Genomic DNA, 46,906 nt, shown 5'->3' with positions numbered 1-46,906 from the left:
ACACGGGCTTCCGCCCGGCACACCGAGAGCACGCACCGAACGCCGCGAGGGCGCCCTCCGGGCGCCCGGCGCCACTTTGCGGACACCCCCTAGGCGGTCTTCTCGGTCTCCGCCCGCGGCACCGCGTCGAGCAGTTCCCGCAGGTCAAGTGGCATCACGGCGATCTCCATGCCGGTGCCGGCGCCGCTCTCCCCCGCGAAGGCGAGGGTCACGATCCGGGAGCCCGGGTTGATGGAGATGCCCTCCTTCACGGAGGGCACCCGTACGCCGGTGGCCCGGCCGCCGGTCAGGACCAGGGGCTCGCCCCGGCCGGGCACCCAGCGGGCCGCGCCCTGGCCGGCGTACACCCGGCCGCTGCGCCAGCGGCCGCTGCCCGCGGGCCTGCGCGCCATGCACGGGATCCCGGGCACGGGCGCGCCGGCCTGCCGCAGGCGGTGCTTGCGGTGCATCAGCCAGCCGGTTCCGGCGGCGGCTCCGGCGAGGAACACGTACTCGATCACCCGTCCATTCAAACAGGTCACCAGACGGAACGGGCCGGACCGGAATGCTCCGGTCCGGCCCGTTCCCCCTGTTCACGGGTGAGCGGCGGTGCTCAGCCGGTCAGCTGCCCCGCGCTCGGGATCTTGTCGGTCACCGGGGCGCCGGCGCTCTTGCCGGCCTCCTTGACGCTGTTGATGACGTTCTCGAAGGCACCGATGTCGGCGTCGCCGGCCTGGCCCTTGCGCAGCTTGGAACCGAGCCCCTTGAGGGAGTCGATGCCCGCCGTCAGCGGGCCCACGGCCTTAGACAGCAGCGGGTCGCCCTTGGCGTTCTCGCTGGCGGCCTTCAGCCGGTTGTAGGCGAAGGCGCCCGCGAGGCCCGCCTTGACCAGGGCGAAGGTGCGGCCCTTGGCGCCCTTCTTGAACTTGCCGGCCTGGTACGGCTTGACGATCCACTGGTACGTGGCTCCGGCCGCGAGCCCCGCGTTGGCGACGAAGCGGGTCTTGGCGAACTTCTGCTTCTCTTCCGGGCTGCTGGGCGAGGGAGAGGCGGCGGCTGCTTCCGCGTCCTCGGCGGAAGCGGCCGCATCGGCCTCCGCGAACGCGGCCATGGCCACCGAAACCTCGTCGGCCTGACCGACGGCGGCCTTGTCGCCACCGCCCGAACCGCAGGCGGTGGCACCGCCGAGCAGGGCGCAGGACAGGAGCACCGCCGTGAGGGTACGGCGGAAGCGGACGGCTGTGGTGGGTAGGGACACGGGTCTCCTCCGGGGACTGAGGCGTCCCCCGCAGCCTCACCCCGGGCACCCGACTCCGCCACCCGGAGGACCCGTTCGGGTCTACCCGGTGGGTTTATCCGACCGGGGAGCGGCCACAAGCGCGGCATGCGCACACACACGCGAGCACACACCAGAGGAAGCAGCCAGGCGGGCCGCGCCGTCGCGGTCGTGGCGGACGTCATGGCCTTCATCATCGGCCTGTGGATCCTGCTGTTCCTGCTGGACGCCAACCAGGGGAACGGCCTGGTCGACTTCATCCACGACGCGGCGAGCTGGCTGGCCGGCTGGTCGTACGACCTCTTCACCTTCAACCGCGACTGGGTCCAGGTGGTGATCGGCTACGGCATCGCCGCCGTCGCCTACCTGGTCATCGGCCACGCCATCGCGGGCCGGCTCTACCGCCGCTGAACCCACCCGCCACCGCGGCCCACCGGGCCCGGTGGCCCGCAGGCACCGCGCGCCGCACACCGCTCGACTTCCCCCCTCCCCCTCACCCCGCGCTCTCCCCCTCACCCCTCGCTCCCCCACACCCCGCGCTTTCCCGCTCGTCCTCCGTCGGTCGGAGGGCGAGCGGCGGCATGTCGGGGGCGGCCGCGGGCCTCTTGGGGAAGTTCCGGCGTGCGAGGGCAACCATCCGTGCCCGTCGCGGGTCGTACGGGCGAGAGTTGATCAGTTGGACTTCGCCCGGGGGGCTCTTTTGAAGCAGAAGCAGAACACGGCACCGGAGGCGATCACGCCCGCCCAGTCCGCGCCCCGCCCGCCGACGGCTCCCCCGGGGGAGCCCCGCGGCGTCCTCCTGTTCACCGTCCCCACCGCGGGACGTGCGCACCACCGCGAGGACTACGCCCCCATCCGCTGAACCGTGGCGCGCACCCCGCGGACGCGGAGCGGACGCGCGCTGCGTCCGCCCCCTCCAGCAGTCAGCCGTCAACCGTCAGCCGCAGCAGTCCGGTTCCAGCCCACCCGGCAGCGTCAGTCCGCCGAAGACCGTGCCGGTGGCCTCGTCGCCGCCCAGGGCGGCCACCGCGAGGAGCAGCGAGCCCGCCGTCCAGGTGGTCTGCTCCACGGGCCAGACCGCCCTGTCGTCGAAGACGTACCCGGTCCAGTACATGCCGTTGTCGGCCCTCAGGTGGCCGATCGAGCGCAGGATGTCCAGGGCCCGGTCGGACTCCCCCGTCGCCCACAGGGCGAGCGCCAGTTCGCAGGACTCCCCGCCGGTCACCCACGGGTTCGGCAGCACGCACCGGACGCCGAGGTCCGGTACGACGAACTCCTCCCAGCGCTCCTCGATCCGGGCCTTCGCCTCGGCGCCGGTCAGTGCCCCGCCGAGGACCGGGTAGTACCAGTCCATGGAATAGCGGGACTTGTCGAGGAACCGCTCCGGGTGCCGGCGTATCGCGTGCCCGAGGGCGCCCGCGGCCAGTTCCCAGTCCGGCTGCGGATCGCCCCGGTACTCGGCGATGGCCAGCGCGCAGCGCAGCGCCTGGTGGATGGAGGAGGAGCCGGTGAGCAGGGCGTCCGTGACGGCCTCGCCGGACGGTTCGCGCTTCCAGCCGATCTCGCCGCCGGGCTGCTGGAGCCGCAGGACGAACTCGACGGCCGCGTACACGGCGGGCCACATGCGGTCGAGGAACGCCTCGTCGCCGGTGGACAGGTGGTGGTGCCAGACGCCGACGGCGAGGTACGCGGTGAAGTTGGTCTCGCGGCTCGCGTCCTGCGGCTCGCGGGTGTCGACCCCGTCCTCGCGGTCGGCGTAGGCCGCGTACCAGGAGCCGTCGTCGTTCTGGTGGCGGACCAGCCAGTCGTAGGCCCGCTCGGCGGCCTCGTGCTCGCCGGCCGCGTCGAGGGCCATCGCGGCCTCGGTGTGGTCCCACGGGTCGAGGTGGTGCCCGCGGAACCACGGTATGGCCCCGTCGGCGCGTTGCGCGGCGAGGATCCCGGCGACGGTGGCGGCGGCCTGATCGGCCGTCAGCACGCCGTCCAGGACGAGGTGTTCGGGTACGGTGCGCCCGGGAGAGCTCACTGTGCGGCGCCCACGGCCGCGGATTCCGCGGCGGGCTCCGCGACGGCGACGGCGCCGGCCGCGGCCACGGGGAGGTGCGGCTTGGTGGCGTAGGCGACGAAGCTCTTGCCGATGACCGGGTTCAGGGCCTGCTCCGCGAGCCGGGTGAGCGCGGGCTTCTTCATGATGTCCCAGACCAGGAGCTTGTGGTACGCCTTGACGGGCAGCGCCTTGTCGTTGTCGACGCCGAAGGCGCACTTGAGCCACCAGTACGGCGAGTGCAGGCCGTGCGCGTGGTGGGTGCCGTACGGCTTGAGGCCCGCGGACTCCATCTTGCCGAGCAGCTCCTCCGCCTTGTAGATGCGGATGTGGCCGCCCTCGACCTCGTGGTAGGCGTCGGACAGCGCCCAGCAGATCTTCTCGGGGCCGTAGCGCGGCACGGTGATGGCGATGCGTCCGCCGGGCTTCAGGACGCGGACCATCTCGGCGAGGACGCCCTTGTCGTCGGGGATGTGCTCCATCACCTCGGAGATGATGACGACGTCGAAGGACTCGTCGGGGAAGGGCAGCGCGAGGGCGTCGCCCTCCATGGCGGTGGCGGTGGCGCCGGCCGGGGCCTCGCCGGCCTCCTTCATCGCGGCGAACCACTTGGCGACCTCGCGGATCTCCTCGCCGTTGCGGTCGAGGGCGACCACCTGGGCGCCGCGCCGGTAGCACTCGAAGGCGTGCCGGCCTGCGCCGCAGCCCAGATCGAGTACGCGGTCGCCTGCGGCGAGCGGGAACCGGGAGAAATCGACGGTCAGCACGTGGTCCTGCCTTCGCGGTCGCGGGGGTGGGAAGGGAACTGCATCGGACGGAAGGGGGAGGTCACCGGGCGGCGGTACGGGACTTCGCCGCCCGGGACTTCGCTGCCCGGGACTCGGGAGCCGCCGCGGCCGCCCGCTCGATGGCGGCCCGGTAGTGGACGACGGTGCCCTCGGCGGCCTTGGCCCAGGTGAAGCGGGACAGCACCCGCTCGCGGCCGGCGGCGCCGAGCCGGGTGCGCAGCTCGGGGTCGCCCAGCAGTCGTCCCAGCGCGGCGGCCAGCGCGCCCGCGTCGCCGGGCGGCACGGCGAGACAGCTCTCGCCGTCGGGTCCGGTGACCTCGGGGATCGCGCCGCCGGTGGTGGCGACCAGCGGGGTGCCGGTGGCCATGGCCTCGGCCGCCGGGAGCGAGAAGCCCTCGTACAGGGAGGGCACGCAGGCGATCTGGGCGCTGCGGACGAGGTCGACGAGCTCGGTGTCGGTGATGCCCTTGACGAAGCGGACGGCGTCCTGGAGTCCGTACGTCTCGATCGCCCGGGCCACCGGGCCCTGTTCGGCGCGCTTGCCGACGACGACGAGGTGGGCGTCGGGCTGTTCGGTACGGAGCTTCGCGAGCGCCTCGACCAGGTGCACGAGCCCCTTGAGCGGGACGTCGGCGCTGGAGGTCGTCACGATCCGCCCGGGCACCTCGGCCACGGAGGGGTCGGGCGACCAGAGGTCGGTGTCGGCGCCGATGTGGACGACGTGGATGCGCTCGTCCTGGACCCCGAGGTGCTCGGCGATCTCCTTCTTGGAGGAGCCGGAGACGGTGAGCACGGAGGCCAGCCGCCGGGCGACGCGGCCCTGCATGCGGGTGAACCCGTACCAGCGGCGCACGGAGGCGCGCTTCCTGCGGTCCTTGGCGGCGGCCAGGTCCAGCTTGCGGTCGACGGTGATGGGGTGGTGGATGGTGGTGACCAGCGGGGCACCGAGGTCCGCCAACAGCCCGTATCCCAGGGTCTGGTTGTCGTGGATGACGTCGAACTCGCCCGCGCGCGCGGCCAGATGCCTGCGCGCGCGCAGCGAGAAGGTCAGCGGTTCGGGAAAGCCGCCGGTCCACATGGTGGCGACCTCGACGGCGTCGATCCAGTCGCGGTACTCGTCGCGCCCCGGGGTGCGGAACGGGTCGGGGCTGCGGTAGAGGTCCAGGCTGGGCAGCTCGGTGAGGGTGGCTCCGGCGCCGGTGAGGGCGTCGGTGTCCAGCACCGGGTAGGGCTGCGCGCCGATGACCTCGACGGTGTGGCCCAGCTTGACGAGCTCGCGCGCGAGGTGGCGGACGTAGACGCCCTGGCCACCGCAGAACGGGTTCCCCTTATAGGTGAGGAGTGCGATCCGCAGCGGGCGGCTGCCGTCGGCGTCGGCGGCGCCCGTCGGAAGGATCGACGGGCTCGTAGGGCTCGTCACCATGGCCTCTGCGGTCACTCTCGGCCCCCTTCTCCCTGCACTTTCGCCGGAGCGTAACCGCTCGGATAATGTAGAACAAGTTTCAGACTTGATCCGTTGAAGAGCATTGAATCTACCGGCCGGAAACCACACCGTAAGAGGGGTGGCGGGTGATTCGCGCCACGGATCGGGCGCCTGCCATGCTGGGCGCGCGACGGCCCGGGGCAGCTCCCGCGGCCGCCACGGCACAGCCATGAACGCCGTGGAACTGGAACGGGAACTGGAACGCCTTGGAACCGGAACGGGACAGATGACAGCGGAAGCGAAGGCCGTGACCCCAGCCGTCACCACACCGGCGTCTCCGCCCCTGACGGAGCGCCAGGAAGCACGCCGCAGGCGGATCCTGCACGCCAGCGCCCAGCTGGCCAGCCGGGGCGGCTTCGACGCGGTGCAGATGCGGGAGGTGGCGGAGTCCTCCAGCGTGGCCCTGGGCACCCTCTACCGGTACTTCCCCTCCAAGGTGCACCTGCTGGTCGCCACCATGCAGGACCAGCTCCAGCACATGCACGGAACCCTGCGCAAGCGCCCGCCGGCCGGGGAGGAACCCGCGGCCCGGGTCGCGGAGACCCTGATGCGCGCCTTCCGCGCGCTCCAGCGGGAGCCGCACCTGGCGGACGCGATGGTCCGGGCCCTCACCTTCGCGGACCGCAGCGTGAGCCCCGAGGTGGACACGGTCTCCCGCCTGACGACGGCGATCATCCTGGACGCGATGGGCCTGGACGCCCCGCCGACGGCGGAACAGCTGTCGGCGGTCCGGGTCATCGAACACACCTGGCACTCGGCCCTGATCACCTGGCTCTCGGGCCGCGCGTCGATCGCCCAGGTCAAGATCGACATCGAAACGGTCTGCCGCCTGATCGACCTCACGGCCCCGGAACCCCCGCAGGCGGCGCCGCCGGCGCCCCCGAAAAAGTCCTGATCCCGCCGTAGCCGGGCCGGGGCCGGCCCCGGTCCCGGCCCCACGGCGGCCCCCTCAGTCCTCCGGAGGGAACACCGTCTCGCCGCTGCCCAGCAGGGTGATCGCGATCGCTTCGACCGGGCAGCCCTCCGCCGCCGCGAGGACCGGCTCGTTCGCGTCCGTCTCCGCCGCCCGCGGGTGCGACTGACGTGCCGAGTCGAGGGCGAAGCCCTCAGGGGCGTGGTTCACGCACATGCCCGAGCCGATGCAGACCCCGCGGTCCACCTCGACGTGCCACCGGTCGCCCATCACGCACCGGCCGCGGGGGGTTCGTACCCTGCCGGGAGGTGGATCATCTTGTGCTCCAGGTACTCGCTCAGCCCCTCCGGGCCGAACTCCCGCCCGACGCCGCTGTTCTTGTAGCCGCCGAACGGCCCGAGCATGTCCAGGCTGAAGGTGTTCACGTTGAAGGTGCCGGTCCGCACCTGCCGCGCGAAGTCGATGCCGTGCTCCACGTCGCCGGTCCAGACGCTGCCGCTGAGCCCGAACTCCGAGTCGTTGGCGACCCGTACCGCCTCCGCCTCGTCCCCGTAGGGGATCAGGCAGACGACCGGGCCGAAGATCTCCTCGCGGGCGATCCGCATCGAGTTGTCTACGTCTCCGAAGAGGGTCGGCTCCACGTACCAGCCCTGGTCCAGGCCCGAATCGGCCGGGCGTCCGCCGCCGGACAGGACCTTGGCACCCTCCTCCTGGCCGATCCGGATGAAGTCGAGCGAGCGCTGCTGCTGGCGCCGGGCCACCAGCGGGCCGAGCTGCGTCGCGGGGTCCATCGGGTCGCCGACGACCAGCGCGGAGGCGGCTGCGGCGAGGGCCTCGGCGATCTCCTCGTAGCGGCTGCGCGGGGCGAGGACGCGGGTCTGGGCCACGCAGGCCTGGCCGTTGTTCATCCAGGCCGCGGGGACGATGCCGGCGATGGCGGTGTCGAGGTCGGCGTCCGGGAGGATGACGGCCGCGGACTTGCCGCCGAGTTCGAGGGTCACGCGGGTGAGGTTCTTCGAGGCGACCTCCATGACCCGCCGGCCGGCGGGGACGGAGCCGGTGAAGGCGACCTTGTCCACGTCCGGGTGGCCGACGAGGTACTCGCTGACCTCGCGGTCGGCGGGCAGGATCGACAGCACGCCCTCGGGCAGCCCGGCCTCGCGGGCGATGTCGGCGAGGATGTAGGAGTCGAGGACCGCCTCGGGGGACGGCTTGAGGATCACCGTGCAGCCGGTGAGCAGCGCGGGCGCCAGCTTGGCGGCGGCCACGAACTGCGGGACGTTCCACGGGATGACGGCGGCGACCACGCCGACGGCCTCGCGCCGGACGAGGATCGGTCCGAGGGCGCCCTGGCGGAACTCCTCGTAGGGGTAGGTGCGGGCCACGGTGATCGCGGCGTCGTAGACCATCATCGGCCCGAGGGCCTGGGCCATGATGCTCCAGGAGTACGGGGATCCGTTCTGGGAGCTGATCGAGGCGGCGATCTCCTCGTAGCGGGCGCCTATCGCGTCCTTGATCCTGGTGACCACCGCGATCCGCTCTTCGAGCGTGGTGCGCGGCCAGGGGCCTTCGTCGAAGGCCTTGCGGGCCACGGCGACGGCCCGGTCGACGTCCGCCTTCGAGGCGTGCGGGACGCTGCCGATGACCTGCCCGGTGTGGGGCGAGACGACCTTGATCGTGTCGGAGCCCAGCGGATCCGTCCACTCACCGCCGATGAACAGTTTTCCGTGTTCCACGAGCTCGGTCATGGCTGATGCCTCCTGCGGCTTGGCGTTGCAGAACTGATACCAGTTCTAGTTCCAGGAGTCCACGGAGCTGACCGAACCGCCCGCGCATCGGTCCGCCGGGCGGCCCGAAGATCCAACGACTAGTCAGGAGCCCGCAAAAATGGTCGACTTGGGCGACTATTGCAACATGTTCCTGTTGGAGCCGTAAGAGCGGAGCCCCTCATGGCAGAGGACACCCCGGACGTGGCACCTCACGTCACCGACCACGGCGGCGGCGTGTGGGGCATCAAGGTCCCCATCCCCGACAACCCGCTCGGCCACACCCTCGTCCACGTCCTCGACACCGACCGCGGCCCGGTCCTCATCGACACCGGCTGGGACGACCCCGAGTCCTGGGACACCCTCGTCGCCGGCCTCGGCGCCCTCTCCCTCTCCATCACCGACGTGCACGGCGTGGTCATCACCCACCACCACCCCGACCACCACGGCCTGTCAGGCCAGGTCCGCGAGGCCTCCGGCGCCTGGATCGCCATGCACGCCGCCGACACCGAGGTCGTCGTGCGGACCCGCTCCTCCGAACCGGGCGTCTGGTTCGACTACATGGCCGGGAAGCTGGCCACCGCCGGAGCCCCCGAGGAGCACATCGCCCCGCTGCGCGCCGCCCGCGCGAGCGGCCGCCTGCGCACCCTGCCCGGGCTGCACGCCGCCGTCCCCGACCGGGAGATCGTGCCCGCCGAGCTGCTGCCGCTGGCCGGCCGCCGGCTGCGGGCGATCTGGACCCCCGGGCACACCCCCGGCCACGTCTGCCTGCACCTGGAGGAGAAGCATCCGGCGAACCTGCCCGGCAACGGCCGCCTCTTCTCCGGGGACCACCTGCTGCCCGGGATCTCCCCGCACATCGGCCTGTACGAGGACCCCTCCTCGGAGCAGGTCACCGATCCCCTCGGCGACTACCTCGACTCCCTCGAACGCATCGGCCGCCTCCAGCCGGCCGAGGTGCTCCCGGCCCACCAGCACGCCTTCACCGATGCGCCGGGCCGCGTACGGGAGCTCCTGGACCACCACGAGGAACGGCTCGCGGGGCTGCGCGAACTGCTCGCCGCCGAGCCGCTGACCCCGTGGGCGCTGGCGGAGCGGATGGAGTGGAACCGGCCCTGGGAGCAGATCCCGTACGGCTCCCGCAACATCGCCGTCTCCGAAGCGGAAGCCCACCTGCGGCGCCTGGTGAAGCAGGGCCGCGCGGAGGCGGTACCGGGCAGCGACCCCGTGACGTACCGCCCCGTGTAAGGGGCGCGGGGGGACGGCGCCACCCGGCCCCGGGGCTACGGGCCGGTAGAGTATGGGCGTCGTCCACACTTCCGTACGGGGAGAAGCCGGTGCGAATCCGGCGCTGACCCGCAACCGTGACCCACCCCGGCAGCATCGGGGGCGGGGAGCCGGATCGCCCCGTACCGGAGGTGCGCGGCTCGTGCCGCCGGGTCCTCCGGCGGCCGGCACCGTCGAGGTAAACGGAGCCGGAGCCCGGTACCAGCCTCCACCGCTGTGCTGCCTGCCTCCGCTTCCCCAGCACGAGAGGCACCCGCCCCGCCATGAACGTCCGCCGCAGCGCCGCCACGCTCGCCGCCTCCGCCGTGCTCTGCGTGGGCGCGGCCCCCGCGGCCCTCGCCGATGTCGCCACGCCCTCCCCGGCGCCCGTCGTGCCCTCCGGGCTCTTCGGGAAGAACGACCCGACGTACGACGGGGTGTGGCGGCAGTCGTTCGCGCTGCTCGCCCAGCACGCGGTCGGCGAGAAGCCCGCGCAGGCGGCCGTGGACTGGCTCGTCGGCCAGCAGTGCGCCGACGGCGGCTTCGCCTCCTTCCGTGCGGACACGGCGGCCGCGTGCGACGCGAAGACGATGCTCGACACGAACGCCACCGCGGTGGCCGTGCAGGCGCTGAAGGCGCTCGGCGGCCAGGACGCGGCGGTGAAGAAGGGCGCGGACTGGCTGAAGTCCGTCCAGAACGCGGACGGCGGCTGGGCCTACGTCCCCGGCTCCCCGAGCGAGGCCAGCTCCACCTCCGTGGTGATCAGCGCACTGGCCGCGGCGGGCGAGAAGTCGGCCGAGGTCAGGTCGAAGGCCGGCAAGTCCGCCTACGAGGGGCTGCTCGCCTTCCAGCTCGGCTGCTCGGCCGAGCCGGCCGGCGACCGCGGTGCCTTCGCCTACCAGCCGACGGCCGACGGCAAGCTCCCCGCCAACGCCGACGCGACGGCCGCCGCCGTCCTGGCCGGCCTCGGCCGGGGCGCGCTCGTCTCCCCCTCTTCCACGGACACCCCCGCGGCCCCGCTCGCCTGCCCGGCGACCGCCGGTGACCCGGCGGCGGCAGCCCAGGGTGCGGCCGGATACCTGGCCGAGGCCCTGAAGAAGGACGGCCACCTCACCGCCCTCACCCCGGGCGCCGACCAGCCGACCCCGGACACCGGCAACACCGCCGACGCGGTCATCGCCCTGGCCGCGGCCGGGCACAAGCAGTCCGCCGCGGGCGCCTTGGAGTGGCTGAAGACCAACTCCGCCGAGTGGTCCAAGGGCAACCCGGCCGGCCTCGGCACCCTGATCCTGGCCGCGCGGGCGACCGGCACCGACCCGAAGGCCTTCGGCGGCACCGACCTGGTGGCGGCGCTGAACGCGACCGGCCCGGCGCCGCAGAGCGCTTCCGCGAAGGCGTCGGAGCAGCCGGCGGACAAGAAGGCCGAGCAGGCCGGCAAGAAGGACTCCGGGGGCGGCAACGTCTGGTGGATGATCCTCGCGGGCGCGGCGGCCGGCATGGGCATCGGCATCGTGCTGAGCGGCCGCCGGAAGAAGAACCAGCTCTGATGCGGCGCCCCCGTCCGGTCCGTCCGGTCCGTCCGGCCCTCGTCGCCGGCGTCCTCGGCATCCTCCTCACCCTGCTGGCCGCGTCCCCCGCCCTGGCCTCGACCTACCGCTACTGGTCGTTCTGGGACGGGGCGGGCGGCACGTGGGCGTACGCCACCCAGGGCCCCTCCTCGATGCGTCCGGCGGACGGCTCCGTGCAGGGCTTCCACTTCGTGGTGAGCAAGGACGCGGCCGACCAGGCCGCCCCGCCGCGCACGGCTCCGGACTTCGCCGCCATCTGCTCGGCCACCGCCCCGGTGACGGGCAAGAAGCGGATCGCGCTGGTCATCGACTTCGGCACGCCCGCCGAGGCCCAGGCCGGCGAGACCCCGCCGCAGGACGCCCCGCGCACGGCGTGCGCGCAGGTCGGCCCGGACGCCACGACCGCCGAGGCGCTGGCGGAGGTCGCCAAACCGCTGCGCTACAACAGCGCCGCGCTGCTGTGCGCGGTCTCGGGCTACCCGAAGCAGGGCTGCGGCGAACCCCTCGCGGACACCTCCGCCGCCCCGTCCGGCGCCACGCCCGACGCCACGCCCCCGGCCGCGTCCGGCGACTCCGGCGGCGGCCCGTCGGCGGGCCTCCTCGCGGGCATCGCCGCGGTGGCCGCCCTGGCCGCGGCCGCCGTCTGGCAGTCCCGCCGCCGACGCACCCGATGACGGACGGCCCCACCGGGGACGCCGTCGCGGCCGACCCCGCCGACGGCGGGGCGGTCTCCGACGGCGGGGTGGTCGCGGAGGGCAGGACGGTCTCCGACGGCAGGACGGTCTCCGACGGCAGGGTGGTCGCCGACGGCGGGCGGCCGCCCGCCAGGGCCACCCGCACCCGCCACGGCGCGGCAGCCGGCGTCCCCACCCCGCCCGGCCCGAACGCCCCCGCCCGGGCAACCGGGAGCCCGCGCGGGGCGACGTACGGAAAATGGCGTGCTCCCGAGGCCACGCGTGGCAACGCCCTGCACGCGGGTGCCTGGTGGCTGTGGGCCCTCGGGCTCGCCACGGCCGCCTCCCGCACGACCAACCCCCTGCTCCTCGGCCTGATCGTCGGCGTCGCCGGTTACGTGGTCGCGGCGCGCCGGACGGACGCCCCCTGGGCGCGTTCCTACGGGGCGTTCGTCAAGCTCGGCCTCTTCGTCATCGGGCTGCGCCTCCTCTTCTCCATGCTCCTCGGCTCCCCCATCCCCGGCGTGCACACCCTCTTCACCCTCCCGGAGGTCCCGCTCCCGGCCTGGGCGCAGGGCATCCGGTTCGGCGGCCGGGTCACCGCCGAGCAGCTCGTCTTCGCCTTCTACGACGGCGCGAAGCTGGCCACGCTCCTCATCTGCGTCGGCGCCGCCAACGCCCTCGCGAACCCGGCGCGGCTGCTGAAGTCGCTGCCCGCGGCCCTGTACGAGGTCGGCGTCGCGGTGGTCGTCGCGATGACCTTCGCGCCGAACATGGTCGCGGACGTGGTCCGCCTCCGCACCGCCCGCCGGCTGCGCGGCCGCCCCACGGGCGGGGTCCGGGCCGTCCTGCAGATCGGCCTGCCCGTCCTGGAGGGCGCACTGGAACGCTCGGTGGCCCTCGCCGCCTCCATGGACGCCCGCGGCTACGGCCGCACGGCGCGCGTTCCGGCCGCCGTCCGGCACACCACCAACGTGCTCACCCTCGGCGGGCTGCTCGGCATCTGCGCGGGAACGTACGGGCTGCTGGCGGCGGAGGGCGCCGGCTACGGCCTCACCCTCCTCCTCATCTCCGTCCTCCTCGCCCTGGCCGGGCTGCGGCTCGGCGGCCGCCGCTCGATCCGGTCCCGGTACCGGCCGGACCGGTGGGGCGTACGGGCCTGGCTGGTCGCCGGGTCGGGCGCGGCGGTGGCGGCGCTGCTGATCCGCTTTGTGTCCCTGGACCCGGAGGCCCTGCGCCCCGGGGTCGTCCCCCTCGTCGTGCCGACCCTCCCGCTCTGGCCGGCGGCGGCCATCCTGATCGGCCTCCTCCCGGCCCTGGTGGCCCCCCTCCCTCCCCTCTCTTCCGCTCCCCCCGCTCCCCCGAAGGAGGCGTAGACCCCCCGTGATCCACTTCGAAGACGTATCGGTGACGTACGAGGGCGCGGCCGCCCCCTCCCTCGCCCACGCCGATTTCACCCTCCCGGAAGGCGAACTGACCCTGCTGGTCGGCCCGTCCGGCGTCGGCAAGTCCACCCTCCTCGGGGCGGTCTCGGGGCTGGTCCCGCACTTCACCGGGGGCACCCTCAAGGGCCGGGTCACGGTCGCGGGCCGCGACACCCGCACGCACAAACCGCGGGAGCTCGCGGACGTGGTCGGCACGGTCGGCCAGGACCCGCTGGCCCACTTCGTGACGGACGTCGTCGAGGACGAGCTCGCCTACGGCATGGAATCCCTGGGCCTGGCGCCCTCCGTCATGCGCCGCCGCGTCGAGGAAACCCTCGACCTCCTCGGCCTGAACGAACTCCGCGACCGCCCCATCGCCACCCTGTCCGGGGGCCAGCAGCAGCGGGTGGCGATCGGTTCGGTCCTGACCCCGCACCCGAAGGTCCTGGTCCTGGACGAGCCGACCTCGGCCCTCGACCCCGCGGCCGCGGAGGAGGTCCTGGCCGTCCTGCAACGCCTGGTCCACGACCTCGGCACGACCGTCCTGATGGCGGAACACCGCCTGGAACGCGTGGTCCAGTACGCCGACCGCGTCCTGCTCCTCCCCACCCCCGGCGCACCCCCCGTCCTGGGCACCCCGTCCGCCATCATGGCCGTCTCCCCGGTCCACCCCCCGGTAGTGGCCCTGGGCCGCCTGGCGAACTGGTCCCCCCTCCCCCTCTCCATCCGCGACGCCCGCCGCCAAGCCACCCCCTTGCTGACCCGCCTGTCATCCCTTCCCACCCCGACGGCCGGGGCGGACCGGACGCCCGAGGACGAGAGCGGCGCGGGCGGGGCGGAGCCCCAGGCCGGGGCGCAGCCCCAGGCGGGTGCCGGGGCGCAGCCCCAGGCGGGTGCCGGGGCGCAGCCCCAGGCGGGTGCCGGGGCGCAGCCCCAGGCGGGTGCCGGGGCGCAGCCCCAGGCCGAGGCCGAGGCAACGGCCGGGGCGCAGCCCCTGGCCGGGTCCGGGACACAGCCCCAGTCGGGCGCCGGTTCGCAGCCCCAGGCCGGTACCGGGGCGCAGCCCCAGCCCGAGGACGGGGCGCAGTTCCACGCCGGTACGGGGGCGCAGCCCACGGCTGGCGACACCCGCGCGCAGCCCCCGGCGGGTGCCGAGGCGCGGCCCAAGGCCGAGGCCGAGGCAACGGCCGGGGCGCAGCCCCTGGCCGGGTCCGGGGCACCGCCCCAGTCGGGCGCCGGTGCGCAGCCCGAGGCCGGCCACGCCGGGGCGCAGCCCCGCGAAGGGTCCGGGGCGCAGCCCCGTGAGGGGTCCGGGGCGGAGTCCCGGGGAACGGGCGAAGGGTGGGTAGGGGACGGCCGCCCGCAGGGCTCCCGCCCCGGGCTGCTCGCCCGGCTGCGCCGCCACCGCCACCGCGGCCACACCACCCGCGAGCCGGCGCCGGCCACCACCGCTCCCCCGGCCACGGTCCGCGCCGTCTCCCTCCGCCGTGGCCGCGCCGAAGTCCTCCGCGACATCACCCTCACCGTCGCGCAGGGCGAGACCATCGCCCTGATGGGCCGCAACGGCGCCGGGAAGTCGACCCTCCTCGCCACCCTCATCGGCACCCTGGAGCCCACCACCGGCCAGGTCACGGTCAGCGGCCGCACCCCCCACCGCACGCCGCCGCCCGAGATGGTGACCCGCGTCGGCCTGGTCCCCCAGGAGCCCCGCGACCTCCTCTACGCCGACACCGTCGCAGCCGAGTGCACCGCTGCCGACCACGACGCCGGCCAGGCGCCCGGCACCTGCCGTGCCCTGGTCGCCGCGCTGCTCCCCGACGTCCCCGACGACACCCACCCCCGCGACCTCTCCGAGGGGCAGCGCCTGGCCCTCGCCCTGGCGCTGGTCCTGACCGGCCGCCCGGCCCTGCTGCTCCTCGACGAGCCGACCCGCGGGCTGGACTACGCCGCCAAGGCCCGCCTGGTGGCGATCCTGCGCGGGCTCGCCGCCGAGGGCCACGCCATCGTGCTGGCCACGCACGACGTGGAGCTCGCCGCCGAGCTGGCGCACCGCGTGGTGATCCTGGCCGGCGGGGAGATCGTCGCGGACGGCCCGACCGCCGAGGTCGTCGTCTCCTCCCCCGCCTTCGCCCCGCAGGTGGCGAAGATCCTGGCCCCGGGCCACTGGCTCACGGTCTCCCAGGTCGCAGCGGCCCTCCACGCCGGCCCGGCCCCCTCCGCAGAGGCGGCCCTCTCCACCGGGGCGGACGGCCCTTCCAACCAGCCGGCCCCCTCCGACGGCCCCGCCCCCTCCCCCTCCACCCGGGCGGCCGGCTCATGACCACCCCCCGTTCCCGCCCGCTGCGCATCGGCCCCCGCGCCGCCGCCGCCCTCGTCCTCGTCTCCCTCATCGGCATCGGCGCCTTCGGCTGGCCGCTCCTCGCCGACCGCCAGTCCGGCTTCGCCCACTCCCACGACGCCCCCTGGCTCTTCGCGGCCCTGCTCCCGCTCCTCGTCGGTGTGGTCGTCGCGACCATCGCCGACGACGGCATGGACGCCAAGGCCGTCGCCATGCTCGGCGTACTGGCCGCGGTCGGGGCCGCCCTGCGCCCGCTCGGCGCGGGTACGGCCGGCCTGGAGCCGATGTTCTTCCTGCTGGTGCTGAGCGGCCGCGTCCTCGGCCCGGGCTTCGGTTTCGTCCTGGGCGCGGTCACGATGTTCGCGTCGGCCCTGCTCACGGGCGGTGTCGGGCCGTGGATGCCGTTCCAGATGCTGGCCATGGGCTGGTTCTCGCTGGGGGCGGGACTGCTGCCGGGTCCGGACCGGATCCGGGGGCGGGCCGAGCTGGCGATGCTCGCGCTGTACGGGTTCCTCGGCTCGTTCGCGTACGGCACGATCATGAACCTGCAGGGCTGGATCATCATCCAGGGCATGAGGCAGGGCATCTCCTTCTACCCCGGGGACCCGCTCCCGGCGAACCTCGCGCGCTTCCTCGCGTACTGCCTGGCGACCTCGGTGGGCTGGGATCTGGGCCGGGCCGCGCTGACCGTCGTACTTACCCTCACGCTCGGCGCGACCCTGCTGAAGGCGTTGCGGCGGGCCACCCGGAAAGCGGCGTTCGATGCGCCGGTGGCCTTCGATCCAGCTGGCGCGAACACCCTCAGCCCTTCCCCCGAAAGGGACACGACCGGCCACGGAGGGTGAGATCCGGGGCTCCCGGCGGTGACCCGCCCCACAGGACCTTGGTCATCTACCAACCGGGATAGTAGTCCTTAAAAGTCCCTTACCCACCTCCTCGCACCGGCTCCCACCTGCGCCGATACCCGCCCGGCCGGAGGGGGGCCGTTCCGCCCCGCCTGCGAGGACCACTAGTAAGAGGGGTCGTTGCCAGACGCCCGGGACCCCCGTAGAACTGGATGAGTCGCAGGGCGGACGGAGATCCCCCGGATCCCCGCTCCCGCCGACGAACCCCTCTCCTTCACGTGAGTGGCTCCGGCGTGCCTGCGACTGCCCCTGTCCCCGCTGAAAGGTCCCTCCGTGTCCAACACCGTCATCCGCCGCATCGCCGCCTCGAAGAAGACCCTCGCGGGTACCGTCCTCGCCCTCGGCGTAGCCGGTTCCATGCTGGCCGCGGTTCCCGCGCAGGCCGCCCCGATGAGCGCCAAGGCGATCGCCCAGCAGATGATCAAGGACCCGGCGCAGTTCGCGGCCTTCAACAACATCGTGTCCCGCGAGAGCGGCTGGAACCACACCGCCACCAACTCGGCCTCGGGCGCCTACGGCCTGGTCCAGGCCCTGCCGGCCTCGAAGATGGCCTCGGCGGGCTCGGACTGGAAGACCAACCCGGCCACCCAGATCAAGTGGGGCCTGGACTACATGAACTCCCGCTACGGCAGCCCCGAAGGCGCCTGGACCTTCTGGCAGAACCACCACTGGTACTGAGCCCACCAGCGGAAGCAAACGAAGCGGACGAAGCACGCGAAGAACACGAAGCAGCACATGCGAAGGCCCCGGCGTCCGACCTCCCCAGGTCCGGCCACCGGGGCCTTCGCGATCCCATCCCACAGGGTCCAAAGGCGGCGCAGCAGGTGCTACAGCCGCTGGATGATGGTGCCCGTCGCCAGCGCGCCGCCCGCGCACATGGTGATCAGCGCGAACTCCTTGTCCCGGCGCTCCAGCTCGTGCAGCGCGGTGGTGATCAGGCGGGCGCCGGTCGCGCCGACGGGGTGGCCGAGCGCGATGCCGCCGCCGTTGACGTTGACCTTCTCCAGGTCCTGGTCGAAGACCTGGGCCCAGCTGAGGACGACGGAGGCGAAGGCCTCGTTGATCTCGACGAGGTCGATGTCCTTGAGGGACATGCCGGCCTTGCCCAGGACGGCCCGGGTGGCATCGATCGGCCCGTCCAGGTGGAAGTGCGGGTCGGAGCCGACCAGCGTCTGGGCGACGATCCGGGCGCGCGGCCGCAGCTTGAGCGCGCGGGCCATCTTGCGCGAGGCCCACATCACGGCGGCGGCGCCGTCGGATATCTGCGAGGAGTTCCCGGCCGTGTGCACGGCGGTCGGCATGACCGGCTTGAGCCGGGCGAGGCCCTCCATGGAGGTGTCACGCAGGCCCTCGTCGCGGTCGACCAGCCGCCACATGCCCTGGCCGGCGGCCTGCTCCGCTTCGGTGGTGGGCACCTGCACGGCGAAGGTCTCCCGCTTGAACCGCTCCTCGGCCCACGCGGCGGCGGCCCGCTCCTGGGACAGGACGCCGAGGCGGTCCACGTCCTCGCGGGTCAGGCCCCGGCGCCGGGCGATGCGTTCGGCGGCCTCGAACTGGTTCGGGAGGTCGACGTTCCACTCGTCCGGGAAGGGCTTGCCCGGGCCGTGCTTGGAGCCGGAGCCGAGCGGGACGCGGGTCATGGCCTCGACCCCGCAGGCGATGCCGATGTCCATGACACCGCCGGAGATCATGTTGGCGACCATGTGGTTGGCCTGCTGGGAGCTGCCGCACTGACAGTCCACGGTGGTCGCGGCGGTCTCGTACGGGAGGCCCATGGCCAGCCAGGCGTTGCGGGCCGGGTTCATCGACTGCTCACCGGCGTGGGTGACGGTGCCGCCGACGATCTGCTCCACGCAGTCGGGCTGGATCCCGGTGCGGGCGAGGAGTTCGCGGTAGGTCTCGCCGAGGAGGTAGGCGGGGTGAAGATTGGCGAGCGCGCCCCCGCGCTTGCCGATCGGGGTGCGTACGGCTTCGACGATGACGGGTTCCGCGGCCATGAGCTCGTCCTCTCCTGCTCCTGCGTAGCGCACAGCGCGCATCGGCTAGCGCGCCTCAGCTGACGGGCGGGCCGTCCCGGCGCCCCACCCACCCGAACTAGAACGCGTACTAGTTCTCCCCGCAGTCTTATGACCAGAACACCCGGTACGCAAGGGTCTTGCACGCGGCTTCCACGGATTCCACACGCAACAGTTGGCGCGGGGCCCCTTGTCACTTCTAGAACTCGTTACTACCTTCAAGCCAACTTCTGATGGGCCGTCAGACTTTGGAGTCGCCCGATGACCTGCCCCGCGCTGCCCGAAGGCTTCGACGCCACCGACCCGGACGTCCTCCAAGACCGGGTCCCCTACCCCGAGTTCGCGCAGTTGCGGCAGACCGCACCCGTGTGGTGGTGCCCCCAGCCGCGGGGCATCACGGGCTTCGACGACGAGGGGTACTGGGCCGTCACCCGGCACGCGGACGTCAAGTACATCTCCACGCACCCGGAGTTGTTCTCCTCCACCACGAACACGGCGATCATCCGCTTCAACGAGCACATCCAGCGCGATGCGATAGATGCCCAGCGACTGATCATGTTGAACATGGATCCGCCGGAACACACCCGCGTACGCCAGATCGTGCAGCGCGGCTTCACCCCGCGGGCCATCCGCGGGCTGGAGGACGCCCTGCGCGACCGGGCCCGCAAGATCGTCGCGGAGGCCCTGGCGGCATCGGCCGACGGCAGCTTCGACTTCGTCACCCAGGTCGCGTGCGAGCTGCCGCTGCAGGCCATCGCCGAGCTGATCGGCGTACCGCAGGAGGACCGGTCCCGGATCTTCGACTGGTCGAACAAGATGATCGCCTACGACGACCCGGAGTACGCGATCACCGCCGAGGTCGGCGGCAACGCCGCGGCGGAACTCATCGGCTACGCGATGAACCTGTCCGCCGCCCGCAAGGAATGTCCCGCCAAGGACATCGTCACGCAGCTCGTCGCGGCCGAGGGCCAGGGCAACCTGGGCTCCGACGAGTTCGGCTTCTTCGTCCTCCTCCTCGCGGTCGCGGGCAACGAGACCACGCGCAACGCCATCAGCCACGGCATGCACGCCTTCCTGACCCACCCCGAGCAGTGGGAGCTCTACAAGCGCACCCGGCCCTCCACCGCCGCCGAGGAGATCGTCCGCTGGGCCACCCCCGTGGTGTCCTTCCAGCGCACCGCCACCCAGGACACCGAACTGGGCGGGCAGAAGATCAAGGCCGGCGACCGCGTCGGCATGTTCTACTCCTCCGCCAACCACGACCCCGAGGTCTTCACCGACCCCGAGCGCTTCGACATCACCCGCGACCCGAACCCCCACCTGGGCTTCGGCGGCGGCGGCCCGCACTTCTGCCTCGGCAAATCGCTGGCCATCATGGAGATCGACCTGATGTTCAACGCCCTGGCCGACGCCCTGCCCGACCTGCGCCTCGTCGGCGAGGGCCCGCGCCGGCTGCGCGCGGCCTGGCTGAACGGCATCAAGGAACTCCGGGTCAGCAACGGCTGAGCGCCCGACCTCACGGCTGACCCGTGATCCAGGACGGCAGGGGCTCCACCTCCCACGCCCCGCCCCTGCCGTCCCTCGGTTGTTACCGGCCGGTCGCCGGTCGTTACCGTCTCGCCACCTGCGCGATCATTGCCCTGGCGCCGAACCGGACCCCAGACTGCCCGGATGAACCTCGATGACCCCAGCGCGAGACGGTGGCAGCGGCTGCCCACGACGTGGCAGCGGATGGTCGATCTCGGTGGCGGATCCGAGCCCATGAGCCAGGGCGTCCTGGCCCTCATCGAGGCCGCCCGCGAGGAGCCGGAACTGCGCCGGCTGTACCCGTACACCAGCCACTTCACCCTGTGGTTCAGCGCCTCCGCCGGCCACCCCTTCGCCGTGACCGCCCCGGCCGTGGAACCCCTCCCCAACGGCCGCTTCCGCGTCCGAAGCCCCCGCCAAACCACCGTCCTCGGCGAAGCCGACACGGCCCGAGCGGCAATAGCCCTGGTGGTGGCCAACCTCCCCAAACCCAGCCCGTCCGGCGTTTGAGGAGCGGGGGTCCGGGGCGGGCCCAATCCAGCCCCTCCGGCGTTTGAGGCGCGAGGGTCCGGGGCGGGCCCAATCCAGCCCCTCCGGCGTTTGAGGCGCGGGGGCCCGGGGGCTGGCCCCCGGCAACGGCGCCGCACGTGGCCGGGGGCCGGGGCGCAGCCCCGAGGGGGTCCGGGGCGCAGCCCCGAGGGGGTCCGGGGCGCAGCCCCGGGGAACGGGCGAAGGGCGGGTAGGGGACGGCCCCGCAGGGCCCACCACCCCCGCCGCCCCACCGGCCCCCGCCCCGAGTGGCGCAAGCCACCCCACGGGCGGATCCTGGCAGAACGCGGCGATCCATCGCGAAGGGGTGCCGGGGCGGGCTGCTACACCGCCCCGGCACCCCTTCGTCGTCACCGCCCAGCCGGCCTAGGCCCGAGTCCGCTCCGCGGACCCCGCGGACCCCGCCCCGACCCGCTCGGGCTGCCGCGGCCGAGGCACGGCGACCCCGGCCGGCACGGCATCGCCCCGGGGCCCGGAGAGCACGTAGACGAGCCCGAACCCGGCCACGACGACGACCGCGCCGCCGACCGCGTCGAGCACCCAGTGGTTGGCGGTCGCCACGATCGCGCACACCGTGATCGTCGGATGCAGCGCACCGAGCAGCTTCTGCCACCGCTTCGGCGCGATCGTCACGATCACGATCCCGCACCACAGCGACCAGCCGAAGTGCAGCGAGGGCATCGCCGCGTACTGGTTGGAGATCGCCGTCATGGCCCCGTAGCTCGGGTTCGCCAGGTCCTGCACCCCGTGCACGGTGTCCACGAAACCGAGCCCGGGCATCAGCCGCGGCGGCGCGAGCGGGTACAGCCAGAAACCTATGAGCGCGAGCACGGTGGCCAGGCCGAGCGAGGCCCGCGCCCAGCGGTAGTCCTTGGGGCGGCGCCAGTAGAGGACGGCCAGGATCGTCAGCGGGACCACGAAGTGGAAGGAGGTGTAGTAGAAGTTGAAGAACGCCTCCAGCCAGGGCGCCCCGACGACGGCGTGGTTCACGGCGTGCTCGATGTCGATGCCGAGCGCCTTCTCGATGCCGTGGATCTGGCTGCCGTTGCCCTCCGCGAGGGTGCGGCTGGTGGGGGCGGCGGCCCGGATGTGCGAGTAGAGCGAGTACCCGACCCGTATCAGGAGCAGTTCCAGCAACAGGTTCGGACGCGACAGCACGCGCCGCCAGAACGGCAGCAGCGGCACCCGCGCCCACCGTGCGGGCGCGGGCCGCCCGTAGGCGGTGGGGACCGGCTCGCGCCAGTGCGGCGAGGAGCGCGGCAGGAACGGCACGGCGCAGGCCGCCGCGAGGGCGGCGAGCAGCAGCACGTTGTCGCGTACGGGGGCCAGCGCGACCAGGTTGGGCAGCAGCACGTCGCTCGGCAGGGTCATGGCGAGGATCACGGCGACCGGCCACACCGGCCGGTCCGCGGCCCGCTTGCCGACCTTGCCCGCGACCGCGAGCAGCACCCACAGCAGCTGGTGGCGCCAGCCGGTCGGGGACACGGCGACGGCCACGCAGCCGGTGATGGCGACGGCGAGCAGCAGCTGGCCGTCGCGGGCGTAGCGGGCGGCGCGGCGCAGGCCGATCCAGATGACCGTGGCCGCGAGGGCGGCGTAGAGCAGGATCTCGCCGGGGCCGGTCAGGCCCAGGCGCAGCAGGGCGCCGTGCACGGACTGGTTGGCGAGCCCGTCGGGTGCGCCGCCGAGGCCGGTGCCGGCCAGGTGCTGGACCCAGTACGTCCACGAGTCGCTGGGCAGGGCCGCCCAGGACAGGGCGGTGGCGCCGGCGAAGGTCACGGCGGCGGAGCGCGCGGTGGTCCGGCGTCCGGACAGCCACAGCAGCGGGGCGAAGAGCAGCAGCGCGGGCTGGAGGGCCGCGGCCAGGCCGATCAGGAACCCGGAGGGCCGCTCGGCCGGGACCCGGAACACGGCGAGGAGCACCAGCAGCACCGGCAGCACGGCGGTCTGCCCGGGCAGCGCGGCTTCGCGCACGGGCAGCGAGACCATCATCAGCGCGACCAGCACGGGCGCGGCGAGCAGCGCGGTGCGCCGCGGCACGGGGTCGGGCAGGGCGCGCGCGGCGACCAGCCCGACGGCGGCGACGAGCAGCAGGGTCACGCAGGTCCAGGCCACCTCCAGGGAGGGAGCGGCGAGGCCCAGGAGCGGCTTGAGGACCAGCCCCGCGAAGGGGGTCCCAGTGAACTGGCCGTTCGTGTAGAGCGAGCCGGGCAGGCTGCCCGGGAGGTGGAAGCCGCTGAGCCACTCGCCCGGTGGCACGCGCAGCACGGCCGCAGCCTGCCTGACGGCGAGCAGCAGGGCCAGTGCCCACAGCATGAGGCGTGCCGCCCCGAGTCTGCCGCCGTTACCGCCTATGACCCCGGCATGTCCGTTCGCACCACTGTGCTCCGCCGCGTTAGCCACGCCTCGCCGGCCTCCCGCCCTGTTGACTGCAACCCTGACTTCGCCTGGCTGCCGCGTTTCGTACTGCGTTTCATACCGCGCGCTTCATTTACCCGGACGACGATATCCTCCGCGCGATACCTAGGATGGCGGGCATGAGCATCGTGAAGATCAACGCCCTCACCGTCCCGGACGCACAGCGCGAGGTTCTGGAGCAGCGGTTCGCCTCCCGTGCGGGCTCCGTGGAGAGCTCGGACGGCTTCGAATGGTTCGAGCTGCTCCGGCCCGTCGAGGGCACGGACCAGTATCTCGTGTACACGCGGTGGCGTTCCGAGGAGGACTTCCAGGCGTGGATGGAGGGTCCCATGAAGGCGGCCCACCAGGGTGGCCGTCCGGCGGGCGCGGAGGGCGGTCCGGCGGGTGGTCCGGCTGGAGCGGAGGGCGGCGCGGAGCGGCCGAAGCCCGCTGCCACGGGCTCCACGGTGTGGTCCTTCGAGGTCGTGCAGCAGGCGGCGCCGAAGCAGGCCTGAGCGTGCGGAAGGGCCCGGAGCCGCGGCTCCGGGCCCTTCCGCCTTCGCTCGCGCCCGGTCCGTGCGGTCCGTCCGGCTCGGCTCGGTGCGGTCGGTTCAGCTCGGCCCGGTTCAGCTCCAGAAGGCGTTCATCTCGTCGATGTCCTCGATGCAGACGTCGAGGTCGCTGATCTTCCCGCCGACGATCGTGAAGAAGATGCCCTCGTGGATCTCGATCCCGCGGTCGCCACGATCGGCGCGCGTTGTGTGGAAACTCATGACGTGGCCGCGGCCGTCCGCGAGCAGTTTGTCCAGGTGGAGCCGCATTGTGCCCTGCGTCTCCTCTCCCATCCGCCGGTAGAGGCCGAGGACCGCTTCGCGTCCCTTGTGGTGTCCGGAGATGGGGCTGCTGCCGGGGACGTGCTGGATGACGTCGGCCGTCATCATCGTGCTCAGCTTCTCCATGTCGCCCTGGCCGAACGCCTCGTAGCCGCGGCGGATCAGGGCACAGTCAGGATGCTCCGACATGACGGTCACGCCCTTCGTGCGTACGGTTTGGCCCTTTTCCTATCATCGGCCCGGCCCTGTGGATATTCCAGCGCGGGCAGCGGGGCGCGGCTCCACAATGACGGCATGACGAGCACAGAGAAGGTCCGCGCGACATCGACCTGGCAGGTCGCGGCCGAGCCGTTCACCACGCCGGACGCCACACTGCTGCGCCGCGCGTACTACGCGGAGGTCGCCGGCCGGTACTGGCGGCGGCCGGTCACCGAGGCGGAGGTCGACCAGGGCCTCCTGGACTTCCCGGACGACGAGCTGACGGCGCCGACGGGCCGGTTCGTGGTCGGCCGGCTCGACGGACGGCCCCTCGCCTGCGGGGGGATACGCCTGCTGGACCCCGTCACCGCCGAGCTCACCCGGGTGTACGTGGACCCCCGCGCCCGCGGTACGGGAGGCGGGGCGGCCCTGCTCCGAGCCCTGGAGGACGCCGGCCGCGCCCTGGGCGCCGAGCGGGTCCGGCTGGACACCCGGTCCGACCTGGTGGAGGCCCGCGCCTTGTACGCGCGTCACGGGTACGCGGAGATACCCGCGTACAGCTCGGGCCCCTATGCCGAGCACTGGTTCGAGAAGCGCCTGGCCTGACCGGTCGGCCGGCCACCGGGCCGCGCCACCCGTCGACCCGGCGGACCGAGCCGACGCGGGGGTCACCTCGCGGAATGGTCCCGGCGGGGCAAGGCCTCGTAAGGCTCCTCGTCGACGGATCCGCAGAGCTCCGAGTTGATCTCCGCCACCAGCTCGGACAGGTCGGTCGGGCGGTCGGCGGTCCACCAGTCGCCGAGCAGTTCGGCGAGCGACTCCTCCCGCGCGGCGGACAGCTTCAGCGCGCTCTCGCGGCCCTTGTCGGTCAGGACCAGCGGCAGCCCGTCGCGGACGGCCAGCCCCCGCTCCTCGATCTGGCGGCCCGCGTCCGTGATGGCCCGCAGCGGCACCATGGTCTTCTCCGCCAGCACGGCCGGGTCGGCGCTGCCGTACCGGTTGATCCGCAGCAGCAGCCAGCTGGCGGCGGGCAGCAGGTCGTAGCCGGCCTTCGCGGTGATCTTCTCGTAGACGTGCTTGCGGCCCTGGAGGGTCCCGAGCGTCGTCAGGGCGCGGGCGACCTCCTCCCGTGACGAGCGCTGGACGGGGTTGGAGGCGAGGGTCTCGGTGACATCGGGCGCCGTCACCGAGGCGCGCAGCTTGTCCTCCTTGAGGAACCAGGCCACGACGAAGGCCACGAGCACCACGGGCGCCGCGTAGAGGAAGACGTCGGTGATGGAGGTGGAGTAGGCGTCGAGGATCCGCGGGCGCAGCGCGGCGGGGAGGGCGCCGATGGCGCGCGGGTCGGCCTCCAGCTTGCTGGTGTCCAGCCCCGGCGGCAGCGGGATCCCCTTGAGCGCACCGGCCAGCTTGTCGTCGAGCCGGTTGGTGAAGATCGTGCCGAAGATGGCGACGCCGAAGGAGGCGCCGATGGAACGGAAGAAGGTGGCGCCCGAGGTGGCGACGCCGAGGTCGGCGTAGCTGACAGAGTTCTGCACGACGAGGACGAGCACCTGCATGACCAGTCCGAGGCCGGCGCCGAAGACGAAGAAGTAGACGCTCATCTCCCAGGTGGAGCTCGTGCGTTCCAGCTGGTGCAGGAGCAGCAGTCCGACCGCGGTCAGGGCCGTTCCCGCGATCGGGAAGACCTTCCAGCGTCCGGTGCGGCTGACGATCTGGCCCGACACGGTGGAGGTGATCAGCAGTCCGAGCACCATCGGCAGCATGTGGACGCCCGACATGGTCGGGGAGACGCCCTGGACCACCTGGAGGAAGGTCGGCAGGTAGACCATCGCGCCGAACATCGCGAAGCCGACGATGAAGCTGATCAGCGAGCAGAGGGTGAAGGTGCGGATCCGGAACAGCTTGAGCGGGAGCACCGGCTCCACGGCCCGCCGCTCGACGAGGACGAAGCAGACGAGCAGCACGAGGCCGAGTACGGCGAGCCCGATGATCTGCGGCGAGCTCCAGCCCCACGTACCCCCGAGCGAGGCCACGAGGACCAGGCAGGTCGCGACGGAGGCGATGAGGAAGGTGCCGAGGTAGTCGATGGTGTGCTTCTCGGTGCGCACCGGGATCTTCAGGCTCGCGGCGATGACGACGAGGGCGACGAGACCGATGGGGAGGTTGATGTAGAAGACCCAGCGCCACGACAGGTGGTCCACGAACAGTCCGCCCAGCAGCGGACCCAGCACGCTGGTGGCTCCGAAGACCGCGCCGAAGAGTCCCTGGTACTTGCCGCGTTCGCGCGGCGGCACGATGTCTCCGACGATCGCCATCGACAGCACCATCAGCCCGCCGCCGCCCAGCCCCTGGAGCGCGCGGAAGCCGATGAGCTGCGGCATGTTCTGCGCCAGGCCGCACAGGGCGGACCCGATCAGGAACAGCACGATGGCGGACTGGAACAGCTTCTTGCGCCCGTACTGGTCACCGAGCTTGCCCCACAGCGGTGTGGCGGCCGTCGACGCCAGCATGTAGGCCGTGACCACCCACGACAGGTGCGACATCCCGCCGAGATCACTGACGATCGTCGGCAGGGCCGTGGAGACGATCGTCTGGTCGAGCGAAGATATGAGCAGCCCCAGCAGCAGCGCACCGATGGAAACGAGCACCTCACGCGAGGCGTGTTCGGCACTGGGTCCGGATGTCCGCTTGCGCGGGTCGGGCTCCGTGGTCACGTCCTGCACCATCGGCTCCTCCTCAGGCCTGATCGACTCCTCCATCCTGAGCGGTGTGTCCCGTTATGGCCTGTCGGGCGGGTTGGGCGGGTTACCTGGGGTCTGCATAATCGCTGGCAGCGCCCAGGGGAGGTATCCGAGTGAACACCGAGCACTGTCCGGATTGCGGCATCACGGAGGCAGCCTGCACCTGCCCCCCGGCCTTCCAGCCCTTGCGCGTCCGCCCGTACATAGCCGCGCCGCCCTCCCCCGACCAACGGGACGCCGCCTCCGCGCGGCCCGGCCCGGTGGCCGGTGCCCCGGCGGCCGCGCCCTCCGGCTCGCGGGACGCCGCCTCCGTTTACCCCGGCCCGGTGGCCGGCGCCACACCGGCCAGGCCCTCCACCGACCCGCGGGGCGCCACCTCCGCGCACCCCGGCCCGGTTGTCGGCGCCCCGTCGGCCGACGCCGCCTCCGCGCACCCCGGCCCGGTTGTCGGCGCCCCGTCGGCCGACGCCGCCTCCGTTTACCCCGGCCCGGTGGCCGGTGCCCCGCCGGCCGCACCCTCCACCGACCCGCGGGGTGCCGCCTCCTCGCACCTAAGCCCGGCCGCCGGTCCCCCGCCGGCCGAGACGACCGCGGCCCCGGTCCGGGCAGCCGGCTCGCCGCCCCGCTCCGGCGGCCCGGCAGGCACGGCTGCGCGCTCCGGGCCGACCCGCGGAGACGCCGTGGACACCGCCGCGCAGGCCGCGCCTGCGGGCACCCCGCCTCAGCTCCCCGGCCGGACGGCCGCCCGGCCGGCCTACCCCGGCCCGACGACCCCTCTGCCGGCCTACCCCGGCCCGGCGGATGCCGCGTCGCCGCATGCAGGGCCCGTCGGGCCGCCCCACCCCGCGCCACTGCTGCCCGGGGGTGGGACTCCCGCGTACGGGACACCCGTAGCGTCCCTGCCCGAAGAAACGATGCAGCTGCGCCCGGTCCCGCCGTACGAGGCGTACGTGGCACCCGGGGCCTACGGGGCGCACGGGGCGCACGGGGTGGCCGGCGCGGACCTCGCGGCGGCCGGGGCGAACGGCGCGACCCCGTCCGGCCGGCCCCCGCGGCGCCGCATCCGCACGCTCACCGCCATCGCAGCCGCCGCCGTCGTGGTGATCGGTGCGGCCGTCCTCGTCCTGCGGGCCCCCTCGGGACCCGCCGCGCCGGAGGCCACCCTCGTCGACGCGAAGCCCTCCTCCCCCGTGGCGGGCCTCACCCAGGCCACCCCGTCACCGCCCACCACGAGCACCGGCCCGACCCCGACCCGCTCCGCTTCCGCCTCCACTTCCACCTCCCCGACCCCCTCCCGCTCCGCGTCCCCCTCGCCCTCCCCCACCCCGAGCCGTTCGTCGTCCCCCTCGGCCGCCCCGTCCGCCACCCCGAGCCGCTCCTCCAGGCCGGCCTCGCGGCCGCCCACGCAGGCGCCGACCCTGCGGTACGGGGATTCCGGCCCCGAGGTGGAGAAGCTCCAGCGCCTGCTGGCGGCGCAGGGCATCTACCGCGGCAAGTACGACGGGCGGTACGGCGCCCGTACGGAATCGGCGGTCTCCACGTTCCAGGCGTACAACGGCATCGACGAGGACCCTTGGGGCGTCTACGGTCCGGTGACCCGCCGCGCTTTGGAGGGATAGAACACACCGGATCCGGTGGCGAGCACCCCTCCCCGTTTTGTATTCTTCAGGAACAAAGTGGTTCCGTCCTCACTCCCTGACCGGTGGACGGAACCACTTGTTCTCTTTCCCGTCCCGTCTGGAGCCCCTCCGATGCCGGCCAGCACCACCACCGCCCCCGCCGTCCTGACCGCCAAGGCCCTGCTCCTGGACATGGACGGCACGATCGTCAACTCGGACGCGGTGGTCGAGCGCTGCTGGCACGACTGGGCCGTCGCCCACGGCCTGGATCCGAAGGAAGCCCTCAAGGTGGTCCACGGCCGCCAGGGCTACGCCACGATGGCGATCCTCCTGCCGGACCGCCCGATGGCGGAGAACCTCGCCGAGAACGCGGTGATGCTCGCCCGCGAGACCGCCGACACCGAGGGCGTGGTCCCGATCGGCGGCGCTGCCGCCTTCATGGCCTCCCTCAGCACCCTCCCGCACGCCCTGGTCACCTCCGCCGACGTGGCCCTGGCCACGGCCCGGATGACGGCCGCCGACCTGCCGATGCCGGAGGTCCGGGTCACCGCCGAGTCCGTGCAGGCCAGTAAGCCCGACCCGGAGGGCTTCCTGATGGGCGCCGCCGCCCTCGGAGTGAACCCGGCCGACTGCATCGTCTTCGAGGACTCCGCCGCCGGCATCGCCGCGGGTCAGGCCGCGGGCATGCGGGTCATCGGCGTCGGCCCCCGCGCCGCCGCCCACGGCCCGACCGCCCACGTCCTCGACCTGACCGCCGTCACCGTCACCCCCTCCCCCGACGGCTCGATCACCCTCACCGTCCAGCAGGCCTGACCGGGGCAACCCGGCGGCGGGGCGCCCCACCCCGGGCAACCCAGCCCGAGGGGCGCCTCGGGCCCACCGGACCCCTACCTCGGACTAGCCGGACGCGCCGCCCGAGCCTGGCAGACGATCCGCCCCGGACCTGCCAGGCGGCCACCCACCCCGGGCAGCGAACCGGCGTCGACCACGCGTCGTCCGGTCCGCGTACCCCCTCCCTGGCGGCCGGCCCCTGACAGCGGGAACGTGGCAGCCGAACCGGGCAAATCCACCCTGTACGCCGAGCTCAGCAGCTCCCCGTGAGCAGGCAGACCCCGGCCGCCCGACTCACCCCGCCCGCCCAGGCGGACCAGACACCGGCGGCCGGACGCGCTCCGAGCCCCGCACCAGGGCGGGCCAGGTCAGGCCACCTCACCAGACCCATCCACCCGGCAGCATCCCGCCCGGGCCCGGGCCTGTCGTCAGACTCCCGTCTGCCACGCGACGCCCGGCACGCGCTCTCGCCACACCGGGCGAGAGCCAAGTACGCCCAGTACGCGGGCTTCCGCCTGGCGCACCGAGAGCACGCACCAGACACCGCGAGGCCGCCCTTCGGGCGACGACGGGAGTTCGGCGACACCCCCGAGACCCGCCCCACCCCGCGGGCCCGCACCAGGTCAGGCCGGGCCACCAGGCCAGACCGGCCGGACTCGCCTGCCCGCCCGAGGCGACCACACCTCGACGGCCGGACTCACGCCGGCCCAAGCGGGCCCGCCCCAGTCGGCACACCGGACCCATCGACCAGCCGGGCCGACCGGGCCGACTCCGCCCGCCTCCGCCCTACCAGCCGCGAGGCGCTCGCGCCGGTCGAACCCGCCCATGAGCCAGTCGACGTAGGGCCACCCTCGATCCGCCCGGCTACCCGGCCGTCCAGCCGCCCGGCTGCCCGGCTGCCCGGCTGCCCGGCGGCCCAACTGCCCAACTGCCCAACGCAAGGGACGAGGATGGAGCCATGACAGGGGAAGCGAGCGAGATCGCTCTGAGCAAGCAAGAGCTTCGCGAGGTAACCGCCTTCGCCGCGGCGTGCGCGGAAGCGGTGCTCGAGGTGTTCGAGGGCGACCAGCCGGACGACCCGCGGCCTCGAGACGCCATCGGCGCCGCATGGGAGTTCGCGCGGGGCGGTGAACGGGGCAAGGCCCTGCGCGACGGAGCATGGGCGGCGCTCAAGGCGGCCAAGAGCGCCGACACCGAGGCCGCGCGCGAGGCGGCTCGGGCAGCGATGGCTGCGGCGGGCGCCGCCTACCTGCACCCGCTGGCCAAGGCCACCCAGGTCAAGCACATCCTCGGCTCCGCCGCCCACGCGGCCCGGGCCACCGAACTCCTCGCCGACGACGATCGGAACGTGGGCGCCGCGCACATCGGGCAGACGGTGCATCGCGCCACACCAGCCGTCGTTGACGTGCTCAAACGCTTCCCGCCGGCGCCGAGTGGCGGCGGACGGGTGGGTGAGTTGATCCGCATCCTGGACGCCGGCCTCTGCGCCCTCCCGCTCGCCGACTGACTCCGGACGTTCAGACGGCCCGGCCCCACCTCCCGCTCAGGCGACGCAGAACTCGTTCCCCTCGGGGTCCTGCATCACCACCGCGTAATGCGTGTCCAGCTCGTCCAGCGCGCGCAGCACCGTCGCCCCCGCGCCGGTGAGCCGCTCCACCGTCTCGTCGACCCGTCGCGTCCGGAGTTCCATCGGAACCCCGCGCCCTCCGCTGACCTTCAGATCCAGGTGCACCCGGTTCTTGCCGGCCTTGGCCTCCGGGACCTGCTGGAACCACACCCGGGGCCCCCGCCCGGACGGATCCACGATCGATTCCGGCAACTCCCCCGCCCCTTCGGGCAGTTCCTCCGCGGGCACCCCCATGTCCTCCCAGTACGCGCGCCAGGTGACGTGCCCGTCCGGCGCCGGCTCCGGCACGTAACCCAGCGCTTCGGTCCAGAACGTCACCATCGCCCGCGGATCGGCGCAGTCGATGGTCAGTTGCAAGGTGGTGTCCATGTACTCAGCCTCGCAGCCGAGTCTGACAACGGGAGGTACCGTCGACAGCGACGCTCCGAACCACCGCCATGCGTGGGGCAGGAGCGCGACAACGGGGGGAATTGCGATGACCGAACTGATCGTCCTCTTCAGCGCGATGGGGCTCGCGGGGCTGTACCTCATCGTCAAGGTGATGCGCCGGGAAAAGCGCCGCCGCTCCGTGGCGGCGGAGGGCCTCCTGATCGAGCTGGGCCGCACCGAGCAACTGCGCAGGGACCGGACCACCTACCACTCCAACGCCGTCCACAACAACCCCTTCACCACCGGACTCTGATCACGGATCACGGCGCCGCCCCCGGAACGACCGGGAGCGGCGCCGTTGCCATGTCCGCCACCGCCACCCCCACCCTCACCCCGATCCCCGAGGCGGGCCCAGGAGCAGCCCTACAGCGCGAACCGAGCCCGGGACATTAGCCCCACCTCCACCCAACCCGGCCCGGAACCCCAACTCCCTTCACCCCAAAGCCCGTCACTCACCTCGCCATGACATGCCCATGCCTTCAAACTGTCACCTCGCGCCCATCCCCAGGAAACCCGGCGCGACCACCATGGCCACGCCCCACCACCCCGCAGGCCACCACCCCGCAGGCCACCATCCCTGCCGCCACCCAGGAGCCCTCATGTCCACCACCCCCTCCGGCACGTCCACGCCCTCCGTCTACGCGCGTCGACTCGGCACGCTCGCCTCGATACTCGCCGCGGCCTCCCTGACCGCCCTGCTCGGCGCCCCCAGCGCCGTCGCCTCCCCTCCCACCCCGATCAGCGCCGCGGCCGCCCGCTCCTACCTCGCCACCGTCACCCCGAAGGCCGAGGGCTCCACCAGCGGGTACAGCCGCGACCTCTTCCCCCACTGGAGCACCGTCTCCGGCACCTGCAACACCCGCGAGGTCGTCCTCAAGCGCGACGGTTCCGGCGTGGTCCAGGACTCCGCTTGTGCGGCCGTCAGCGGCAGCTGGTACTCCGAGTACGACGGCGCCACCTGGACGGCCGCCTCCGACCTCGACATCGACCACATGGTCCCCCTCGCCGAGGCCTGGCGTTCCGGAGCCAGCTCCTGGACCACCGCCAAGCGCCAGCAGTTCGCCAACGACCTCACCCGCCCCCAGCTCATCGCGGTCACCGACAACGTGAACCAGGCCAAGGGCGACCTCGACCCCGGCAAGTGGCTGCCGTCGCGCACCGCCTACCGCTGCACGTACGCGCGCATGTGGGTCGAGGTCAAGCAGTACTGGGCCCTGAGCATGGACTCGACGGAGAAGACGGCCCTGGTCAACATCCTCAACGCCTGCTGACACCCCCCGGACCCCGGCCCACCCCACCCCTGGCCAAAGATCTTTCCCCCGCCAGGGGGAGGTGGACCACCCCCTCCCCGTCGTACCGTGATCGAACGGCAAAGCCGGACGAAGGAGGGGGAGTTGCATGGGGGCATTGCGCCTGGGACCGCTGCTGCGCCACGTCGACTGGGACGCGGGCGACTCCGCCACGGTGTGGATCGAGGCGGACCGTCCGTGCACCGCCGAGGTGCGCTGCGCCGACGGTTCCGGCGGGAGCGTCCACACCTTCCAGATAGCCGGCCACCACTACGCCCTGATCACCGTCACCGGCCTCACCCCGGGCACCACCACGGCCTACGAGGTCTTCCTCGACGGCCTCCCGGTCTGGCCGCTGCCCGACAGCCCGTTCCCCGCGAGCACCCTCACCACCCCGCCCGCGGGACGGCCCGGCTCCGCGGCCGCTCCCGGCCTGCGCCTGACCTTCGGCTCCTGCCGCCAGGCCGCCCCGCCGGCCGACCGGCGCGGACCGCACGGCCCCGACGCCCTCGACACCCTCGCCGCGGATCTGGCCGCCGACCCGGAGGCCGTGCGCCCCGACGTCCTGCTCCTCCTCGGCGACCAGGTGTACGCGGACCAGCTCTCCCGCTCCACCCGCCGGTGGATCGCGGCCCGGCGGGACCTCCGCGAGGCCCCCGGCGCCCAGGTCGCGGACTTCGAGGAGTACACCCGGCTCTACTACGAGTCCTGGCTCGATCCGGAGATCCGCTGGCTGCTCTCCACCGTCCCGAGCCTGCACATGTTCGACGACCACGACGTCATCGACGACTGGAACACCAGCGCCGCGTGGCTGGCGGAGATGCGCGCCACCCCGTGGTGGCAGGAGCGGGTCGTCAGCGGCCTCATGTCGTACTGGGTGTACCAGCACCTGGGCAATCTCTCCCCCGCCGAACTGGCCGCGGACCCCGTGTTCGAGGCGGTCCGGGCGACCCCCGACGGCACCGACGTGCTACGGGCCTTCGCCACCTCGGCGGACGCCGACCCGGCCACGGCGCGCTGGAGCTACCGCCGCGACTTCGGCCGGTCCCGGCTGCTGATGGTGGACACCCGGGCCGCCCGGGTGCTCGCCGAGGACGACCGGGCCATGCTCGACCCGGCCGAGAAGCAGTGGCTCCGCGAGAACGCCCTGGCGGGGCACGGCGGGTACGACCACCTCCTCATCGGCTCGTCACTGCCCTGGCTGATGCCGCCGCTCGTGCACGACGCGGAGGTGTGGAACGCCGCCCTGTGCCGTGGAGAGCGGGGGCCGAGGTGGGCCCGGATCGGGGAGGACCTGCGACGGCGCAGCGATCTGGAGCACTGGGCGGCGTTCCCGGCCTCGTTCGCGGCGCTGAGCGACGTGATCGAGGAGGTGGGCACGGGGCCCCGGGCACCGGCGACGGTGTGCGTGCTCTCGGGAGACGTGCACCACGCGTACGTGGCCGAGCCCCGAATACCCAGCACGGCGCAGGTCTTCCAGCTGACCTGCTCCCCGGTCCACAACTCCATCCACACCGCCGTGAAATGGGGCTTCCGGTTGGGCTGGTCCCGGCTGGGCCGGTGGCTGGGCCGGGGTTTCTCCCGGCACGGCCGGACGGGCCGGCCCCCGCTGAGCTGGCGGCGTACGGGCGGGCCGTGGTTCGGCAACCAGCTCATGACGCTCGCGCTGTCGGGGCGCACCGCCCGGCTGCGCCTGGACCAGGCCCGCAAGGGTCCCCGCCTGGTGACGGTCCTGGACCGCGACCTCACGCCGCCGCTCTGACGCACGCCCGGGCGACCCGTCGCGCCCCGGGCGCAGCCCCGGGCGTCCGGTCCGTGGACACCGGGCGTACGCTGTTCCGCTGTCAGCCGCCCCTGCCGCTCCCCCGCGACGTCGCGGCGCCTCACGCCGAGGCACGTCAACCGGACTGGGGAGTCCCGTTTTGCTTGAGACTCTGGGCTCGCTGACTTCGAGCCCGTGGATCTACGCCCTCGTGGCGCTGTCCATCCTGCTCGACGTGTTCCTGCCGGTGCTGCCGAGCGGGGTGCTGGTGATCACCGCGGCGGCAGCCGCTGCGGCGGCCGCCGGGGCGGCCGGGCCCGTGCAGTCCCAGGTGCCGGACATCCTGGCGCTGCTGGTGACCGCCGTGACCGCCTCGGTGCTGGGTGACATGGCCGCGTACCGGCTGGCCCGCCGGGGCGGGGCCCGCCTCGACCGCGCCATCGCCCGGTCCCGCCGGCTCACCCGGGCCCACGAACGCCTCGGCGCCGCCCTCACGCGCGGCGGCGGCGCCCTGGTGGTGATCGCCCGCTTCGCCCCGGCCGGCCGCTCGGTGGTCTCCCTCGGCGCGGGCAAGACCCAGCGCAAGGTCAGGGAGTTCCTGCCCTGGTCGGTCCTGGCCGCCATCGCCTGGGCCGGCTACAGCATCGCCCTCGGCTACTTCGGCACCCAGTGGCTGGGCACCACCTGGCTCGGCACCGCGATCTCCCTGATCGCCCTCTTCGCCGCCGGCTCCCTGGCGGCCTTCCTGGTCCGCCGCCCCACCCCCGCCCCCACACCCACCGCCTGACCCGCCGCCTGACCCGCCCCCAGAGCTCCCCCACGGCCCTGCCCCCGGCTCACCCTCGGCGCGGCGGCCGGGATCCCCCCGACGGCCCATCTCGCGACGGCCCGATCCTCCCGGACCTCCCGCAGTCGGCGGCAGCAGCCCGCCCAGCGCCCACAGACACCCCGGCCGCCAGCCCCCACCAGCCCCCACGGGCCCGCGCCGACCAGGCCACGCCCACCCCTCCCCACCCGCCTCCCCCGAGCGGAGCAGTGGCTCACCCGTTCACCCGGCAGCGATCGCCGCGGCCGGGCCGGGCTCCTAGCGTCCGGAGAAGGTGCGCATCCGAATCCGCGCCGCGCCGTTCCCGGAGCCCGAGGAGTCCTCTCCATGCCCGCCACCCCCCACAGCCCCCGCCGCTACCGTCCCCTCCCCCGCGTGCTGGCCATCGCCGCAGCGACCGTCGCCTTCGCCGCGGCCGCGCCGCCGACCCTCGCCCAGGCCCAGCCCTCCGGCAGCGTCTCCCCGACCAACGTCGCCCCCGGGGGCCGGGTCAGCCTCAACGTCACCGGCTGCGGCACCCGTACCGGCAAGGCCACCTCCCGCGCCTTCGGCGACGTCTGGCTCACCCCCGGCAACGCCGAGGCCACCAACCTCTTCGGCGCCGCCACCACCTCGCGGAACATCAGCGCCGGCTCACACCCCGTCACCTTCGAGTGCGGCGGCCCCGGCGGCGAGCGCATCACCGTGGCGCTGAACATCACCCCGGGCGCCGCCCGCGGCGGACTCGGCGGCAGCGTCGACGCGATGAGCCCGGGCCAGATCGCCATCGGCGGCTCCCTCGTGGCCGCCGCACTGGGTGCCGGCGCCTGGATCCTGCGCCGCCGCACGGGCCACGCCTCCTGAGCCGACCCGAGCCCCACCCCGAACCCCGCGCTCCCCTCCCCTCCCCGCGACGGGAGTGGCCGATGGTCCCGCCCCCTTAGGGACTTTCCCCACTCCCGCCGCGAGGTCCCTCCCGCAAGGCTGAGTCCACGCACCGCTGCCCTTCAAGGAGCCCGCCATGGACCAGAGCCCGCGCCCCGTGATCGCCGCCGTCGACGGTTCCGCGAACGGCAACCGGGCCCTGGAATGGGCCGTCTCCCAGGCCCTGATGACCGGAGCCCCGCTGCGCATCGTGCACGCGCGCCTCTACATGAACACCATCGGCGCAGCCCTGTCCGGGGCCTTCGCCGAGTCCGGCCTCGACGACGATCCCGTACTGATCCGGGTCCGCGAGGCACTCGACGGCCGCGCCGGACTCCCCCCGATCGAGTACGCCTCGTACCCCGGCGCGCCCGACCAGGTACTCCCCCAGATCGGTGAGGACGCCCAGCTGATGGTCCTCGGCTCCCGCGGCCGCGGCGGCTTCGCCAGCCTGCTCCTCGGCTCGAACGGCATCGCCTGCGCCAGCCAGGCCGCCTGCCCCGTGGTGGTCGTCCCGCGCGCCGAGCCGCCGTTGCACGACCCGTACGGCCAGGTCGTACTCGGCCTCAACAGCGCGGCCCCCGACCCGAGCACCACCTCCTTCGCCTTCGGCGAGGCGGCCCGGCGCGGGGCCCGGCTCCAGGTCGTCGTCGCGCACGCCTGGCCCGGCCGGACCCTCACCGCCATCGGCGCGATCTCCACGGCCGCGCACACGGAAACCGCGAACGCCCACGATGTGGCGGCGCTGGCCGCCGCGCACCTGCGCCCGTACGCCGAGCAGTTCCCGGAGGTGAAGCTGGAGCAGCTGTCGGCCCCCGGCGACGCGGCCGGCCACCTGGTCGCCGCCTCCCGGGCAGCGGACCTGGTCGTCATCGGCCGCCACCGCAAGCGCCCGCTCTCCCCGCGCCTGGGCTCCGTCACCAACGCGGTCCTGCTCCACACCGGCTGCCCGGTCGCGGTGGTCCCCCTGGAGGAGACCGCCGTCCCGGCAGCCGCCTGACCACCCGCGCACCCCTCACCCGGCCACGGCCGCCCCCCTGACGTGAAGCCCTGCCAACAGCTCCCTCGTCGCCTCCGCGACCGCCTCTACGGCGGCGTCGAAGACCTCCTGGTTGTGCGCGGCGGGCGCCCTGAATCCGGACACCTTCCGCACGTACTGCAGGGCGGCGGCCCGAATCTCCTCCTCGGTCGCCTTCTCCGGAATGGCGGGCGGACGCAACGTCTTAATGGATCGGCACATACCCCCACTATCCCGCCCCACGAACCCCCCGTCACGACCCCCGTCACCCCACCGCACCCCCGCCGGGAACAACGGGGGTGAGCTGAGAAGCCGCTCACCACCACCCCCACTTCTTCTTCCGCGACTCCCGCATCTTGGCCTTGGCCTGCTCGGCCTCCACCTGCGCGTTTCCCTGCCGAGTCCAGCGCCCCTGGTGCTTGGCACACTGGCCGCTCCCGACGATCGCCTTGTTCCGGCACCGGCCCCCGCGCTTGGTCACCGCGCCACACCTCGGTTGCGTCACCCCGCCCCTCCCCTCACCCGCCGCGAACCGTGCCTTGCACGGTGCCGGAAACCTCGAGGAGCAGGAAGGGCGCACGGCAACACACCGGGAGCTCGGAACGAGGACGCAAAAGACCCCCCGCCGTAGTCGGCGGGGGGTCAGTTAGCTGGTGGGCGCGGACGGTTTCGAACCGCCGACATCTGCTTTGTAAGAGCAGCGCTCTACCCCTGAGCTACGCACCCGTGGATGAGTGGACAGCCTACATGCAGGGCACACCCCCCACGCAAACGCCTTGCAGTGGGGGAGAATGGGCCGGGGCAGGGGAAATGCGGACCGGGTACGGGAGAGGCGACTGTGACGACGGCACCCCGGCGGTGGTTCGGCGGCGGGCGGGACGAGAGTCGGCGGGCGGATGCGCAGGCGGCGAAGGACGCGGCCGCCGCGGCCTTCTACGAGCTGGACAGTGCGCAGCGGGACCTGCGGATCTCGATCGAGACGATCGCGGCCGCGGACGGCTCGCCGGAGGCGCGTCGGGTCGGTGAGGGGTTCACCGCGCTCGGGCAGCGCATCGACCAGGTGAGCCATGTCTACATCGATGCCGTCGACGCGCACGATCTCGACCGGGTGGAGCTGGAGGCGTCGGCCGCGACGCGCGCCCGGGACGAGCTGACGCGGGCCAAGGAGGAGCTGGTACGGGTCAAGGGCGAGCTCGACCGGTTCGCGCAGGGGCTGCAGCCGCTGCTGGACCGGGCCGAGACCCAGCTGGCCCGGGTGGCGCCCGCACGGGAGCGGGCCAGGGCCGCGCTGCTCGCGGCGAGCACGGCGCTGGAGGAGGTGCGCGGCAAGGGGATCCGGGCCGACGACCTGGCCGCCCGGCTGGCCGCGCTCGGGCCGGAGCTGACCAAGCTGAACCAGGGCGCCGCGCAGCACGGGGTGCAGGAGACCGTGCAGCGGGCCGACCGGATCCTGCGGGACGCCGAGGCGATACGGGCCGAGGCGGCGCGGCTCCCGGAGCGGGCCGCGGAGATCGACCGGCGGCTGGTGAGCCTGCGGACCCGGGCGCAGGCGCTGCGCAACCGGGCGGACCGGGTGGATCCGGTGCTCAGCGAGCTGCGCCGGCGTTTCAGCGCGGCCTGCTGGCAGGACCTCCAGCACGTCCCGGAGCAGGCGGTACGGGACGTCGCGCAGGCGGAGGAGCGGCTCGCGGAGGCCGGCCGGGCGCGCGACCAGCAGCAGTGGGCGGTCGTGGCGGCCCTGGTCGAGGCGGTGCGGGCCGCGCTGGACGCCACCGACGAGGCGGTGTCGGCGGCGCAGGACCGGCTGACCCGGCTGGAGGCGGTGGCGCGGGACCCGCAGGCGGAGGTGCAGCGGACCCGGTTCGCGATCCGGGACGCGCAGCGGCTGGCGATGGAGGGCCGCACGGTCCCCGAGCCCCGGCACGCGAGCCCTCTCGACGAGGCCGTGGCCCGGGTGGCGCGGGCGCTGTCGGCCCTGGAGGACCGCCATCCCGACTACTGGGCCTTCCTCCAGGAGATGGAGGCCGTACGGGCCTCCGTGCAGCGGGTCGTGACGGACATCCGGACCGAGCGCGGCCACGCCTGAGGGCGGCGCCCGGGCCGGGCCGCCCCAGAGACGGCGCGCGCCCCCGAGGCGGGGCAGCGCCCGAAGCGGGGCCGCCCCCGAAGCAGGGCCGCCCCCGAGGCGGGGCCGCGCCGGGGATCCGCGTCCGGACTTGTCCGCGCAGGGGCATCGGCGGATGCTGGAGGGGCCAGGAACGGAGCAGAGGAGGGCGCCATGGCCGCCCACGCTTCCCCCGGGCGCCACGGGACCGACGAGTCCCCCGCGCCGCAGGACTCGTACGCACCGCACGCGCTCTACGGGTGCCACGAGCAGCACGACAACTACGCGCCCTACGTGGCCCACGAGCCGTACTCCACGGCGCCACCGGTCCCGGACTCCCCGGGGATCCTGCACCGCATGATGCGTCCCGTGAACGCCCGCCTCGACGAGCACCTGCCCAGCGATCACAAGCTCAGCACCGTCTACCGGATCGGCGCCGGGCTGACCGGACTGCTACTGGTGGTCTTCGGGATCCTCGGGCTCATCGACCGGATCGGATTCTTCGACACCGGCGGGGACACCGTGCTCGCGCTGAACACCAACGGTGCGCTGAGCGTGCTGTCGATCTGCATCGGGCTGCTGCTGTTCGCCGGGATGGTCATCGGCGGCAGTTTCGCCTCGACCCTGAACATCGTGCTGGGTGTGCTGTTCATCGCGAGCGGATTCGTGAACCTCGCGCTGCTCGACACGAAGGCAAACTTCCTGGCCTTCCACATGCCCAACGTGCTGTTCAGCTTCGTGGTGGGCGTGATGCTGATGTGGTTCGGGATGTACGGACGCGTGGGCAGCGCCCTGCCGCACGACAACCCGTACTGGCGTGCCCGCCACCCCGAGCAGGCGGCTCGCGAGGAGCGGGCACGGACGAGCGCCGTGCGGCCCATCGGCAGACCGGCGTAGGAGGCAGAGGCCGCAGGAGGCGGCGGCGTAGGCACCAGCGTTGCGGACACCCGGAATCAAGGGCTCCGGTTACGCCAGGTAATAATTGCTAATTAACGATTACTTGTGCAAACCTTTGCCCTGTCAGGGGCGCCCAAGGGGAGCAGAAGTGAACGGCAGCAGCATCAGCGAGGCCGCGTACGCCGGCCGCGGGGTCCACAGGGCGGCGGTGGAAGAGCTGGCCCGCCGGATCTTCGACGGCACGTACGGCGAGGGATCCACGCTGGACCTCCCCCACCTGATGGAGGAGCTCGACGTCAGCCAGACGGTGCTCCGCGAGTCCATCAAGGTGCTGATGGCCAAGGGGCTGCTCGACGCCCGCCAGAAGCGCGGCACCTTCGTGCGCCCGCTCACCGACTGGAACCTCTTCGACGCCGACGTGCTGCGCTGGAAGCTCGCGGCCGGTGCGCCCGACTGCTTCTTCTCCGACCTGCTCGAACTGCGCCGCTCGATCGAGCCGGCCGCCGCCGCGCTGGCCGCCGTCCGGGCCACCGGACAGGACCTGGCCGCGCTGGACGCGGCCCTGGCCGCGATGGCGGCGAGCGGCTCCGACCCGGTGCTGCACGTCCGGGCGGACGCCTCGTTCCACCTGGCGCTACTGACCGCCTCGCACAACCTCTTCTTCACCCAGATGTACCGGGTGCTCATCCCGGCCCTCGTGGAACGCGACCGCACGGTGTACGGGGCCGGAGGCTCCGAGCATCCGTACGCGATCCACCACGCGGTGGCCGACGCGATACGGGCCGGGGACCCGGACGGTGCGCACAAGGCCGTGCTCGACCTCCTCGACATGGCCAGACGCGACCACCCCTAGCCCGGCCGGCCGGCTCCGAGCCGCCCCGGCATCCGCAGACCCGCAGTACCCGCAGCACCCGCAGTACCCCGTAGTACGTAGTACCCCGTAGTACGTAGTACCCCGTATCCCGGTCCTGCCACCCCGACCTGGAGAGGACACCCCCCCGTGGTGAAGACCACCCGCATCGAGACGTTCGTACGGGAAGCGGCGCCACGCAGACGGTTCCTTCGCCGAGTGGTGAGCCCCCACCACCCCTCGCGATCCCCCTCCCCCCGCACATACATCAGAAGGCAGGCATTCCCATGGAGTTCGGCGCAGCGCTGCGGCAGGAGCGGCTCGTCGCCATCGTCCGCGGACGGGACGCGGAGGCGTCCTTCCGCACCGTCATGACCCTCGTCGACGAGGGCGTCCCGCTCATCGAGGTCTCCCTCAGCGGAACCGACGCGCTGGACGTCATCAGCCGGGCCCGCAAGGAGCTCGGTGACGAGGCCTGGCTCGGGGCCGGTACGGTCCTCACCGCCGAGGACGCCCAGCGGGCCGCCGATGCCGGAGCCAACCTGATGGTCACCCCGGGCCTCGGCGCCGGCGTGGACGAATCCGTCCGGCAGGGGCTGCCGGTACTGGCCGGGGTCATCACCCCGACCGAGGTCATGGCGGCCGACGCGGCGGGGGCCGCCGCGCTCAAGCTGTTCCCCGGCTCGATCGGCGGACCGGCGTACCTGCGGGCCCTGCGCGCCCCCTTCCCCGACCTGACCTTCGTCCCCGTCGGCGGGGTGGACGCGGCCGCCGCGGCCGAGTACCTGTCCTCCGGCGCGGTGGCCGTCGGCGTGGCCTCCCCGCTGGTCGGGGACGCGGCCGACGGCGGCGACCTGCTCGCGCTGCGGCGCCGGGCGGCGGAGTTCCGGGCGGTCTGCGCATGACCGGGCCCGGCACCGCCCCGGAGGTGCTCACCTTCGGCGAGACGATGCTCGCCCTGCGGGGCGCCGGCCCGCTGCGCCTCGGCGGGACCATGGAGGTCTCCGTCGCGGGGGCCGAGTCCAACGTCGCGATCGGCCTGGCCCGGCTCGGGCACGCGGTCCGCTGGGCGGGCGCGGTCGGCGCGGACGAAGCCGGTGAGCTGGTCCTACGGACCCTGCGCGCCGAGGGCGTCGACGTCCGCGGAGCCTCCCGCGACGACGGCGGGGCCCCGACCGGGCTGATGCTCGCGGAGCCCGGGCTGCCGGAGGTCACGCGGGTGCACTACTACCGCGCGGGCTCGGCCGGCTCGCGGCTCAAGGCCTGCTCGGTGGAGCGGGCCTTCACCGAGGCCCCGCCGAAGGTCCTGCACCTGACCGGGATCACCCCGGCGCTCTCCCGCTCGGCCCGCTCGGCCTGCACCCTGGCCCTGCGGCTCGCGGCCGAGCACTCGGCGCTGGTCTGCCTGGACGTGAACTTCCGGTCCCGGCTGTGGTCCTCGGCGGAGGCTGCGGAGGTGCTGCGGGCGTGGGCTCCGTCGGTGGACGTGCTCGTCGCGTCCGACGACGAGCTTCCGCTGTGCCTGCCTTCGGGCGCGCCGGCCGACACCGCCCTCCAGGCGAAGGAACTCCTCGCCCTCGGGATCGGCGAGGTGGTCGTCAAACGCGGCGCGGCCGGGGCGACGGCCTACGGGGACGACGGCTCGCGGGTCCACGCCCCGGCGCGGCCCGTCCGCGCGGTCGACACGGTCGGTGCGGGTGACGCCTTCGTGGCGGGTGACGCCTTCGTGGCGGGCTACCTCTCGGCGTTCCTCGACGGGGCGGCACCCGAGGCCCGGCTGGACCGTGCGGTCACCACGGGCGCCTTCGCGGTCGCCTCGCGGGGCGACTGGGAAGGTGCGCCGACCCGGGCGGAACTCGGCCTCCCGTCCGCTCCGGCGGGCACGGTGGTCCGCTGACCCCGGCGGGGCCCGGCCGACACGGGGGTGCGGCAGGGCCCCGCCGGTTCCGGGCGGCCCTGCGGGGCTGTCCCCGCCCCGCCCTTCCCCCGTTCCCCGGGCTCCGCCCGGACCCTTTGGGGCTCCGCCCCGGAACCCGCCCCGGACCCCGCGCATCACACGCCGGCGAGGCGGGATGGGGCGCCGCAGCCGGCCTCCGCGCCCCGGATCCGACCCGCGGGGCTCCCGAGGCCGGCCGGCACTGCGTAGCCTGTCCGCATGCCCCGTTACGAATACCGCTGCCGGACCTGCGAAGACGTCTTCGAGGTCAGCCGGCCCATGGCCGAGTCCTCCGCGCCCGCCGACTGCCCCGCCGGGCACGCCGACACCGTCAAGCTGCTCTCGGCCGTCGCCGTCGGCGGGACCAGTGCGGCCCCCGCCGCCCCCATGGGCGGCGGAGGCTGCTGCGGCGGGGGCGGCTGCGGTTAGAGGTCCTACCGCTTGCGGGACAGGGTGATGCCGTCGGAGATCGCCAGCAGGACCGACTCCATGCGGGGGTCCGCCACGACGTGGTCGTTGTAGGCCTGGACCCCCGCCGCTCCGCCGGTGGCCGAAGGGTCCAGGACCGAGCCGTGGAACAGGGTGTTGTCCGTGACGAGCAGCCCGCCCGGGCGCAGCCGCGGCACGAGCTCCTCCCAGTAGGCGATCTGGCTCTGCTTGTCCGCGTCCATGTACGCCAGGTCGATGTGCGGCTCCGCCGGCATCGCGCGCAGCGTGTCGAGCGCGGGCGCGATGCGCAGCTCGATGCGGTCCGCGACCCCGGCCTTCGCCCAGGCCTCGCGCGCGTACGCCGTCCACTCCTCGGAGACGTCGCAGGCGATCAGGCGGCCGTCCGCCGGCATGGCCTGGGCCATGGACAGGGAGGAGAAGCCGGTGAAGGTGCCGAGCTCCACGATGTGCCGGGCGCCCGTCAGCCGGACCAGGAAGGCCAGCAGCGGCCCCTGCTCCTGCGCCGACTGCATTCCGGCCGATTCCGGGAACACCTCGTACGTGGTCGCCACCAGCCCCCGCTGGACCTCGTCCAGCGGGGGGTTGTGCGCGAGCACGTACTGGTAGAGCTCGTCTGTGATCTTCGTGCTGTTGCCCTTGGTCATGGGCTCAGTGTGCCCACGATCAGGCGTCGGGGGTGCCCAGTCGCGCCACTTCGCGGGTGAACGCGCGCACGATCTCCTCACCGGCCAGCACGCCCGCCTGGGTCAGCGCCGTGACGTGCGGCGCCGTCCAGCCGGCGTCGGCAAGCTCGCCGTGGCCGGGCCGCCAGGCCGTGCCGGCCGCGAGCAGCAGGTCCGCGTCGAGCAGCGAGTCGCCGGCGGCCAGTGTGCTCGTGGCACCCGTGCGCCGGGCCACCTCGTGCATCGCCGCGCTCTTGGTCAGCGGCCGCGGGACGGCGTAGATCTTCCGGCCCTGGAGCGAGACCGTCCAGCCGCGCGCCTCGGACCATTCGGTCAGCGCCTTGATCCACTCGGCGGGGACCAGCGCCCGCTCCACGACCAGGTACGCGAACAGGTCCTCGGCCACCCGGGCCTTGCGCAGCCACGCCGGGTCGGCCACGGACAGCAGGTGCGCGTTCATCTCCTCCAGCGGCACCGAGTCCGCGGCGAGCCGCGCCGCGACCTGGCGGCGCCAGTCGCGGTCCGGGACCCCGTCCACCAGCAGCTGGCCGCCGTTGGCGCAGATCGCGTACTTCGCCGGCCGTCCGGGGAAGCGGATGCGCTGGTACTGCTTGCGGGTCCGGGTGGTGGTCGGCACGAACACCGCGCCCGGGTCGGCGGACAGCTCCGCCAGCAGCCCCGCCGCCGTCTCGGTCATGTACGACAGCGGCTTGCTCTCGTGCACCTCCACGCACAGCAGCCGCGGGGCCACCGGGTCGGGCATGGTCAGGCCGAGGGCGGCCGTCGAGTAGATGAGCGTACGGTCGAGGTCACTGGCTACGAGGACGGTCACTTGGCGGCCACGGCCTTTCCGTCGGCGCCCGTGGCGCCGCGCGTGAAGCGGGGATGGATGAGTCCTACGCAGCTGTACGGCAGGCCGTCGACCTCTTCCACCGGCACCCCCCGCTGCTCCGCGAGGAGTCGTACGTGGTCCAGGTCGGCCCCCGCGCCGCGCTGCGCGAGGATCTTCCACGGCACCCGGCGCAGCAGCACCCGCGTCGTCTCGCCGACGCCGGGCTTCACCAGGTTCACGTCGTGGATCCCGTACTCCTCGCTGATGCGCTCCACCGCCCGCCAGCCCACCCAGGTCGGCGTGCGGTCGGCGGCGAGGAGCTCCTTGACCTCGGCGTCCACGGCCTCGGCCACCTCCTCGAAGTGCGCGGAGACGGTGTCGACGAACGCGACGGAGACGTCGGCTCCGGCGAGCTCGCGGTAGAACTTCGCGCCGTGGAAGTCGGCGGGTCCGACCAGGTCGGACCTGAGAACCGTACGCGAGACCAGCCCGGAAACGGTGGAATTGAGACAGGCGGAGGGGATCAGGAAGTCCTCGCGCGTGCCGTACGTCTCCACGCACGAGCCGGGGTCGGCGAGGACCACGATCTCCGGGTTGAAGCCCTCGAACTCACCGAGGGCCTCACGCAGTTCGCGGGTGATGGCCCCCTTGCCGGTCCAGCCGTCGACGAAGACCACGTCGGCCGGATCGTGGTGGGCGGCCAGCCAGCGCAGCGCGTTGGCGTCGATGCCGCGGCCGCGCACGATGGAGACGGCGTAGTGCGGCAGGTCCAGGCCGTGCCGGGCCTGCGCCCAGCGCCGCATCAGCACGCCGACGGGGGTGCCGGCGCGGGCCAGGGAGACCAGGACGGGGGACGGGGAGCGCTCGGCGAGGACCGTTTCGGTGACGGTGCCGACGGCGCGGGCCATGCGGGCGGCGGAGGCGGTCAGCGCGCTCTGGTAGAGCTGCTGGTACTCCGGGGACGGCTGGAACTCCACCGGAAGCGATTCCGCGTAGTGCGCGCCGCCGGCCTGGATGGCCTCCTCGCGCTCCTCCGTCGGGGCCTCCAGCTCCACGTCGGAGAGGTCCTGGAGCAGCCAGCCGACGTCCTCGGCGGCGTAGGAGGAGAAGGCGGGCCCGCGCAGTGGTTCCCCGAGGGGCTCGGTCATGATCGGCTCCTGCCGGTCGGGTACGTACGAAGGTATGACCGCCAGCACGACCCGGCCGGTGTGCGGGGCGAGGGCCGCGAGCAGTCCGGTGCGGAGCTCGGGGGTGTCCCCGGCCGAGTCCACGACGGCCACGACGGCGTCGAAGCCGGCGCCCGCCACGTTGTACGCGTACCGGTCCCCCGGGCCGTCGGCCGGGGCGTCGTGGGCGGGGAAGACCAGCCGGGTGCGGATGGCGTAGCCGGGGTCGTCCACGGCGAGCACCGGCGAGCGGGTGGTGGTGGAGAAGCGGACCCCGGCCGCGGCGCCGGACGCCTCCAGGGCCTGCGCGAGGCGCAGCGGGGCGTACATCAGCTCCTCGTTGCCGAGTACGAGGACCCTCGTCGGGCCGTCCCCCAGCGCGGCGGTGAGCCTGGCGGCCATGCCCGGGAGGGCGGCCTCCAGGGCCGCGCGGTGCGCCGGGGTGAAGCCGTGGCGGCCGCCGTCGGGTATCCCGGCCGGCCAGCCGAGCTCCACCGTGGTCACCTGCGGGCCGTCTGCCGGGGCGGCGGCCGCCGCGGTCTGCGCCTCGTACCGCTCCACCAGCGCCTGGCCCTTCGCCAGGACCCCCTCCGGGAGGGAGACCGTGCCCGAGGCCAGGGATATGAGGTCCACGCGGGCGCCCAGCTCCTCCGCGAACGCGACGAGGCGGTCGCGGTCGGCCGGGGAGCGCATGTCGACCAGGGCCACGACCACGTAGTGGGTGCGCGGGTGGCGGGCGTGCAGGTCGGCGATGGTGTTCAGGACGGTGTTGCCGGTGGAGAACTCGTCGTCGACGAGGACGAGCGGGCCCGAGCCCGCCAGCAGCTTCGGGTCCTCCGGCAGCAGCAGGTGGGAGGTGGCGTGCGAGTGCGCCTCCTCGAAGCCGCCGGCGGCCTCCACACCGGGCACCGGGCGGCGGGTGGAGTGCAGGTACGGGGCGCTGCCCAGGCCGTCGGCCACGCAGTGGCCCAGCCCGGTCGCGGTCTCCGCGTAGCCCAGGACCACCGCCGAGGCCGCC

General features: G+C 73.6%; 46 protein-coding genes, 1 tRNA gene and 1 riboswitch (1 of these 48 cut by a window edge). Of the genes, 29 read left to right on the top strand and 18 right to left on the bottom strand.

Annotated elements, in window-relative coordinates; genetic code table 11:
• Window positions 1-89 precede the first annotated feature (89 nt).
• Together ACIA8F_RS32370 and ACIA8F_RS32365 are read right to left on the bottom strand one after the other, a co-directional pair.
• The gene (locus ACIA8F_RS32370; protein WP_399384169.1) at window positions 90-500 is read right to left on the bottom strand and encodes a hypothetical protein; all 411 of its coding nucleotides are present in this window, start codon (window positions 498-500) and stop codon (window positions 90-92) included.
• Window positions 501-592: 92 nt separating this feature from the next.
• Complete coding sequence (locus ACIA8F_RS32365) at window positions 593-1,090, bottom strand: hypothetical protein (RefSeq protein WP_399384179.1); 498 nt, start codon at window positions 1,088-1,090, stop codon at window positions 593-595.
• Between the two features lie 273 nt (window positions 1,091-1,363).
• Here ACIA8F_RS32365 and ACIA8F_RS32360 point away from each other — a divergent pair, with 273 nt between their 5' ends.
• Together ACIA8F_RS32360 and ACIA8F_RS32355 are read left to right on the top strand one after the other, a co-directional pair.
• A complete protein-coding gene (locus tag ACIA8F_RS32360) occupies window positions 1,364-1,666 on the top strand; it encodes a hypothetical protein (protein ID WP_399384167.1) in 303 nt (100 codons plus the stop codon).
• Between the two features lie 289 nt (window positions 1,667-1,955).
• A complete protein-coding gene (locus ACIA8F_RS32355) occupies window positions 1,956-2,117 on the top strand; it encodes a hypothetical protein (protein ID WP_399384166.1) in 162 nt (53 codons plus the stop codon).
• 75 nt (window positions 2,118-2,192) lie between these two features.
• On the opposite strand, the gene ACIA8F_RS32350 is transcribed toward ACIA8F_RS32355, so the two are convergent.
• The 3 genes from ACIA8F_RS32350 to ACIA8F_RS32340 all read right to left on the bottom strand — a co-directional run bounded on the left by ACIA8F_RS32350 (window position 2,193) and on the right by ACIA8F_RS32340 (window position 5,525).
• A complete protein-coding gene (locus tag ACIA8F_RS32350; protein WP_399384164.1) occupies window positions 2,193-3,281 on the bottom strand; it encodes a prenyltransferase in 1,089 nt (362 codons plus the stop codon).
• Window positions 3,278-4,066 (bottom strand): class I SAM-dependent methyltransferase, encoded by a 789-nt coding sequence (locus ACIA8F_RS32345; protein WP_399384162.1) that lies wholly within the window; start codon window positions 4,064-4,066, stop codon window positions 3,278-3,280. Before ACIA8F_RS32345 ends, ACIA8F_RS32350 begins: the two co-directional genes overlap by 4 nt.
• Window positions 4,067-4,127: 61 nt before the next feature.
• Window positions 4,128-5,525, bottom strand: coding sequence for a glycosyltransferase family 4 protein (locus tag ACIA8F_RS32340; protein ID WP_399384161.1), 1,398 nt, complete (start codon window positions 5,523-5,525; stop codon window positions 4,128-4,130).
• A gap of 271 nt (window positions 5,526-5,796) precedes the next feature.
• Here ACIA8F_RS32340 and ACIA8F_RS32335 point away from each other — a divergent pair, with 271 nt between their 5' ends.
• Window positions 5,797-6,465: a TetR family transcriptional regulator gene (locus ACIA8F_RS32335; protein ID WP_399384160.1), complete on the top strand. Its 669-nt coding sequence runs from the start codon at window positions 5,797-5,799 to the stop codon at window positions 6,463-6,465.
• A gap of 54 nt (window positions 6,466-6,519) precedes the next feature.
• Here ACIA8F_RS32335 and ACIA8F_RS32330 read toward each other — a convergent pair whose 3' ends face one another.
• Window positions 6,520-6,753: a ferredoxin gene (locus tag ACIA8F_RS32330; protein ID WP_399384158.1), complete on the bottom strand. Its 234-nt coding sequence runs from the start codon at window positions 6,751-6,753 to the stop codon at window positions 6,520-6,522.
• On the bottom strand, window positions 6,753-8,231 hold the full coding sequence (locus ACIA8F_RS32325) for an aldehyde dehydrogenase (protein ID WP_399384156.1): 1,479 nt from the start codon (window positions 8,229-8,231) through the stop codon (window positions 6,753-6,755). Before ACIA8F_RS32325 ends, ACIA8F_RS32330 begins: the two co-directional genes overlap by 1 nt.
• A 201-nt stretch (window positions 8,232-8,432) precedes the next feature.
• Here ACIA8F_RS32325 and ACIA8F_RS32320 point away from each other — a divergent pair, with 201 nt between their 5' ends.
• The 7 genes from ACIA8F_RS32320 to ACIA8F_RS32290 all read left to right on the top strand — a co-directional run bounded on the left by ACIA8F_RS32320 (window position 8,433) and on the right by ACIA8F_RS32290 (window position 17,102).
• Entirely contained in the window at window positions 8,433-9,497 is a 1,065-nt protein-coding gene (locus ACIA8F_RS32320) for an MBL fold metallo-hydrolase (protein WP_399384154.1), read from the top strand.
• An 80-nt stretch (window positions 9,498-9,577) separates the two neighbouring features.
• A riboswitch (cobalamin riboswitch) is annotated at window positions 9,578-9,653 on the top strand.
• 146 nt (window positions 9,654-9,799) lie between these two features.
• The gene (locus tag ACIA8F_RS32315; RefSeq protein ID WP_399384153.1) at window positions 9,800-11,062 is read left to right on the top strand and encodes a prenyltransferase/squalene oxidase repeat-containing protein; all 1,263 of its coding nucleotides are present in this window, start codon (window positions 9,800-9,802) and stop codon (window positions 11,060-11,062) included.
• Complete coding sequence (locus tag ACIA8F_RS32310; RefSeq protein ID WP_399384152.1) at window positions 11,062-11,757, top strand: SCO2322 family protein; 696 nt, start codon at window positions 11,062-11,064, stop codon at window positions 11,755-11,757. The genes ACIA8F_RS32315 and ACIA8F_RS32310 overlap by 1 nt, the downstream gene beginning before the upstream one ends.
• A complete protein-coding gene (locus ACIA8F_RS32305) occupies window positions 11,754-13,133 on the top strand; it encodes an energy-coupling factor transporter transmembrane component T (protein ID WP_399384151.1) in 1,380 nt (459 codons plus the stop codon). Before ACIA8F_RS32310 ends, ACIA8F_RS32305 begins: the two co-directional genes overlap by 4 nt.
• 7 nt (window positions 13,134-13,140) lie before the next feature.
• Window positions 13,141-15,501 carry an ATP-binding cassette domain-containing protein gene (locus ACIA8F_RS32300; protein ID WP_399384149.1) on the top strand — a complete coding sequence of 787 codons (2,361 nt, stop codon included), beginning with the start codon at window positions 13,141-13,143 and terminating at the stop codon, window positions 15,499-15,501.
• Window positions 15,498-16,364: an ECF transporter S component gene (locus tag ACIA8F_RS32295; RefSeq protein ID WP_399384147.1), complete on the top strand. Its 867-nt coding sequence runs from the start codon at window positions 15,498-15,500 to the stop codon at window positions 16,362-16,364. Before ACIA8F_RS32300 ends, ACIA8F_RS32295 begins: the two co-directional genes overlap by 4 nt.
• Window positions 16,365-16,697: 333 nt before the next feature.
• Window positions 16,698-17,102: a transglycosylase SLT domain-containing protein gene (locus ACIA8F_RS32290; RefSeq protein ID WP_399384145.1), complete on the top strand. Its 405-nt coding sequence runs from the start codon at window positions 16,698-16,700 to the stop codon at window positions 17,100-17,102.
• Window positions 17,103-17,251: 149 nt separating this feature from the next.
• Here ACIA8F_RS32290 and ACIA8F_RS32285 read toward each other — a convergent pair whose 3' ends face one another.
• Window positions 17,252-18,421: a steroid 3-ketoacyl-CoA thiolase gene (locus tag ACIA8F_RS32285; RefSeq protein ID WP_399384143.1), complete on the bottom strand. Its 1,170-nt coding sequence runs from the start codon at window positions 18,419-18,421 to the stop codon at window positions 17,252-17,254.
• 279 nt (window positions 18,422-18,700) lie between these two features.
• Between ACIA8F_RS32285 and ACIA8F_RS32280 the strand changes: the two genes are divergently transcribed.
• Window positions 18,701-19,945 (top strand): cytochrome P450, encoded by a 1,245-nt coding sequence (locus ACIA8F_RS32280; RefSeq protein WP_399384141.1) that lies wholly within the window; start codon window positions 18,701-18,703, stop codon window positions 19,943-19,945.
• A gap of 165 nt (window positions 19,946-20,110) precedes the next feature.
• Window positions 20,111-20,476 (top strand): DUF6193 family natural product biosynthesis protein, encoded by a 366-nt coding sequence (locus tag ACIA8F_RS32275; RefSeq protein WP_399384140.1) that lies wholly within the window; start codon window positions 20,111-20,113, stop codon window positions 20,474-20,476.
• 405 nt (window positions 20,477-20,881) lie between these two features.
• Here ACIA8F_RS32275 and ACIA8F_RS32270 read toward each other — a convergent pair whose 3' ends face one another.
• A complete protein-coding gene (locus tag ACIA8F_RS32270; RefSeq protein ID WP_399384139.1) occupies window positions 20,882-22,831 on the bottom strand; it encodes a bifunctional glycosyltransferase 87/phosphatase PAP2 family protein in 1,950 nt (649 codons plus the stop codon).
• 221 nt (window positions 22,832-23,052) lie between these two features.
• On the opposite strand from ACIA8F_RS32270, the gene ACIA8F_RS32265 reads away from it, so the two are divergent.
• Entirely contained in the window at window positions 23,053-23,427 is a 375-nt protein-coding gene (locus ACIA8F_RS32265) for an antibiotic biosynthesis monooxygenase family protein (protein WP_399384137.1), read from the top strand.
• Window positions 23,428-23,538: 111 nt separating this feature from the next.
• Here the strand turns inward: ACIA8F_RS32265 and ACIA8F_RS32260 are convergent, their stop codons facing one another.
• Entirely contained in the window at window positions 23,539-23,934 is a 396-nt protein-coding gene (locus tag ACIA8F_RS32260) for a nuclear transport factor 2 family protein (RefSeq protein ID WP_399384135.1), read from the bottom strand.
• Window positions 23,935-24,039: 105 nt separating this feature from the next.
• Between ACIA8F_RS32260 and ACIA8F_RS32255 the strand changes: the two genes are divergently transcribed.
• On the top strand, window positions 24,040-24,549 hold the full coding sequence (locus tag ACIA8F_RS32255) for a GNAT family N-acetyltransferase (RefSeq protein ID WP_399384134.1): 510 nt from the start codon (window positions 24,040-24,042) through the stop codon (window positions 24,547-24,549).
• A gap of 62 nt (window positions 24,550-24,611) precedes the next feature.
• Here ACIA8F_RS32255 and ACIA8F_RS32250 read toward each other — a convergent pair whose 3' ends face one another.
• On the bottom strand, window positions 24,612-26,672 hold the full coding sequence (locus tag ACIA8F_RS32250) for a DHA2 family efflux MFS transporter permease subunit (protein ID WP_399384132.1): 2,061 nt from the start codon (window positions 26,670-26,672) through the stop codon (window positions 24,612-24,614).
• 929 nt (window positions 26,673-27,601) lie between these two features.
• Between ACIA8F_RS32250 and ACIA8F_RS32245 the strand changes: the two genes are divergently transcribed.
• From ACIA8F_RS32245 to ACIA8F_RS32235, 3 genes are all read left to right on the top strand, one after another.
• On the top strand, window positions 27,602-28,306 hold the full coding sequence (locus ACIA8F_RS32245; RefSeq protein WP_399384130.1) for a peptidoglycan-binding protein: 705 nt from the start codon (window positions 27,602-27,604) through the stop codon (window positions 28,304-28,306).
• A gap of 132 nt (window positions 28,307-28,438) precedes the next feature.
• Entirely contained in the window at window positions 28,439-29,119 is a 681-nt protein-coding gene (locus ACIA8F_RS32240; RefSeq protein WP_399384129.1) for an HAD-IA family hydrolase, read from the top strand.
• A 976-nt stretch (window positions 29,120-30,095) separates the two neighbouring features.
• A complete protein-coding gene (locus ACIA8F_RS32235; RefSeq protein WP_399384127.1) occupies window positions 30,096-30,644 on the top strand; it encodes a putative immunity protein in 549 nt (182 codons plus the stop codon).
• A gap of 36 nt (window positions 30,645-30,680) precedes the next feature.
• Here the strand turns inward: ACIA8F_RS32235 and ACIA8F_RS32230 are convergent, their stop codons facing one another.
• Window positions 30,681-31,133, bottom strand: a complete 453-nt coding sequence (locus ACIA8F_RS32230) for a VOC family protein (protein ID WP_399384125.1) — start codon at window positions 31,131-31,133, stop codon at window positions 30,681-30,683.
• A 106-nt stretch (window positions 31,134-31,239) separates the two neighbouring features.
• Here ACIA8F_RS32230 and ACIA8F_RS32225 point away from each other — a divergent pair, with 106 nt between their 5' ends.
• The 6 genes from ACIA8F_RS32225 (at window position 31,240) to ACIA8F_RS32200 (ending at window position 36,973) form a co-directional block, all read left to right on the top strand.
• Window positions 31,240-31,446, top strand: a complete 207-nt coding sequence (locus ACIA8F_RS32225; protein WP_399384123.1) for a hypothetical protein — start codon at window positions 31,240-31,242, stop codon at window positions 31,444-31,446.
• A 346-nt stretch (window positions 31,447-31,792) separates the two neighbouring features.
• Entirely contained in the window at window positions 31,793-32,464 is a 672-nt protein-coding gene (locus ACIA8F_RS32220) for an HNH endonuclease family protein (protein WP_399384122.1), read from the top strand.
• A gap of 127 nt (window positions 32,465-32,591) precedes the next feature.
• Window positions 32,592-34,244, top strand: a complete 1,653-nt coding sequence (locus ACIA8F_RS32215; RefSeq protein WP_399384120.1) for an alkaline phosphatase D family protein — start codon at window positions 32,592-32,594, stop codon at window positions 34,242-34,244.
• A gap of 160 nt (window positions 34,245-34,404) precedes the next feature.
• A complete protein-coding gene (locus tag ACIA8F_RS32210; RefSeq protein ID WP_399384118.1) occupies window positions 34,405-35,031 on the top strand; it encodes a DedA family protein in 627 nt (208 codons plus the stop codon).
• Window positions 35,032-35,397: 366 nt separating this feature from the next.
• The gene (locus ACIA8F_RS32205) at window positions 35,398-35,913 is read left to right on the top strand and encodes a hypothetical protein (protein ID WP_399384117.1); all 516 of its coding nucleotides are present in this window, start codon (window positions 35,398-35,400) and stop codon (window positions 35,911-35,913) included.
• Window positions 35,914-36,070: 157 nt separating this feature from the next.
• Window positions 36,071-36,973: a universal stress protein gene (locus ACIA8F_RS32200; protein WP_399384115.1), complete on the top strand. Its 903-nt coding sequence runs from the start codon at window positions 36,071-36,073 to the stop codon at window positions 36,971-36,973.
• 15 nt (window positions 36,974-36,988) lie between these two features.
• On the opposite strand, the gene ACIA8F_RS32195 is transcribed toward ACIA8F_RS32200, so the two are convergent.
• The 3 genes from ACIA8F_RS32195 to ACIA8F_RS32185 all read right to left on the bottom strand — a co-directional run bounded on the left by ACIA8F_RS32195 (window position 36,989) and on the right by ACIA8F_RS32185 (window position 37,717).
• Window positions 36,989-37,213, bottom strand: a complete 225-nt coding sequence (locus ACIA8F_RS32195; RefSeq protein WP_399384113.1) for a DUF2277 domain-containing protein — start codon at window positions 37,211-37,213, stop codon at window positions 36,989-36,991.
• A 94-nt stretch (window positions 37,214-37,307) separates the two neighbouring features.
• Window positions 37,308-37,472, bottom strand: a complete 165-nt coding sequence (locus tag ACIA8F_RS32190; RefSeq protein ID WP_399384111.1) for a hypothetical protein — start codon at window positions 37,470-37,472, stop codon at window positions 37,308-37,310.
• 170 nt (window positions 37,473-37,642) lie between these two features.
• Window positions 37,643-37,717, bottom strand: a tRNA-Val gene (locus ACIA8F_RS32185).
• 112 nt (window positions 37,718-37,829) lie between these two features.
• On the opposite strand from ACIA8F_RS32185, the gene ACIA8F_RS32180 reads away from it, so the two are divergent.
• The 6 genes from ACIA8F_RS32180 (at window position 37,830) to ACIA8F_RS32155 (ending at window position 43,207) form a co-directional block, all read left to right on the top strand.
• The gene (locus tag ACIA8F_RS32180; protein ID WP_399384109.1) at window positions 37,830-39,077 is read left to right on the top strand and encodes a hypothetical protein; all 1,248 of its coding nucleotides are present in this window, start codon (window positions 37,830-37,832) and stop codon (window positions 39,075-39,077) included.
• Between the two features lie 375 nt (window positions 39,078-39,452).
• Window positions 39,453-39,992: a DUF4383 domain-containing protein gene (locus tag ACIA8F_RS32175; RefSeq protein ID WP_399384178.1), complete on the top strand. Its 540-nt coding sequence runs from the start codon at window positions 39,453-39,455 to the stop codon at window positions 39,990-39,992.
• 148 nt (window positions 39,993-40,140) lie between these two features.
• Window positions 40,141-40,845 (top strand): FadR/GntR family transcriptional regulator, encoded by a 705-nt coding sequence (locus ACIA8F_RS32170; protein ID WP_399384108.1) that lies wholly within the window; start codon window positions 40,141-40,143, stop codon window positions 40,843-40,845.
• A 284-nt stretch (window positions 40,846-41,129) separates the two neighbouring features.
• Entirely contained in the window at window positions 41,130-41,747 is a 618-nt protein-coding gene (locus tag ACIA8F_RS32165; RefSeq protein ID WP_399384106.1) for a bifunctional 4-hydroxy-2-oxoglutarate aldolase/2-dehydro-3-deoxy-phosphogluconate aldolase, read from the top strand.
• A complete protein-coding gene (locus tag ACIA8F_RS32160; protein WP_399384104.1) occupies window positions 41,744-42,739 on the top strand; it encodes a sugar kinase in 996 nt (331 codons plus the stop codon). The genes ACIA8F_RS32165 and ACIA8F_RS32160 overlap by 4 nt, the downstream gene beginning before the upstream one ends.
• A gap of 258 nt (window positions 42,740-42,997) precedes the next feature.
• Window positions 42,998-43,207 (top strand): zinc ribbon domain-containing protein, encoded by a 210-nt coding sequence (locus ACIA8F_RS32155; protein WP_399384102.1) that lies wholly within the window; start codon window positions 42,998-43,000, stop codon window positions 43,205-43,207.
• Window positions 43,208-43,212: 5 nt separating this feature from the next.
• Here the strand turns inward: ACIA8F_RS32155 and ACIA8F_RS32150 are convergent, their stop codons facing one another.
• The 3 genes in view from ACIA8F_RS32150 to ACIA8F_RS32140 are tightly spaced (at most 19 nt apart) and all read right to left on the bottom strand, a layout consistent with a single transcriptional unit that may run on beyond the window.
• Window positions 43,213-43,872, bottom strand: a complete 660-nt coding sequence (locus ACIA8F_RS32150; RefSeq protein ID WP_399384100.1) for an O-methyltransferase — start codon at window positions 43,870-43,872, stop codon at window positions 43,213-43,215.
• A gap of 19 nt (window positions 43,873-43,891) precedes the next feature.
• Window positions 43,892-44,722, bottom strand: coding sequence for an HAD family hydrolase (locus ACIA8F_RS32145; protein ID WP_399384098.1), 831 nt, complete (start codon window positions 44,720-44,722; stop codon window positions 43,892-43,894).
• Window positions 44,719-46,906: the 3' portion of a phosphoribosyltransferase gene (locus ACIA8F_RS32140; protein WP_399384097.1), read on the bottom strand. It continues 266 nt past the right edge of the window; the window shows 2,188 of its 2,454 coding nt (coding positions 267-2,454); the start codon falls outside the window, past its right edge; the stop codon is at window positions 44,719-44,721. Before ACIA8F_RS32140 ends, ACIA8F_RS32145 begins: the two co-directional genes overlap by 4 nt.

Source organism: Streptomyces sp. NPDC051563, from assembly GCF_044454225.1.
GTDB lineage: Bacteria > Actinomycetota > Actinomycetes > Streptomycetales > Streptomycetaceae > Streptomyces.
The sequence above is the reverse complement of the archived record's forward strand: the minus strand, read 5'-3'. Positions and strand labels throughout refer to the sequence as shown.

Excerpts from the sequence above, each read along its gene's own strand:
- ACIA8F_RS32365 (WP_399384179.1), bottom strand. The coding sequence starts at position 1,090 with ATGGCCGCGTTCGCGGAGGCCGATGCGGCCGCTTCCGCCGAGGACGCG.
- ACIA8F_RS32360 (WP_399384167.1), top strand. The coding sequence starts at position 1,364 with ATGCGCACACACACGCGAGCACACACCAGAGGAAGCAGCCAGGCGGGC.
- ACIA8F_RS32335 (WP_399384160.1), top strand. The coding sequence starts at position 5,797 with ATGACAGCGGAAGCGAAGGCCGTGACCCCAGCCGTCACCACACCGGCG.
- ACIA8F_RS32330 (WP_399384158.1), bottom strand. The coding sequence starts at position 6,753 with ATGGGCGACCGGTGGCACGTCGAGGTGGACCGCGGGGTCTGCATCGGC.
- ACIA8F_RS32325 (WP_399384156.1), bottom strand. The coding sequence starts at position 8,231 with ATGACCGAGCTCGTGGAACACGGAAAACTGTTCATCGGCGGTGAGTGG.
- ACIA8F_RS32320 (WP_399384154.1), top strand. The coding sequence starts at position 8,433 with ATGGCAGAGGACACCCCGGACGTGGCACCTCACGTCACCGACCACGGC.
- ACIA8F_RS32315 (WP_399384153.1), top strand. The coding sequence starts at position 9,800 with ATGAACGTCCGCCGCAGCGCCGCCACGCTCGCCGCCTCCGCCGTGCTC.
- ACIA8F_RS32310 (WP_399384152.1), top strand. The coding sequence starts at position 11,062 with ATGCGGCGCCCCCGTCCGGTCCGTCCGGTCCGTCCGGCCCTCGTCGCC.
- ACIA8F_RS32305 (WP_399384151.1), top strand. The coding sequence starts at position 11,754 with ATGACGGACGGCCCCACCGGGGACGCCGTCGCGGCCGACCCCGCCGAC.
- ACIA8F_RS32295 (WP_399384147.1), top strand. The coding sequence starts at position 15,498 with ATGACCACCCCCCGTTCCCGCCCGCTGCGCATCGGCCCCCGCGCCGCC.
- ACIA8F_RS32285 (WP_399384143.1), bottom strand. The coding sequence starts at position 18,421 with ATGGCCGCGGAACCCGTCATCGTCGAAGCCGTACGCACCCCGATCGGC.
- ACIA8F_RS32280 (WP_399384141.1), top strand. The coding sequence starts at position 18,701 with ATGACCTGCCCCGCGCTGCCCGAAGGCTTCGACGCCACCGACCCGGAC.
- ACIA8F_RS32275 (WP_399384140.1), top strand. The coding sequence starts at position 20,111 with ATGAACCTCGATGACCCCAGCGCGAGACGGTGGCAGCGGCTGCCCACG.
- ACIA8F_RS32270 (WP_399384139.1), bottom strand. The coding sequence starts at position 22,831 with ATGCTGTGGGCACTGGCCCTGCTGCTCGCCGTCAGGCAGGCTGCGGCC.
- ACIA8F_RS32265 (WP_399384137.1), top strand. The coding sequence starts at position 23,053 with ATGAGCATCGTGAAGATCAACGCCCTCACCGTCCCGGACGCACAGCGC.
- ACIA8F_RS32260 (WP_399384135.1), bottom strand. The coding sequence starts at position 23,934 with ATGTCGGAGCATCCTGACTGTGCCCTGATCCGCCGCGGCTACGAGGCG.
- ACIA8F_RS32255 (WP_399384134.1), top strand. The coding sequence starts at position 24,040 with ATGACGAGCACAGAGAAGGTCCGCGCGACATCGACCTGGCAGGTCGCG.
- ACIA8F_RS32250 (WP_399384132.1), bottom strand. The coding sequence starts at position 26,672 with ATGGTGCAGGACGTGACCACGGAGCCCGACCCGCGCAAGCGGACATCC.
- ACIA8F_RS32245 (WP_399384130.1), top strand. The coding sequence starts at position 27,602 with ATGCAGCTGCGCCCGGTCCCGCCGTACGAGGCGTACGTGGCACCCGGG.
- ACIA8F_RS32240 (WP_399384129.1), top strand. The coding sequence starts at position 28,439 with ATGCCGGCCAGCACCACCACCGCCCCCGCCGTCCTGACCGCCAAGGCC.
- ACIA8F_RS32235 (WP_399384127.1), top strand. The coding sequence starts at position 30,096 with ATGACAGGGGAAGCGAGCGAGATCGCTCTGAGCAAGCAAGAGCTTCGC.
- ACIA8F_RS32230 (WP_399384125.1), bottom strand. The coding sequence starts at position 31,133 with ATGGACACCACCTTGCAACTGACCATCGACTGCGCCGATCCGCGGGCG.
- ACIA8F_RS32225 (WP_399384123.1), top strand. The coding sequence starts at position 31,240 with ATGACCGAACTGATCGTCCTCTTCAGCGCGATGGGGCTCGCGGGGCTG.
- ACIA8F_RS32220 (WP_399384122.1), top strand. The coding sequence starts at position 31,793 with ATGTCCACCACCCCCTCCGGCACGTCCACGCCCTCCGTCTACGCGCGT.
- ACIA8F_RS32215 (WP_399384120.1), top strand. The coding sequence starts at position 32,592 with ATGGGGGCATTGCGCCTGGGACCGCTGCTGCGCCACGTCGACTGGGAC.
- ACIA8F_RS32205 (WP_399384117.1), top strand. The coding sequence starts at position 35,398 with ATGCCCGCCACCCCCCACAGCCCCCGCCGCTACCGTCCCCTCCCCCGC.
- ACIA8F_RS32200 (WP_399384115.1), top strand. The coding sequence starts at position 36,071 with ATGGACCAGAGCCCGCGCCCCGTGATCGCCGCCGTCGACGGTTCCGCG.
- ACIA8F_RS32195 (WP_399384113.1), bottom strand. The coding sequence starts at position 37,213 with ATGTGCCGATCCATTAAGACGTTGCGTCCGCCCGCCATTCCGGAGAAG.
- ACIA8F_RS32175 (WP_399384178.1), top strand. The coding sequence starts at position 39,453 with ATGATGCGTCCCGTGAACGCCCGCCTCGACGAGCACCTGCCCAGCGAT.
- ACIA8F_RS32165 (WP_399384106.1), top strand. The coding sequence starts at position 41,130 with ATGGAGTTCGGCGCAGCGCTGCGGCAGGAGCGGCTCGTCGCCATCGTC.
- ACIA8F_RS32160 (WP_399384104.1), top strand. The coding sequence starts at position 41,744 with ATGACCGGGCCCGGCACCGCCCCGGAGGTGCTCACCTTCGGCGAGACG.
- ACIA8F_RS32155 (WP_399384102.1), top strand. The coding sequence starts at position 42,998 with ATGCCCCGTTACGAATACCGCTGCCGGACCTGCGAAGACGTCTTCGAG.
- ACIA8F_RS32150 (WP_399384100.1), bottom strand. The coding sequence starts at position 43,872 with ATGACCAAGGGCAACAGCACGAAGATCACAGACGAGCTCTACCAGTAC.